The sequence below is a fragment of the Streptomyces sp. CoH27 genome (genome assembly GCF_020181035.1).
GTDB classification, from domain to species: domain Bacteria; phylum Actinomycetota; class Actinomycetes; order Streptomycetales; family Streptomycetaceae; genus Streptomyces; species Streptomyces camelliae.
The window spans coordinates 1-55,561 of record NZ_JAIQYY010000017.1; the positions used below are offsets into that span (position 1 = coordinate 1).

Sequence of the window (55,561 nt, forward strand, 5' to 3'; positions counted from 1 at the left end):
GCCGTATACGCCGACCCGGACCGGGACGCGCTGCACGTCCGCGCGGCCGACGAGGCGTTCGCCCTGGGCGGTGACACACCGGCGACCAGCTACCTGGACATCGAGAAGGTCCTGAACGCTGCGCGCGAGTCCGGTGCGGACGCGATCCACCCCGGCTACGGCTTCCTGTCGGAGAATGCCGACTTCGCGCAGGCGGTGCTGGACGCGGGCCTGGTCTGGATCGGCCCGCCGCCGCAGGCGATCCGTGACCTGGGTGACAAGGTCGCCGCCCGGCACATCGCCCAGCGTGCCGGCGCCCCGCTGGTGGCCGGTACCCCGGATCCCGTCTCCGGTGCCGAGGAGGTCGTGGCGTTCGCCGAGCAGCACGGCCTGCCGATCGCGATCAAGGCGGCCTTCGGTGGTGGCGGGCGTGGCCTGAAGGTCGCCCGCACCCTGGAGGAGGTCCCGGAGCTGTACGAGTCGGCGGTCCGCGAGGCCGTGGCGGCCTTCGGCCGCGGCGAGTGCTTCGTGGAGCGCTACCTGGACCGTCCCCGGCACGTGGAGACCCAGTGCCTGGCGGACAAGCACGGCAACGTGGTCGTCGTATCCACGCGTGACTGCTCGCTGCAGCGCCGCCACCAGAAGCTGGTCGAGGAGGCCCCGGCGCCGTTCCTGACCGACGAGCAGATCGCCGAGCTGTACCGCGCCTCGAAGGCCATCCTGCGGGAGGCCGGCTACGAGGGCGCGGGCACCTGCGAGTTCCTGGTCGGCCAGGACGGCACGATCTCCTTCCTGGAGGTCAACACCCGCCTGCAGGTGGAGCACCCGGTGACCGAGGAGGTCGCCGGCATCGACCTGGTCCGCGAGATGTTCCGCATCGCCGACGGCGAGGAACTGGGCTACGACGACCCGCCCCTGCGCGGCCACTCCTTCGAGTTCCGCATCAACGGCGAGGACCCGGGCCGCAACTTCCTGCCGGCCCCCGGCACGGTGACGAGGTTCGACGCCCCCTCGGGCCCCGGTGTCCGTCTGGACGCGGGCGTGGAGTCCGGCAGCGTGATCGGCCCGGCGTGGGACTCCCTGCTGGCCAAGCTGATCGTGACCGGCCGTACCCGCGAGGAGGCCCTTCAGCGGGCCGCGCGCGCCCTGGACGAGTTCCAGGTCGAGGGCATGGCCACCGCCATCCCCTTCCACCGCGCGGTCGTCAAGGACCCGGCGTTCGCCCCCGAACTCACCGGCTCGGACGGCCCCTTCACGGTCCACACCCGCTGGATCGAGACCGAGTTCGTCAACGAGATCAAGCCCTTCGNTCACCGGCTCGGACGGCCCCTTCACGGTCCACACCCGCTGGATCGAGACCGAGTTCGTCAACGAGATCAAGCCCTTCGCCGCCCCCGCCGACACCGAGGCGGAGGAGGAGACCGGCCGTGAGACGGTCGTCGTCGAGGTGGGCGGCAAGCGCCTGGAGGTCTCCCTCCCCTCGTCCCTCGGCATGTCCCTGGCCCGCACCGGCCTCGCGGCGGGCGCCAAGCCCAAGCGCCGCGCGGCCAAGAAGTCCGGCCCGGTGGCCTCCGGCGACACCCTCGCCTCCCCGATGCAGGGCACGATCGTCAAGATCGCGGTCGAGGAGGGCCAGGAGGTCAACGAGGGCGACCTGATCGTCGTCCTGGAGGCCATGAAGATGGAACAGCCCCTGAACGCCCACAAGGCGGGCACCATCAAGGGCCTGAACGCCGAGGTCGGCGCCTCCATCACGTCGGGCGCGGCGATCTGCGAGATCAAGGACTGACGGCAAGAGTCTGAGCGACGCCCGGTGGACCGACTGCTTCGGTCTGCCGGGCATCAGCTTTTCAAGCTCGTCCGGGGCAGCCGACTCAGGGGCGCGGGGCTGTGTCTGATCTGCGGCTCGGCCGCGTGGGCGCGACCAGCCGCACAGCACCCGCACCCGCCCGACGACCCCAAGCCCTACGGCGAACAGGCACTCTCAACGCCGGCGCAAATCAGCGACGCGCCCCCGCTCCGCCCCCGCCGGCTGCTCCCCCAGCACCCCGCGCAACCCGCCTCCAGGAACCCCCCGCCTAGGCCCCGGCAGGGACGCGCGCCGTGCCGGGGCCTGCTCACCCCCCGGAGGGGCCCCGTTCGCCCCGGCCACAGCGATCTGCACCCCTTGGTCGGCAAGGGCCTGCAACTCCGTGCCGGCGCGGTCGTCATGGGCCGGAGGCTCGTCGGTGACCAGCCGGGTGATGAGATCCGTCGGCACGGTCTGGAACATCGTGTCCGTGCCGAGCTTGGAGTGGTCGGCGAGGACCACGACCTCCGCGGCGGCCTGCACGAGCGCCCGGTCGACGGACGCCGAGAGCATGTTGGACGTGGAGAGCCCCCGTTCGGCGGTGAGCCCGCTCCCGGACAGGAAGGCCTTGGACACGCGCAGCCCCTGCAAGGACTGCTCCGCGCCGGAGCCGACGAGGGCGTAGTTGGAGCCGCGCAGGGTGCCGCCGGTCATCACGACCTCGACCCGGTTGGCATGGGCCAACGCCTGTGCGACCAGAAGGGAGTTGGTGACGACCGTCAGGCCGGGCACCCGCGCGAGCCGGCGAGCCAGCTCCTGCGTGGTGGTACCCGCCCCGACGACGATGGCCTCGCCCTCTTCGACGAATCCCGCCGCGAGGTCGGCGATGGCCGTCTTCTCGGCGGTCGCGAGATGGGACTTCTGCGGGAAGCCGGACTCTCGCGTGAACCCGCCCGGCAGTACCGCACCGCCATGCCGGCGGTCGAGGAGTCCTTCGGCCTCCAGTGCCCGCACGTCCCGCCGTACGGTCACTTCGGAGGTCTGGACGACGCGGGCGAGCTCACGGAGCGACACGGCACCGTTCGCTCGCACCATTTCGAGGATCAATTGGCGACGTTCAGCAGCGAACACGAAACTGACAGTAACCCCAGCGACCGTCTGCTTTCAGCAGTTTGCGCCGAATAACAGAAGTTGTTCGCATGGCGGGGCGGGAAGTGGTATAGGACCTATCCGCCCCGACTATGCCGTACGCACGGGCGACAACTCCCCGTGACCAGCGGGAAGTCGGAACCGGCCGTCAGGCCTCCGCGCTCGCCTTGCGCGTGTGGAGCTGCCTGGCCACCTCCGCGATCGACCCCGAAAGGGAGGGGTACACGGTGAACGCGTTCGCGATCTGTTCGACCGTCAGATTGTTGTCGACGGCGATCGAGATGGGGTGAATCAGTTCCGAGGCGCGCGGCGCCACGACCACGCCGCCGACGACGATGCCCGTACCCGGCCGGCAGAAGATCTTGACGAAGCCGTCGCGGATGCCCTGCATCTTGGCGCGCGGGTTGCGCAGCAGCGGGAGCTTGACGACCCTCGCGTCGATCTTGCCCGCGTCCACGTCCGCCTGCGTGTAGCCGACGGTCGCGATCTCGGGGTCGGTGAAGACGTTGGAGGAGACCGTCTTGAGGTTCAGCGGGGCCACCGCGTCGCCGAGGAAGTGGTACATGGCGATACGTCCCTGCATGGCGGCGACGGACGCGAGGGCGAAGACACCGGTCACGTCACCGGCCGCGTAAACGCCGGGGGCGGTGGTCCTGGAGACCTTGTCGGTCCAGATGTGCCCGGACTCGCGCACCTTGACGCCGGCCTCCTCCAGCCCCAGCCCGGCGCTGTTCGGAATGGCGCCGACCGCCATCAGGCAGTGCGAGCCGCTGATGACCCGGCCGTCGGCCAGCGTCACCTCGACCCGGTCGCCGACGCGCTTGGCGGACTGGGCGCGGGAGCGGGCCATGACGTTCATGCCACGGCGCCGGAAGACGTCCTCCAGCACGGCGGCCGCGTCCGGGTCCTCACCCGGCAGCACGCGGTCCCGGGACGAGACGAGCGTGACCTTGGATCCCAGCGCCTGATACGCGCCGGCGAACTCGGCGCCGGTCACACCGGAGCCGACCACGATGAGCTCCTCGGGCAGCTCGGTGAGGTCGTAGACCTGGGTCCAGTTCAGGATGCGCTCGCCGTCGGGCTGGGCGTCGGGCAGCTCGCGGGGGTGACCACCGGTCGCGAGGAGGACGGCGTCGGCGGTGAGGGTCTCCTCGGTGCCGTCGGCGGCGGTGACGACGACCTTCCGGGACCCGTCGAGGGCCTGCATGCCCTCCAGCCGGCCACGTCCGCGCATGACCCGGGCGCCGGCGCGCGTGACGGAGGCGGTGATGTCGTGCGACTGGGCGAGGGCCAGCCGCTTCACCCGGCGGTTGACCTTCCCCAGGTCCACGCCGACCACCCGGGCCGCCTGCTCCAGCGGCGGGGTGTCGTCGGCGACGATGATGCCGAGCTCTTCGTACGACGAGTCGAAGGTCGTCATGACCTCGGCCGTAGCGATTAGGGTCTTCGACGGCACGCAGTCGGTCAGCACCGACGCTCCGCCCAGACCGTCGCAGTCGACGACGGTCACCTCCGCGCCGAGCTGAGCGGCCACCAGCGCCGCTTCATATCCGCCGGGTCCGCCACCGATGATCACGATCCGAGTCACGTACTCCATTGTCCCGCACGCTTCAAGGTGCTACTGCCCCGGGGGCGCACGGGAGTGTCCGCGGAGCTTCCCGGGGCACGAGTGACGGACGTTCCTCCCGTCGCGCCCTGCCGTACTCTCTCTCCATGTCGCTCTATGCCGCGTACGCCGGCAACCTCGACGCCCGGCTGATGTCCCGCCGCGCCCCGCACTCCCCGCTGCGCGCCACGGGCTGGCTGAACGGCTGGCGGCTGACGTTCGGCGGTGAGCAGCTGGGCTGGGAGGGCGCGCTGGCGACCCTTGTCGAGGAGCCGCTCGCGCAGGTCTTCGTCGCCCTGTACGACATCGCACCCATGGACGAGGAGTCGCTGGACCGGTGGGTGGGCGTGGGCCTCGGCATCTACCGGCGCGCACGCGTGCGCGTGCACACCCTGGACGGCGAGGAGCCGGCCTGGGCGTACGTCCTCGACGGTTACGAGGGCGGCCTGCCCTCGGCGCGCTATCTGGGCGAGATCGCGGACGCGGCGGAATCGGCGGGCGCACCGCACGACTACGTGATGGAACTCCGCAAGCGCCCCTGCTGAGCATGAGGGAGTGCGCCCCTGCCGGCCACAGCGGACTCACAGCTGCCGCCTATAACCCCAGCTGCTCCCAGCTGTCCCTCGTGTCGCTGCTTTCGTCGGAAACGACAAGACAACGATCGCCATCCCGTGACGTCTGTCATCTACGCGCGTAGGCGAAGAGGAGCTACCCTCGTCGGCGTGAACGCATCTCTTCTTCCGGACGACATCCAGGGCGACCCGTACGCCGCCGCCGACGCCGCCGCCGCGCGCCTGCGCGAACTCACCGGCGCCGAGACCCACGACGTCGCCCTCGTGATGGGCTCCGGCTGGGCTCCGGCCGTCGACGCCCTGGGCACCCCCGACGCCGAGTTCCAGGTCACCGAGCTGCCCGGCTTCCCGCCGCCGGCCGTCGAGGGGCACGGCGGCAAGATCCGCTCGTACTCCTTCGGTGACAAGCGCGCCCTGGTCTTCCTGGGCCGCACGCACTACTACGAGGGCCGTGGCGTGGCGGCCGTCGCCCACGGCGTCCGTACCGCCGTGGCGGCCGGCTGCAAGACGGTGGTCCTCACCAACGGCTGCGGCGGCCTGCGCGAGGGCATGCGCCCCGGCCAGCCGGTCCTGATCAGCGACCACATCAACCTGACGGCGACCTCCCCGATCGTCGGCGCGAACTTCGTCGACCTGACGGACCTCTACTCCCCCCGCCTGCGCGCCCTGTGCAAGGAGATCGACCCGACGCTGGAGGAGGGCGTGTACGCCCAGTTCCCCGGCCCGCACTACGAGACCCCGGCCGAGATCCGCATGGCCCGTGTCATCGGCGCGGACCTGGTCGGCATGTCCACGGTCCTGGAGGCCATCGCCGCCCGCGAGGCCGGCGCCGAGGTCCTCGGCATCTCCCTGGTCACCAACCTGGCCGCCGGCATGACCGGCGAACCCCTCAACCACGAGGAGGTCCTCCAGGCGGGCCGCGACTCCGCCGCACGGATGGGGGAGCTGCTGGGCCGGGTGCTGGGCAAGCTGTAAACGGGTGGGCAGACGGGGGTCCGGGGGCGGACCCCCCAGCAATGACGAGGAGAGGTTGATCCCAAGGTGCACGACGATCTCATCAGCAAGGCCAAGGCCTGGCTCGCCGAGGACCCCGACCAGGAGACTCGCGACGAACTGGCCAAGCTGATCGACGCCGGTGACGTGAACGAACTGTCGGCCCGGTTCTCCGGCACCCTCCAGTTCGGCACCGCCGGCCTGCGAGGCGAACTCGGCGCGGGCCCGATGCGCATGAACCGCAGCGTCGTCATCCGCGCCGCCGCCGGCCTCGCCGCGTACCTCAAGAAGCAGGAGCCCCTCCACGAGGAAAAGGGGGCCGGCCTCGTCGTCATCGGCTACGACGCCCGCCACAAGTCCGCCGACTTCGCCCGGGACACCGCCGCCGTGATGACCGGCGCCGGGCTGCGCGCGGCGGTCCTCCCCCGCCCGCTCCCCACCCCTGTCCTCGCCTTCGCCATACGGCATCTCGGCGCGGTCGCGGGCGTGGAGGTCACCGCCAGCCACAACCCGCCCCGGGACAACGGCTACAAGGTCTACCTCGGCGACGGCTCCCAGATCGTGCCGCCCGCCGACGCGGAGATCGCCGCCGAGATCGACGCGATCGCGAGCCTGCACGACGTACCGCGTCCGGAGTCCGGCTGGGAAACCCTGGACGAGTCGGTCCTGAACGCCTACCTGGCCCGTACGGACGCCGTACTGGCCCCCGGCTCCCCGCGCACCGCCCGCACGGTCTACACGGCGATGCACGGCGTCGGCAAGGATGTCCTGCTGGCCGCGTTCGCCCGGGCCGGCTTCCCGGAGCCGGTGCTGGTGGCCGAGCAGGCCGACCCCGACCCGGACTTCCCGACGGTCGCCTTCCCGAACCCGGAGGAGCCGGGCGCGATGGACCTGGCGTTCGCCCAGGCCCGCGCCACGGACCCGGACCTGGTCATCGCCAACGACCCCGACGCCGACCGCTGCGCGGTGGCCGTCAGGGACGGCGCCGACTGGCGGATGCTGCGCGGCGACGAGGTCGGCGCGCTGCTCGCCGCGCACCTGGTCCGCCGGGGCGCGACCGGTGTGTTCGCCGAGTCGATCGTCTCCTCCTCCCTCCTCGGCCGCATCGCCGAGAAGGCGGGCCTGCCCTACGAGGAGACCCTGACCGGCTTCAAGTGGATCGCCCGCGTGGACGGCCTGCGCTACGGCTACGAGGAGGCCCTCGGCTACTGCGTGGACCCCGAGGGCGTGCGCGACAAGGACGGCATCACGGCGGCGCTCCTGATCACGGAGCTGGCCTCGCTGCTGAAGTCGGAGAACCGCACCCTCCTGGACCTCCTCGACGACCTCGCCGTGGAGCACGGCCTGCACGCCACGGACCAGCTCTCGGTCCGCGTCCAGGACCTGTCCCTGATCGCCGACGCCATGCGCCGCCTGCGCGAACAGCCGCCGACGGAGCTGGCCGGCCTGCCGATCACCCGGTCCGAGGACCTGACCCGGGGCACGGAGCAGCTGCCTCCCACGGACGGCCTGCGCTACACGCTGGACGGCGCCCGGGTGATCGTCCGCCCGAGCGGCACCGAGCCCAAGCTGAAGTGCTACCTGGAGGTCGTCGTACCGGTCGCCGGCCACGCCGGCCTCCCCGCCGCCCACGCCCGCGCGACGGAGCTCCTCGCCGCGATCAAGCGGGACCTGTCGGCAGCCGCCGGCATCTGATCCGTACGACGAGAGGGGGTGCCCCGGCGTCCGGGGCACCCCCTCTCACACCTACGGGCACCGGCCTCCCCCACGGCGGCCCGACTCACCCCGTGACGTACAGAATCGCCAGCAGCACCGCACCCGCCACCGCCGGCGCGAGCACCTCGTACGCCCAGCGCACGCTGATCTCCCCCTGCGCCGACTCCGCCTCCCCGCGCCGCTCCAGCAGCTCGCGCAGGTCGTCCATGGCCTGGTCGGTCTCCGCGCGGGTCGGGCCGGTCGAGAGAGCGGAGCCGGAGCCGGTGCCGAGGCCGCCCAGGCCGCCGAAGCCGTGCCCCCCGGGGCGGCTGCCACGGGCCGCGTCCGCAGCCGCGCGCGCCCTGCGCGTCTGGGCCTTCTTGCGGGCCCGCAGCGAGACCGGCAGGGCCCACAGCTGGTACTTGCCGCCCGCCTTGACGACGACCTCGTTGGAGTAGCCGGAGCGCAGCGAGGCGATCTCGCCCCAGGGCAGGCTGATCACGCGGAAGGGGTTGCGGATCCGCAGCCGGTCCTCGCCGGCGAAGACCGCCGGGCGCAGGGTGAAGGCGACCACCAGCGGCACGGCCAGGATCATCCCGGCGAGCGCCAGCCACGGCGTACGGCCGTGTCCCCTGAACAGGGCGTCGAAGCCCAGCCAGGCCATGACGGCGAGCAGCAGCACGCCGCCCACGAGCGCCATGGGCGAGCGGTAGATCCGGTCCTTCGTGACGGGCGACGCGGGTGACTGGTGGTCCGGGGTCGTCATGGCCCCGATTCTGCACGACACCACCACCGGCGGCTCACGTACCCCGACGGCCGGTGCTCATCCGTGACCCCGGGGTGAGAGATGAGCAGCCGGAGGGACCCAGGGGTATACATCCGCTACGCGCGTAGATATGCTCGTCTGGTGACCATGCCCTCTACCGCACCCACAGCACACGCGCTCGCCGACGTCACCGCGTCCGACAGCACGCTGCGCCGCTTCCTGCACGGGCTGCCCGGCGTCGACGCGGTCGGCCTGGAGGCGCGGGCCGCGTCTCTCGGCACCCGTTCCATCAAGACCACCGCGAAGGCGTACGCCATCGACCTCGCCATCTCGATGGTCGACCTGACGACGCTGGAAGGCGCGGACACCCCGGGCAAGGTCCGGGCGCTCGGCGCCAAGGCGGTCCATCCCGACCCCACGGACCGGACGACCCCGACCACGGCGGCCGTCTGCGTCTATCCCGATATGGTGGCCGTCGCCAAGGAGGCCGTCGCCGGCTCCGGCGTCAAGGTCGCCTCCGTCGCCACCGCCTTCCCGGCCGGCCGTGCCGCCCTCGACGTGAAGCTGGCCGACGTCCACGAGGCCGTCGCCGCCGGCGCCGACGAGATCGACATGGTCATCGACCGGGGCGCGTTCCTCGCTGGCAAGTACCTGAAGGTGTACGACGAGATCGTCGCCGTGAAGCAGGCCTGCGGCGACACCGCCCGGCTGAAGGTCATCTTCGAGACCGGCGAGCTGTCCACGTACGACAACATCCGCCGCGCCTCCTGGCTCGGCATGCTCGCGGGCGCCGACTTCATCAAGACCTCCACCGGCAAGGTCGCGGTCAACGCGACCCCCGCCAACACCCTCCTGATGCTGGAGGCCGTACGGGACTTCCGCGCCCAGACCGGCGTCCGGGTCGGCGTGAAGCCGGCCGGCGGCATCCGGACCAGCAAGGACGCGATCAAGTTCCTGGTCCTGGTCAACGAGACCGCGGGCGAGGACTGGCTGGACAACCACTGGTTCCGCTTCGGCGCCTCCTCGCTCCTGAACGACCTGCTGATGCAGCGTCAGAAGCTGGCCACCGGCCGCTACTCCGGCCCCGACTACGTGACGGTGGACTGATCACCATGGCATCCGCATTCGAGTACGCACCCGCGCCCGAGTCCCGCTCGGTCGTCGACATCGCCCCCTCCTACGGCCTGTTCATCGACGGCGAGTTCGCGGAGGCCGCCGACGGCAAGGTGTTCAAGACCGTCAGCCCGTCGACCGAAGAGGTCCTCTCCGAGGTCGCCCAGGCCGGTGAGGCGGACGTGGACCGCGCCGTCAAGGCCGCCCGCAAGGCGTTCGAGAAGTGGTCCGCGCTGCCGGGCTCCGAGCGTGCCAAGTACCTGTTCCGCATCGCCCGGATCATCCAGGAGCGCAGCCGTGAGCTGGCCGTCCTGGAGACGCTGGACAACGGCAAGCCGATCAAGGAGACCCGGGACGCCGACCTGCCCCTGGTGGCGGCCCACTTCTTCTACTACGCGGGCTGGGCCGACAAGCTGGACCACGCGGGCTTCGGCGCGAACCCGCGGCCGCTGGGCGTGGCGGGCCAGGTCATCCCCTGGAACTTCCCCCTCCTGATGCTGGCCTGGAAGATCGCCCCGGCGCTGGCGACGGGCAACACGGTCGTCCTGAAGCCGGCCGAGACGACCCCTCTGTCGGCGTTGTTCTTCGCGGACATCTGCCGCCAGGCGGGCCTGCCCAAGGGTGTCGTCAACATCCTTCCGGGCTACGGCGACGCGGGCGCGGCCCTCGTGGCGCACCCGGACGTGAACAAGGTCGCCTTCACCGGCTCCACGGCCGTCGGCAAGGAGATCGCCCGCACGGTCGCGGGCACGCAGAAGAAGCTCACCCTCGAACTGGGCGGCAAGGGCGCCAACATCGTCTTCGACGACGCCCCCGTCGACCAGGCCGTCGAGGGCATCGTCACCGGCATCTTCTTCAACCAGGGCCAGGTCTGCTGCGCGGGCAGCCGTCTGCTGGTCCAGGAGTCGATCCAGGACGAGCTGCTCGACGCTCTGAAGCGCAGGCTCTCCACCCTCCGTCTCGGCGACCCGCTGGACAAGAACACCGACATCGGCGCGATCAACTCCGCCGAGCAGCTGGCCCGGATCACCGCACTGGCCGAGCAGGGCGAGGCGGAGGGCGCCGAGCGCTGGTCCCCTGCGTGCGAACTCCCGGAGAGCGGCTACTGGTTCGCCCCGACGCTCTTCACGAACGTCACCCAGGCGCACACCATCGCCCGCGACGAGATCTTCGGCCCGGTGCTGTCCGTCCTCTCCTTCCGCACCCCGGACGAGGCGGTCGCCAAGGCGAACAACACGCAGTACGGCCTGTCCGCGGGCATCTGGACCGAGAAGGGCTCGCGGATCCTGGCGGTGGCGAGCAAGCTCCGCGCGGGAGTGATCTGGTCCAACACGTTCAACAAGTTCGACCCGACCTCGCCGTTCGGCGGTTACAAGGAGTCGGGCTTCGGCCGCGAGGGCGGCCGCCACGGCCTGGAGGCGTACCTCGATGTCTGACCGTTTGAGCGTCTTCAAGACCTACAAGCTGTACGTCGGCGGGAAGTTCCCGCGTTCCGAGAGCGGCCGGGTGTACGAGGTGACGGACTCCAAGGGCAACTGGCTGGCCAACGCTCCGCAGTCCTCCCGCAAGGACGCCCGGGACGCGGTCGTGGCCGCGCGCAAGGCGTTCGGCGGCTGGTCCGGCGCGACGGCCTACAACCGGGGCCAGGTCCTCTACCGCGTCGCGGAGATGCTGGAGGGCCGCAAGGACCAGTTCGTGCGCGAGGTCGCCGACGCCGAGGGCCTGTCCAAGTCGAAGGCGGCGGCGGTCGTGGACGCGACCATCGACCGCTGGGTCTGGTACGCCGGCTGGACCGACAAGATCGCCCAGGTGATCGGCGGCGCCAACCCGGTCGCAGGTCCGTTCTTCAACCTCTCCTCGCCGGAGCCGACGGGTGTGGTGGCTGTCGTGGCCCCGCAGGAGTCGTCGTTCCTGGGCCTGGTCTCGGCCGTCGCCCCGGTGATCGCCACCGGCAACACGGCGGTCGTGATCGCGAGCGAGAAGTCCCCGCTCCCCGCCCTCTCCCTGGGTGAGGTCCTGGCCACCTCCGACGTCCCCGGCGGTGTCGTCAACGTCCTGTCCGGCCGTACGGCGGAGCTCGCGGCTCCGCTGGCCGCGCACCAGGACGTCAACGCGATCGACCTCGCGGGCGCGGACGAGGTGCTCGCGAAGGAGCTGGAGGTCGCCGCGGCCGACAACCTCAAGCGCGTCCTGCGTCCACAGGCTGTGGATCACTTCGAGACGCCCGGGATCGAGCGGATGACGGCGTTCCTGGAGACGAAGACCGTGTGGCATCCGACGGGGTCGCTGGGCGCGTCCGGGTCGTCGTACTGACGGAGGGGGCGCGGGAGCCGCGTGCTGAACGCAGCCCTGCGCCCCTTTCGGGGGCGCTTCAGTGGCCCAGAACCCCGAGAACCTGCCCCACCCCCGGCACCGCCCCCAGCGACCGCGCCCCCGTCACCGGTGCCGTCAGCATCTGCGAAGCGACCGGCTTGAAGTCGGCGACCTGTGTGCCCACGCCGTTGTCCAGGGGGTCAACGCCCGTGCCCGCCAGTGGATTCGGCTTCAGGCCCGCCACCGGGCCGGTGACGTGGCCGACCGTTCCCGTCAGGACCGTCAGGCCCGCCTCCGGGTCGGTCTTGCCGAGTGAGGTCGGGCGCCACGGCACCTCCACCAGCTGGGCGGCGGAGTCCGCGTGGGCCGTCGCCGCGCCCGCGCCCAGGGCCGCTCCGGCGGTCGCGAGGGCGATCAGGGCGCGCTGCGCGACGGGGTGCTGAGGGGTGGTCTGTCGGGCCATCGCTGGTGCCGCCTTCTGGTGCGCAGGGTAACGCTGTCGACACGTAGGGTAGTTGAGGCGGGAGTCACGCTCAAAAGCCGACCCGCGGGGTCGGCAGGACGCCCCCCATGCGTCAAACTGGTGTTCCGTGAGCATTCATCCTCCGGTCCCCGCCCGTGTCGTGCTGCTGTGCGGTCCCTCGGGTTCGGGCAAGTCACTCGTCGCCGCCCGTTCCGGGCTTCCCGTGCTGCGCCTCGACGACTTCTACAAGGAGGGTGACGACCCGACCCTGCCGCTGGTGGCGGGCAGTTCGGACATCGACTGGGACCATCCTGAGTCGTGGGACGCGGACGTCGCGATCGAGGCCATAGCCCGGCTGTGCGCCACGGGCTCGACGCCGGTGCCGGTGTACGACATCGCGCTGAGCGCCCGTACCGGCGAGGACACGCTCGACATCGGCCGTACCCCGCTGTTCATCGCCGAAGGCATCTTCGCGGCGGAGATCGTCGAGCGCGTCCGCGAACGGGGCCTGCTCGCCGACGCGCTGTGCCTGAGCCGCGGCCCGCTCACCACCTTCCGGCGCCGCTTCACGCGGGACCTGAAGGAGGGCCGCAAGTCGGTGCCGTTCCTGCTGCGGCGCGGCTGGCGGCTGATGCGGTCGGAGCGGTCGATCGTCGCCCGCCAGGTCTCGCTGGGTGCGCATCCGTGCGATCGCGACGAGGCGCTGGGCCGGCTGGCGGCAGCGGCGGCGGGACGGCAGACGCGGCAGCAGACGGCGGCGTAACCGCCGTACGGAAACGCAAAGCGGGACTGGAGAGGCCCCCCAGCCTTCCAGTCCCGCTTCCTGCTCCCCCGTTTTCCCCCGTGTTCCCCCCTCGGGCCACCCCCCAGTGGCACCCCTCCACCCTCAGGCGACCAGCTCGCCGAAGGCGTTCTCCTCGTCACGGCCGAAGCTGAGGACCTCGTCCTCGCGCAGCCGGCGCAGCGAGCGCCAGATGCTGGACTTGACCGTGCCGACGCTGATGTCGAGGATCTCCGCGATCTCCGGGTCCGTGCGGCCCTCGTAGTAGCGCAGGACCAGCATGGTGCGCTGGAGTTCGGGGAGCCGGGCCAGCGCCTGCCACAGGACCGCGCGCAGTTCGGTGCCGCGCATCGCGTCCGTGTCGGAGGGCGTCTCCGGCAGTTCCTCGGTCGGGTACTCGTTGAGCTTGCGGCGCCGCCAGGCGCTGATGTGCAGGTTGGTCATGGTGCGGCGCAGGTAGCCGCCGACGGCCGCCTTGTCGCTGATCCGGTCCCACGCCTTGTACGTCGAGAACAGCGCGCTCTGCAGCAGGTCCTCGGCCTCGAAGCGGTCACCGGTCAGGTGGTAGGCGGTGGCGTACAGGGAGGCGCGGCGCTCCTGGACGTAGGCGGTGAACTCCGCCTCCGTCAGCGAGCGACGCCGCTCCCCCGAGTCCTCCCCGTACGCAGCTCCCCCGACAGCGCCCATGACGGCTGCCGACGCGGGCCCCGTGACGCCGTCCGGCGTAGGTGCGTCGACCACCGACATGTACGCCGGGTGCTGACGCCCGGTACCGCGAGCGCACCCCCGCCCGCTCACGGCACCGGACTTCTCGGAACCGGACCGGTGCATGTGCACGTCGTGCAGACGCGTGACCACTGCGCTGGTGCTGATGCTGTGCAGCGTGTTCATCTCGCGCTCCCCGTCGTGGACTTCCGGTGGTTCGGTCGTGCCGGGCCGGTTCCGGCTGACCGTCCGGCCCGTGACGAAAACTCTGCCGGGGTCACTTCATCGCCGTGTCCGCCGACTGTCACAGACCTGTCACAGGGGTCCGGCTCGGCGCGCTCACAGGACGTGCACATGTGGTGGCGGTAGGGAAGGGCTGGTGCGGGCAGGTGGGAGGACGGCGGGTCCATGGGCCAGAATGAGCCCGTGCCTTCCCTGTTGCTGATCGAGGACGACGACGCCATCCGCACGGCCCTGGAGCTCTCCCTGACCCGCCAGGGCCACCGGGTGGCCACCGCTGCCAGCGGTGAGGACGGTCTGAAGCTGCTGCGCGAGCAGCGGCCCGACCTCATCGTGCTGGACGTGATGCTGCCCGGCATCGACGGCTTCGAGGTGTGCCGCCGGATCCGGCGCACCGACCAGCTGCCGATCATCCTGCTCACCGCGCGCAGCGATGACATCGATGTGGTGGTCGGGCTGGAGTCCGGGGCCGACGACTACGTCGTCAAGCCCGTGCAGGGCCGCGTGCTCGACGCCCGGATCCGGGCCGTGCTGCGGCGCGGGGAGCGTGAGTCCAGCGACTCGGCGACCTTCGGCAACCTCGTCATCGACCGTTCGGCGATGACCGTGACGAAGAACGGCGAGGACCTCCAGCTGACCCCGACCGAGCTCAGGCTGCTGCTGGAGCTGAGCCGGCGGCCCGGTCAGGCGCTGTCCCGGCAGCAGTTGCTGCGGCTGGTGTGGGAGCACGACTACTTGGGTGACTCGCGGCTCGTGGACGCGTGTGTGCAGCGGCTGCGCGCCAAGGTCGAGGACGTGCCGTCCTCCCCGACGCTGATCCGTACCGTCCGTGGTGTCGGCTACCGCCTGGACACGCCTCAGTGACCGACACGCACAGGGGGCTGCGCGGCTGGGCCGCGGGGCGCGGGAGGAGTCTGGCCCGGCTGAGGTTCACCAGTCTGCGGCTGCGGCTGGTCGTCGTCTTCGGGCTGGTGGCCCTGACCGCCGCCGTGTCGGCGTCCGGCATCGCCTACTGGCTGAACCGGGAGGCGGTGCTCACCCGCACCCAGGACGCGGTGCTGCGCGACTTCCGCCAGGAGATGCAGAACCGCGCGGGCGCGCTGCCCTCGCACCCCACCCAGGACCAGCTCCAACGCACCGCCGGACAGATGGCGACCAGCAGCCAGAGCTTCAGCGTGCTGCTGGTCGGCCAGGACGCCGGCGGCAAGACGGTGTACGGCAACTCGGGCGGTATCAACGGCTTCTCGCTGGAGGACGTGCCGAAGTCGCTGCGCGCTGCCGTGAACAAGCAGCAGAAGGTGACCGACGCCAACAAGGAGCCGTACCACCTGTACTGGCAGCGGGTCGTGAGCCACGGCACGCCGTATCTGGTGGCCGGTACGCGGGTGATCGGCGGCGGTCCGACCGGCTACATGGCGAAGTCGCTGGAGCCGGAGGCCAAGGATCTGAACTCGCTGGCCTGGTCGCTGGGCATCGCCACGGGACTCGCGCTGATCGGCGCCGCGCTGCTCGCGCAGGCCGCCGCCACGACCGTGCTGAAGCCGGTGCACCGGCTCGGGGTCGCCGCGGCGCGGCTGGGCGAGGGCAAGCTGGACACCCGGCTGCGGGTGTCGGGCACGGACGAACTGGCCGATCTCTCCCGGACGTTCAACAACGCGGCCGAGGCGCTGGAGCAGCGCGTCGCGGAGATGGCCGCCCGGGACGAGGCCTCGCGCCGCTTCGTCGCCGACATGAGCCATGAGCTGCGGACGCCGCTGACCGCCATCACCGCCGTCACGGAGGTGCTGGAGGAGGAGCTGGAGGCGGAGTCGGGCAGCATCGACCCGATGATCGAGCCTGCGGTGCGGCTGGTGGTCAGCGAGACGCGGCGGCTGAACGACCTGGTCGAGAACCTGATGGAGGTCACCCGCTTCGACGCGGGCACCGCCCGGCTGGTCCTGGACGACGTCGACGTCGCCGACCAGATCACCGCCTGCATCGACGCCCGCGCCTGGCTCGACGCCGTCGAGCTGGACGCCGAGCGCGGCATCCACGCCCTCCTCGACCCGCGCCGGCTGGACGTGATCCTCGCCAACCTGATCGGCAACGCGCTCAAGCACGGCGGGTCGCCGGTGCGGGTGTCGGTCAGGGCGGCGGACGACGAGGTGGTCATCGCGGTGCGCGACCACGGGCCGGGCATCCCCGAGGAGGTCCTCCCCCACGTCTTCGACCGCTTCTACAAGGCGAGCGCCTCCCGGCCGCGCTCCGAGGGCAGCGGCCTGGGCCTGTCCATCGCCATGGAGAACGCCCACATCCACGGCGGCGAGATCACGGCCGCCAACTCGCCCGACGGGGGCGCGGTGTTCACCCTGCGGCTACCGCGGGACGCCTCGCGGCTGACGGAGGAGGCGGACGGGGGCGAGAAGGACACCGGGGCCGGCAGGAACAACCCGAACGACAAGAACGACACAGGCAGTTCAGGATCAGGAAAGGAGGGGTCATGACCGTACGACGCCTGCTGGCGCTGCCCCTCCTGGGCGTGCTGCTGTCCGGCTGCGGCATCCGGGCCACTCAGGTGCCGACCGACTTCGGGGCGGCGCCGTCCCGGGTGCCGTGCTCGCTGGCCGGCCCGGACGTGGCGACGCAGTCCTCGCAGGGCGTGCCCGTGCAGGTCTTCCTGCTCTGCGGGGCGTCCCTGGTGACGGTCGACCGGACGGTGCGCGTCCCCGACGGCACCCCGGACGCCCGGCGCCGGGTGATCGTGGCCCAGGGCCTGCTGGACCAGCTCGCCGCGTCGCCGTCCGCAGCCGAACGCTCCGCGGGCTACACGACGTACGTCCCAGGCGGCCTGAACGTCTCCGGCCCCGCCCCGAAGGACCCCGAAGAAACCCTCCGCCTGAACACGCACCCGTCCCGCCTCACGTCCTACGCCCTGGCCCAGCTGGTCTGCACCCTCTCCGACTCGGCGGCGACGGAAGGCGACGGCTCGGTCATCCTGGCCGGCCCGGCCCCGGACACCCCCCGCCGCTACGCCTGCACGGACGACGTCCGCAACCGCCCGGGATCGGCGGAACCGCCGTCGAGCGAGGTGCTGGGGAAGTCCTAGCCGCGGGCAGTCGTGCCGCACCGGAACCGTTCGTACCCGGCGCTGCGTCTAGGGGGTCGTGCAGCGTCAACGCTTCGGCGGCAGTGCCACGATCCGTATCCGGGTGACCGGCGGTGTCCTCCTCGTCGCCCATCTCGCCCTCGTCGCCTGGCTGACGCTGCGTCCCCTGGACGTCCCCTGGGTGACACCCCCCAACCTGCACCCCCTGGCCGGCATCCGCGCCGACCTGGCACTCGGTGCGCGGGAGGCCGCCCGGCGCATCGGTGAGGGCCTGGCGCTGCTCGCCCCGCTGGGCGTGCTGCTGCCGGCGGTGCACGGCAGGCTCGCCGTCTCCCCGCTCGCCTCCCTGATCCGTACGGCCGCGGCGGGCGCCCTGATCTCCCTCGGCATCGCGCTGCTCCAGACCGGCGTGCCCGGCAGGGTCGTGGACGTCGACTCGCTGCTGCTGAACACCGCGGGTGTCGTCCTGGCCCATCTGGCCGTCGTACCGGCGGGACGCGCCTGGCTGCGGCGGAGGGACGCGGGCGACGCGGGCGAAGGCGGGGACACGTGGGCCGAACGCTTCGTGACCGTCCGGGAGGAGCCGGCTCAGGGTCGTACCCCGACGATTCCCAGGGTCGGGATCGCCCCGTAGAGCGACGCTTCGCCCGCTTCGTCTCCGTATCGTCGAAGACAGCTGAAGGCAGCTGAAGACGCTGAAGACAGTGCATCGACCACCACGGAGGAGTCGCCATGTCCGCTCTCGCCCGCCCCACCCACGGCCGCATGATCGGCGGCGTGTGCGCCGGACTGGCCCGGCGCTTCGGCATCTCGGCGACGACGATGCGGGTGATCTTCCTGCTGTCCTGCCTGCTGCCAGGCCCGCAGTTCCTGCTCTACATAGCGCTGTGGATCCTGATGCCGTCCGAGGAGTCGCGCACCGCCTGGTGAGGCCGGAGCGGCGCACGCGAACGCCGCTGGGGCGCTCCCGGACCGGATCCGGGGCGCCCCAGCGGCGTCGTACGGCTGGCGGCCGCCGGGTCAGCCGAGCGGGATCCCGTTCACCGGCAGACCGTGCGTGGGCAGGCCCGTGTTGCCCGTCGGCAGTCCGCCGAGGAGCCCGGCGACCGGCGCGGTCGGGCCCTTGGCGAGCGCGCTCTGGACGGCCGGCGTGGCGGCGGCCGTCGCGGCACCCAGGGCACCCTGCCCCTGGGTCAGCGCCTCGGTGGCGCCCGGCAGCGTCTGGCTGACGGAGCTCAGGGCCTGCGTGGCCTGGCCGGTGTCGGGGAGGGCCGTGGCCGCGTTGGCCGCGCCCGCACCGGTGGCGGCGAAGGCGGCGCCGAGGGCGGCGACACCGAGGGTCTTGGCGGCAGACTGCTTCATGGTGAATGCGTCCTTGAATGCGGAGACGGAGATCACAAATGATCTGAGCGGTCCACGACCGTAAACACGCCGGACCACCCGCCGCAAACACCGAAATGCGGACGCCTTGTGAAAGCGTGTCCGCATTCCATTCCGGGGCGAAGGGCTCGGTCAGCCCTCCGAATCGGCAGAACCGCTGGTGGAGGCCGTCTGCTGGAACAGCCATTCGGATTTCAGTTCTGCATGTCCCGGTTTGATGACGTCATTGATCATGGCGAGTCGTTCATCGAAAGGAATGAACGCTGATTTCATCGCATTGACGGAGAACCACTGGAGGTCGTCGAGCGTGTAACCGAACGCATCGACAAGGTGCTCGAATTCCCGGCTCATGCTGGTGTGGGACATCAGCCGGTTGTCGGTGTTCACCGTGGCCCGGAAGTGCAGCCGGCGCAGCAGCCCGATCGGGTGCTCGGCGTACGAGGGCGCGGCCCCGGTCTGGAGGTTGGAGCTGGGGCACAGCTCCAGCGGGATCCGCTTGTCGCGGACGTACGACGCCAGCCGGCCGAGCCGCACCGAGCCGTCCTCGCGGACCTCGATGTCGTCGATGATCCGCACACCGTGCCCGAGCCGGTCGGCGCCGCACCACTGGAGTGCCTGCCAGATGGACGGCAGCCCGAAGGCCTCGCCGGCGTGGATGGTGAAGTGGTTGTTCTCGCGCTTGAGGTACTCGAAGGCGTCCAGGTGCCGGGTGGGCGGATAGCCCGCCTCCGCGCCGGCGATGTCGAAGCCGACCACGCCGGAGTCCCGGTAGCGGTTGGCGAGTTCGGCGATCTCCAGGGAGCGGGCCGCGTGCCGCATGGCGGTCAGCAGGGCGCCGACCCGGATCCGGTGGCCGTTCTCCCGGGCCAGCCGCTCCCCCTGCCGGAACCCCTCGTTGACGGCCTCGACCACCTGCTCCAGGGTGAGTCCCCGCTCCAGGTGCTGCTCGGGCGCGTACCGCACCTCGGCGTAGACGACGCCGTCCTCGGCGAGGTCCTCGGCGCACTCCCGCGCGACCCGGATCAGCGCGTCCCGGGTCTGGAGCACGCCGACGGTGTGCTTGAAGGTCTCCAGATACCGTTCCAGCGAGCCGGAGTCGGCGGCTTCCTGGAACCAGATGCCCAGTTTGTCGGGGTCGGTCTCGGGGAGGCCCGGGTACCCGGTCTCCTCGGCGAGTTCGACGACGGTTCCGGGACGGAGCCCGCCGTCGAGATGATCGTGCAGCAGAACCTTGGGCGCCCGGCGGATCTGGTCCGGCGTCGGGACGACTCCAGTCGGTGCAGTCTGGCTCGTCATTTCCGCACTCTAACTCCTACGCGCGTAGAGCGCGCCGTACCGGAGGGCACTTTTCCGTCGATACGCAACGGTGACCGCACGTACGGGTTTCGTACACCGCCCCTTCTGACACTGTTCTGTCATGGGACAGCAAGCGACGCCGGTCCGAACGGCCAGGCTGGGAAAGGCAGTCGGCCCGGAGCCGACGTCGGTGAGCGGAGCGGTGCTGCTGCTCCCCGGCGGCGAGGAGGTGTCCGCCCGCCGGCCGTCCCCCGTACGGGCGACAGTGGCGCTGCACTCCCTGGGCCGGCGGTTCGCTCGCGCGGGCCGGGCCGAGGGGCTGGCGGTGCACATGGTCCACTACCGCTACCGAGGGTGGAACGGGAGCGAGGCGCACCTGGCGGTGGACGCCGAATGGGCCACCGACGAGGTCGTACGACGGTACGGGGACGTGCCCGTGTGCCTGGTCGGGGTGGACATGGGCGGGCGGGCGGCGCTGCGGGCGGGTGGGCATGAGGCGGTCAACTCCGTTGTGGCCCTTGCTCCTTGGCTGCCCGAGGAGGATGTGGCCGCGCCTGCCGAGCCGGTCAAGCAGCTGGTGGGGCGCCGGGTGCTGATCGTGCACGGCACGAACGACCAACGGACCGACCCTGAGCTGTCGTTCCGGTTCGCCGCGCGGGCGAAGAAGGTCAATCGGGAGGTGTGCCGGTTCGAAGTGCACTCCGATGGACATGGGATGAACGGGCACCGGGACGAAGTGGGGTGCCTGGCCGTCGACTTCATGCTCGGGGCGTTGTTCGGGTATCACGTGTCGCGGCCCGTCGAGGACGCGCTGGCCGCTCCGCCGCCCATCGGTCTGCGGATGCCGTTGGCTGTGGGGTTCGGGCGGTCGCTGAGACGGCAGAGCTAGGGGGTGTCGTTCGGACGCCGGGATGATCCGAACGACGCCCCCTAGGGAAGCAGGCTGCCCCTTCTTGAGAGCAGGAACTTCTTGAACGCGGCCACCGGCGGGGTGTCCGGGCGGTCCGCCAGCCAGGCAACCCCGATCTCCCTGGCCGCCTTCGGGGCCGTGACCGTCAGTTCCACGACGCCCGGCCTGGGGACAGTGGGCGGCGGGAGAAGGGCCACCCCCAGGCCCGCCGCCACCAGACCCCTCAGGGTCTCCGCCTCCTCGCCCTCGAAGGCGACCCTGGGGCGGAAACCCGCCTCCCGGCACAGGGCGTCGGTGATGCGGCGCAGGCCGTAGCCGGGTTCCAGGGTGACGAAGGTTTCCTCGGCGGCCTCGGCCAGGCGGATGCGTTTGCGGCCGGCCAGGGGGTGGTCGGCGGGGACGACCAGGCGGAGCTTCTGTTCGTCCAGGCGGCGGGCGACCAGGTCGGGGGCGTCCGGGACCGGCGAGGTCAGACACAGGTCCAGCTCGCCCGCGCGCAGGCCCTCCAGCATGGCCTCGCCGTAGTTCTGGACGAGGCTGAAGCGGATGCGCGGATGGTCGGCGCGGAAGGCGTGCAGGAGGCCGGGTACGGTCTCGGCACCCATGGTGTGCAGGAAGCCGAAGGCGACCTTGCCGGTGGCCGGGTCGGCGTCGGCGCGGACCTCCTCGGCGGCCCGCTCGACCTCGGCGAGGGCGCGTTCGACCGAGGCGAGGAAGGTGCGGCCGGCGGGGGTGAGGGAGACCGTGCGGCCGTGGCGGGCGAAGAGGTCGACGCCCAGGTCCTGCTCCAGGCGGACCATCGCGCGGGAGAGGGTGGACTGGGGGACGTTCATCTCGTGGGCGGCCCTGGTCACGTGCTCGGTGCGGGCCACGCCGGCGAAGTAGGCGAGGCGGGGCGCGAGCACCTTCGACATCTCAGCCATGTCTTCTGTGTCACTGTTCGTTGACAGGCGAGTCCGTGAGCTTTGCTGATGCACCATGGGAACGATTATCGCCATTCCATGCATTGGACGGATGAGAAGCCCGCCCCTACGGTCTAGGCATGTCTCCCGCCAGTACCGGGGCGCCCACCACCGTGGTCGCCACCTCGCCCGTCCCCGTCGCCGACACCGCTGACTCCGCCGCCGATTCCCGGATGACTCCGGGCGGGCCCGGCTACCGCCGGATGAGCCTCGCCCTCTTCCTCGCCGGCGTCGCCACCTTCGCGCTCCTGTACTCCACGCAGGCCCTGCTGCCTCTGATCTCAGGGGAGTTCGGGGTCGCGGCGAGCGAGGCGAGCTGGACCGTGGCGGCCGCGACCGGCGGTCTGGCGCTGTTCGTGCTGCCGATGAGCGCCCTGTCGGAGCGCTTCGGCCGCCGTACGGTGATGACGGCCTCGCTGGCCGTCGCGGTCACCGTCGGCATGCTGGTGCCGTTCGCGCCGTCGCTCGGCGTGCTGGTGGTGCTGCGGGCCGTCCAGGGCGCGGCGCTGGCCGGTCTGCCCGCCTCGGCGACGGCCTATCTGGCCGAGGAGGTCCGGCCGAAGGCGCTGGTCACGGCGATCGGCCTGTTCGTCGCGGGCAACAGCGTCGGCGGTATGAGCGGCCGGGTGATCACCGGCTGGGTGGCCCAGGAGTGGGGCTGGCGGGTCTCGGTCGGTGTGATCGGCGCGATCGCCGTGGCGTGCGCGGTGGCCTTCCGGCTGCTGCTGCCGACTCCCCGGCACTTCACGGCGGGCTCGCTGCGGCCCCGCGTCCTGCTCGACACGGTCCGCGACCACCTCGCCAACCCGCTGCTGCGCCGGCTGTACGCGATCGGCGCGCTGTTCATGACGGTGTTCGGCGGCGTGTACACGGTGATCGGCTACCGCCTGACGGAGGCGCCGTTCGGGCTGCCGCAGGGCATCGTCGGCTCGATCTTCCTGGTCTACCTGGTGGGCACGGTGTCCGCCTCCACGGCCGGCCGGCTGGTGGGCCGCCTCGGCCGCCGCGGCGCGCTGTACCTGGCGGGCGGTACGACGGCGGCGGGCCTGCTGCTCTCCCTGGCACCCTCACTCCCGCTGGTCCTGCTGGGGCTGGTGCTGATCACGGCGGGCTTCTTCGCGGGTCACGCGGTGGCGTCCTCGGCGGTCAGCAAGACGGCCACGCACGGGCGTGCCCAGGCCGCGGCGCTCTACCAGTCGATGTACTACATCGGCTCCAGCGTCGGCAGCACGGTCGGCGCGACGGCCTTCCACGCGGACGGCTGGGGCGGCACGGTCGGGGTGGGCGTGCTGGCGGTCGTCGGTGTCGTCACGATTACCGTCGCCGGTACGCGGGCGGCCCGGGTGGCGGCCCGCCGGCAGCCGGTCGCGGCGCACTAGCTTCTGCCGAACCCCCTGCTCAGGGGCCGTTGTCAGTGGGCGCGGCTAGCGTCCCCGGAACAACTGGTCCGTCGGGCAGGGGGTTTGTCGCATGGAGTTCCGGATCGCGCGCGGGGAACTGGCGGAGGCGGTGGGGAGGGCGGCGCGAGCGCTGCCCGCCCGGACGCCGGTGCCGGTGCTGGGCGGATTGCTGCTGACCGCGGAGGCGGGGCGGCTGACGGTGTCCGGCTTCGACTTCGAGACCATGGTGCGCGTGGAGACCGACGCCGAGGTGACGGCGGAGGGCCGGGTCCTGGTGCTCGGGCGCAGACTCCTGGACATCTGCCGGGTGGTGCCCGAGGGCCCGGTGAGCTGCGCGCTGGAGGGGACCCGGTTCGCTCTGGAGGCGGGCGGCACCCGGTTCGGGCTGTCGACGCTGCCGTACGAGGAGTATCCGGCGCTCCCCCAGGCGCCACTGGCGTACGGCGGGGTGGACGCGGAGGCGTTCGCGACGGCAGTCGGACAGGTGGCGGTGGCGGCGGGCCGCGACGACACGCTGCCGGTGCTCACCGGGATCCAACTGCGGTTCGACGGCGACGAGATGACGCTGTCGGCCTCCGACCGCTACCGCTACGCGGTCCGGCGGCTGGAGTGGAAGCCGGAGGCGCGGACGGCCGGGGAAGCGGGGCCGGCCGAGGAGGCCGGGGCGGCCGGGCAAGCGCGGCTCGCCGGAGAGGCCGGGGCGACCGGAGAGGTGCCGACCGGAGCGGCCGGAGCGGCCCGGGAGGCGCGGCCGGCTGGGGAGGCCGGTGAGGCGGGGGCGGCCCGGGAGGCGGTGGAGGTGCTGTTGCCCGCGCGGCGGCTGCTGGAGGCGGCGCGGTCGCTGGCCCGCTGCGGGACCGTACGGATCGGCCTGGATCGGGCGCAGCAGGCCGGCGGGGGCGTGGTCGGCTTCGCGGGCGGGGGCACCCGTACGGTGCTGCGGCGGCTGGAGGGGCGGCTGCCCGGGTACGGGGCGCTGTTCGCGCTGGCGGACGCGGCGATCGCCGAGGTGGATTGCGCGGCACTGACGGAGGCCGTACGACGGGTCGCGGTGGTCGCCGAGGCCAACAGCCCGGTCCGGCTGGACTTCTCGGCCGCCGAGGGCACGCTGCTGGTGCGGGCCGGGTACGGGGACGACGTGGCGGCACAGCGGCTGCCGTCCGTACTGCACGGGGCCGAGGAGTTCACCGTGGCCTTCAACCCGGCCTATCTGCTCGACGCGCTGAACTCCTTCGAGGGCCCGGAGCTGCGGCTGGAGCTGCTGGGCGGCGGCCAGCGGGCGCTGCTCGGCGGCACCGGTGCGGCAGCCGGTCACCGGCATCTGCTCATGTCCGTGAAGCAACTGGTCTGAGCTGGGCTTTTTCGTACTCCGGGGGCCGTTGTCAGTGGGCTGCGGTAGCTTCCGAAGTGCTGGGGCGCAAGGAAGCGCGAACAGGGAACGCCACAGGGGTGGGTGGACGATGGGTGACGGGACGGCGACGGCGGACCTCGACGTCGTACTGGAGAAGCACCGGACCGAGCTGACGGGGTACTGCTATCGGATGCTCGGCTCCTCCTTCGAGGCCGAGGACGCGGTGCAGGACACCCTGGTGCGGGCCTGGCGGAGCTACGAGAAGTTCGAGGGCCGCTCATCGGTGCGCTCGTGGCTGTACCGGATCGCGACGAACGTGTGCCTGGACATGCTGTCGGCGGGCAACAAGAGGGCGAGACCGATGGACCTGACGGAGTCGACCCCGCTCGCGCAGGCGGCGCTCTCCCCCCGCCCGGAGAACACCTGGCTGGAGCCGATGCCGGACGGGCGGGTGCTGCCGGAGACTCAGGACCCGGCGGACGCGGCCGTCGCGAAGGAGTCCATCCGGCTCGCGTTCATGGCGGCGCTCCAGCAACTGCCGCCCAAGCAGCGGGCGGTGCTGATCCTGCGCGAGGTGCTGGCGTGGAAGGCGAGCGAGGTCGCCGAGCTGCTGGGCACCACGGTCGCCTCGGTCAACAGCGCCCTCCAGCGGGCCCGCGCCACGCTCGCCGAGCGGGCCGAGGGCGGCCCGGAGGGGGCGGTGTCCGACCCGCTGGACGAGGAGCAGCAAAAGCTCCTGGAGCGGTACGTCAAGGCCTTCGAGGGCTACGACATGACGGCGCTGACGGCGCTGCTGCACGAGGACGCCATCATGACGATGCCGCCGTTCGACCTGTGGCTGCGCGGTACGGCGGACATCACCGGCTTCATGAGCACGCTGGGCGCGTCCTGCGCCGGCTCCCGCCTGCTGCCGGTCCGGGCCAACGGGCTGCCGGCGTTCGCGCACTACAAGCCGGACGAGGAGAAGGGCGGGTTCAGCCCCTGGGCGGTGCAGATCCTGGAGATCTCAGACGGCCGGATCACCGGTTTCCACTGCTTCCTCGACGCCCAGCGCTGGTTCCCCCTTTTCGGCCTGCCCCTCCACCTGGAAGCTGAGTCCGACGAGGTCGAGGAGGGCGAGTAGCGCCGGGTCGGGATCCCGCAGCCGTATCCGCCCGCCGGCCCGGCGGGCGGTCAGCTCCAGCCGCGCCAGCAGATCGACGACGGCGAGCCCCGGCGGCCCGAGCCCGCCCACATCACAGACGACGACCCGTTCCCCGCCGCGACCGCCGCCCCCGGCGCCGTCCAGCAGTGTCCGCACGGCGGCACACAGCCCGGCCGTGTCCGCACGTCTGACGGGGCCGGGCAGCACGAGCACGGCGAGTGTCCTGTCCTCCACGACCGGTAGACCGGCGGGAGGACCGGAACTCATCGCGTCGCGCTCGGCGGCGCTCCGCCCTGCTCAGGCAATGCGCTCCAGCACCACCGGCGACGCGGTGAAGTCCGTGCCCGGCGCGGCGATGTCGTACGACCTCTGCACCGCCTGGAGCGCGTACTCGAAGCGCTCGGGGGTGTCGGTGTGCAGGGTCAGCAGGGGCTGGCCCTCCTGGACGGTGTCGCCCGGCTTGGCGTGCATCTCCACGCCCGCCGCCGCCTGCACCGGGTCCTCCTTGCGGGCGCGGCCGGCGCCGAGGCGCCAGGCGGCGATACCGATGTCGTACGCGTCGAGACGGGTCAGCACACCGGACGACGGGGCCTTGATCACGTGCTGTTCCTTCGACGTGGGCAACGCGGCGTCCGGGTCGCCGCCCTGGGCCGCGATCATGCGGCGCCAGACGTCCATCGCGGAGCCGTCGGCGAGGGCCTTCGCCGGGTCGGCGTCCTGCACGCCGGCCGCGGCCAGCATCTCGCTGGCCAGGGCGATCGTCAGTTCCACCACGTCCGCCGGACCGCCGCCCGCGAGGACCTCCACCGACTCGCGGACCTCCAGGGCATTGCCCGCCGTGAGACCGAGGGGGGTGGACATGTCCGTCAGCAGAGCGACCGTCTTGACGCCGTGGTCCGTGCCGAGGCCGACCATGGTCGACGCCAGTTCGCGCGCGTCCTCGATCGTCTTCATGAAGGCGCCGGTGCCGACCTTCACGTCCAGGACCAGGCTGCCCGTGCCCTCCGCGATCTTCTTCGACATGATCGACGAGGCGATCAGGGGGATCGCCTCGACCGTGCCGGTGACGTCCCGCAGCGCGTACAGCTTCTTGTCGGCCGGGGCCAGACCGTCGCCCGCCGCGCAGATCACCGCGCCCGTCGTGTCCAGGACGTGCAGCATCTCCTCGTTGGACAGCAGCGCGCGCCAGCCCGGGATCGACTCCAGCTTGTCCAGCGTGCCGCCGGTGTGGCCGAGGCCCCGGCCCGACAGCTGCGGGACGGCCGCGCCGCAGGCCGCCACGAGCGGTGCCAGCGGGAGCGTGATCTTGTCGCCGACGCCGCCCGTCGAGTGCTTGTCGGCCGTCGGGCGGGACAGGGACGAGAAGTCCATGCGCTCGCCCGACGCGATCATCGCCGCCGTCCAGCGGGCGATCTCGCGGCGGTTCATGCCGTTGAGGAGGATGGCCATCGCGAGCGACGACATCTGCTCGTCGGCGACCTCGCCCCGCGTGTACGCGTCGATGACCCAGTCGATCTGCTGGTCGGTCAGCTCACCACGGTCCCGCTTGGTGCGGATCACGGAGATGGCGTCCATGGCCATGACGTTCCCTTCGAAGAAGTGCGAAGTGCACGGCCCCCCTGCGAGCGGGGCAGGGGGGCCGTACGGCGTTACTTGGTGAGATGGGCCGGGCCGAAGGCCTGAGGGAGCATCTCGGAGAGGGGCAGGACGCCCTCCGGGGTGTCCAGGAGGAGGTCCGGGCCGCCGAACTCGTAGAGCAGCTGGCGGCAGCGGCCGCACGGCACCAGCAGGCCGCCGGTGCCGTCCACGCAGGTGAAGTGCGTCAGGCGGCCGCCGCCCGTGCGCTGGAGGTCGGAGACCAGACCGCACTCGGCGCACAGGCCGAGTCCGTAGGAGGCGTTCTCCACGTTGCAGCCGGTGACGGTGCGGCCGTCGTCGACCCGCGCCGCCACGCCGACCGGGAAGCCGGAATAGGGGGCGTAGGCATGGGACATCGCCTCACGCGCCACCACGCGCAGCGCCTCCCAGTTGAACTCGGCCGCGTGCTGCGTCACTTGCCCTGGCCCTTCCGGTAGCGCATGCCGTCCGCCTTCGGCATCCGCAGGCGCTGCGCCGACAGGGACAGCACCAGCAGGGTGACGACGTACGGGGTCGCGCCGACGAAGTCGCTCGGGACCTCGTTGGTGGTCAGGTACCAGACCAGGACCAGCGCGGCCATGACGGCGCTGATCGCGCCCTGCAGCACCGCCTTCTTGTACAGCTTCCAGCCCGCCAGGGCCGCCAGCAGCACGACCAGCAGAAGCAGCAGCGCGTGGACGGTCACGCCGCCGTTGCGCAGCTGGAGCGCGTCGGAGTAGCCGAACAGGCCCGCGCCCATCGCCAGGCCGCCCGGCCGCCAGTTGCCGAAGATCATCGCCGCGAGGCCGATGTAGCCGCGGCCGCCGGTCTGGCCCTCCAGGTAGGTGTGCGAGGTGACCAGGGCGAGGAAGGCGCCGCCGAGGCCGGCGAGGCCGCCGGAGACGGCGACGGCAGCGTACTTGTAGGTGTAGACGTTGACGCCGAGGGACTCGGCGGCGGTCGGGTTCTCACCGCAGGAGCGCAGCCGCAGTCCGAACGGGGTGCGCCACAGCAGCCACCAGGTGCCGGCGAACAGGACCACGGCGAGGATCGTCACCACGGACAGGTTCGTGACCAGGCCGCCGATGATGCCCGCGAGGTCGGAGACCAGGAACCAGTGGTGGTTCTCGATCGAGTGCAGGCCGCTGGAGAGGCCGGGCACGGTGACGGTCGGCAGCGAGTCGACCGGCGGGGACTGCTTGGGGTTGCCGCCCGCGTTGGCGGCCGCACCGCTGTTGAAGAACAGCTTGGCGAGGTACTGGGTGGCGCCGAGCGCGAGCAGGTTGATCGCGACACCGGAGACGATGTGGTCGACGCCGAAGGTGACGGTGACGACGGCGTGCACCAGGCCGCCGAGGACACCGAAGGCGATGCCCATCAGCAGGCCGAGCCAGGGGCTGGACTGCCAGCCGATCCAGCCGGCGCCGAAGGTGCCGAGGATCATCATGCCTTCGAGGCCGATGTTGACCACGCCGGACCGCTCGGACCACAGGCCGGCGAGACCGGCGAGGCCGATCGGGACGGCGAGGCCGAGGGCGGCGCTGACCTGGCCGGCGGAGTCGAGCGAGTCGGAGCCGGTGATCATGCGGACGGCGGAGACGAGCAGCAGGGCGCCGGCGACGATCATGAGGATCTGGCCGAGGGAGCGGCCCGAGCGCTGCGGCGCACCCGGCGCCTTGGGGGCCGCGGGCGGCGGCGTGTCGGTCATCGTGGCAGTCATCACGCCACCTCCTGCTTCTTCGTCGCGGCGGCCTGGGCGGCGAGTTCCGCGCCGACCTTCTGCTGCTGGCGCTTGAGGCCGTAGCGTCGTACGACCTCGTAGGCGATCACGACGCAGAGGACGATGACGCCCTCGATGACGCCGAGGATCTCCTTGTCGTAGCCCTGGAACTCCAGATGGTTGGTGGTGCGCTCCAGGAAGCCCCACAGCAGGGCGCCGAGCGCGATGCCGACCGGGTTGTTACGGCCGAGCAGCGCGATGGCGATGCCGGTGAAGCCGATCCCGGCGGGGAAACTGGCGTCGTACTGGTGGCTCTCGTTGAGCAGGGTGGGCATGCCGACCAGGCCGGCCACCGCACCCGAGATGATCATGCTGGTGGCGACCATCTTCTTCACCGACACACCGCTCGCCGACGCCGCGGACTCGGACTGGCCGACCGTGCGCAGGTCGAAGCCGAAGCGGGTACGGCCGAGCACGAACCAGTACGCGATGCCGACGACCACGGCGACGACGATGAAGCCGTCCAGGAGCCCGGCCGGGCCGGTGTTGATCGTGAAGAAGTAGGAGGAGGAAGGCAGCGGCTTGGTGGAGACCAGGGTGCCGCCCTGCTGGAGTTCGCCGAGTCTTCCGGGCTGGAGCAGGTAGGCGATGATCGCGGTGGCGATCGAGTTCAGCATGATGGTCGCGATGACCTCGCTGACGCCCCGGGTCACCTTGAGGATGCCGGCGATGGCAGCCCACAGGGCGCCGGTCGCCATGGCGCAGATCAGGATCAGCGGGATGGCGATCCAGCCGGGCACGCTCAGCGCGCCGCCGAGGACGGCGGCGATGAACGCGGCGAGCCGGTACTGGCCGTCGACACCGATGTTGAACAGGTTCATCCGGAAGCCGATGGCCACCGAGACACCCGCGAGGTAGTACGTCGTCGCCTTGTTCAGGATGTAGACCTGGCTGTCGCTGGCGAAGCCGTAGGTCACCATGTCGCTGAATGCGGCGCCCGGGTTCTTGCCGGTGGAGAGGATCACCAGGGCGGTGACGACGAGGGCGGCGGCGACCGCCAGCAGCGGCGCGGCGATCCCCAGGAGCAGCCGCTCCTTGTCGATCCGTGAGGTCAGCTTGTTCATCGCTCGTCGTCCTCTGTGTGCTCCAGGTGGCCGGTGGCCGCACCCGTCATGGCGGAGCCCAGCTCTTCGGGGGTGATCGTGGCGGGGTCGGCGTCGGCGACCAGGCGGCCGCGGTACATCACCCGCAGGGTGTCGGAGAGCCCGATCAGCTCGTCCAGGTCCGCGGAGATCAGCAGCACGGCCAGGCCCTCGCGGCGGGCCTCACGGATGTAGTCCCAGATGGCGGCCTGGGCGCCGACGTCCACACCGCGGGTCGGGTGGGCGGCGATGAGCAGCTTGGGGTTGTGGCTCATCTCGCGGCCGACGATCAGCTTCTGCTGGTTGCCGCCGGACAGCGAGGCCGCGGTGACGTCGATACCGGGGGTGCGGACGTCGTACGCCTGGACGATCCGCTCGGTGTCGGCGCGGGCGGCCTTGATGTCGATCAGTCCGCCCTTGGAGTTGGGCTTCTCGGTGACGTGGCCGAGGATGCGGTTCTCCCACAGCGGTGCTTCCAGCAGCAGGCCGTGGCGGTGGCGGTCCTCGGGGATGTAGCCGATGCCGGCCTCGCGGCGGTCGCGGGTCGGGGCGTGGGAGACGTCGGCGTCGTCGAGGGTGATCACGCCCGCGTCCGGGTGGCGCATGCCCATGATCGCCTCGACCAGCTCGGACTGGCCGTTGCCCTCCACACCGGCGATGCCGAGGACCTCGCCCTTGTGGATGGTGAAGGAGATCTGGTCCAGGATGATCCGCTCGATGCCTTCGAGGTCGGTCTGCGCGAGGTGCAGCCCCTCGACCTTCAGCATGGGGACGTCCGTGACGGTGGACTCGGTGGTCTCCGGGGTGGGCAGCTCGCTGCCGACCATCAGCTCGGCGAGCTGCTTGGGGGTGGTGCCGCGCGGCTCGACCGTGCCGACCGTCGTACCGCGCCGGATGACGGTGATCTCGTCGGCGACGGAGAGCACCTCGCCCAGCTTGTGGGAGATGAAGATGACGGTGAGGCCCTCGGCCTTGAGCTCGCGCAGGTTGTCGAAGAGCGCGTCGACCTCCTGGGGCACGAGCACGGCGGTCGGCTCGTCCAGGATGAGGGTCTTGGCGCCCCGGTAGAGGACCTTGAGGATCTCCACGCGCTGGCGGTCGGCGACGCCCAGCTCCTCGACGAGCACGTCGGGGCGGACGTTCAGGCCGTACGCGTCGGAGATCTCCTTGATCTTGGCGCGGGCCTTGCCGCCGATGCCGTACAGCTTCTCCGCGCCGAGGGCGACGTTCTCCAGCACGGTGAGGTTGTCGGCGAGCATGAAGTGCTGGTGCACCATGCCGATGCCGCGGGCGATGGCGTCGCCGGGGTTGTGCAGGACGACCTGCTCCCCGTTGACCGTGATGGTGCCCTCGTCCGGCTGCTGCATGCCGTAGAGGATCTTCATCAGGGTGGACTTGCCGGCGCCGTTCTCACCGCACAGGGCGTGGACGGTGCCCGTACGGACGGTGATGTCGATGTCCTTGTTGGCGACGACACCAGGGAAGCGCTTGGTGATGCCGCGCAGTTCGACGGCAGCGGGAGGGCTGGACGCGTTGATGGCGCACTCTCCTCGGGGAAAGGGGCTGCGTAGGGGAGGGCAGGCGTCGGCGACGCTAGCGCGGCAACTCCATGCTACACGCGTAGAGTTGACACATTGTTATGGCTCGGCGGGGGCCACGGGAAGGCAGCCCCGCCGAGCCTAGGTCGGTCATTCTCCGCCGGACCGGCCGGATCCGTCAGTTACGTACGACACTCATGCGTACGACACGGACCGGCCGGACCGATCGGATCACCGGGTCACGGGGTGGTCTTGACCTTGATCTGACCGGAGACGATCTTCTGCTTCGCGGCGTCCAGCTTGGGCTGGATGTCGGTGAGGAAGCCGCCGCTGGTGGCCAGGGAGACACCGTTCTTGGCGAGCGAGTAGACGTTGTTGCCGGTCAGCGGCTTGCCGTTCTTCACGGACTGGATGAGGTCGTAGACACCGACGTCGACGTTCTTGACGGCCGAGGTCAGGATCGAGTTCTTGTACTTGGCCAGACCCGGGATCTGGTACTGGTCGGAGTCGACACCGATGGCCCAGGCGCCCTTGACGCCGCTGACGGCCTCGATCGCGCCGTTGCCGGAGGAGCCGGCGGCGGAGTAGACGACGTCCGCGCCGTTGTCGAGCATGCCCTGCGCGGCCTCCTTGCCCTTGTCGGGGCTGGCGAAGCCGGAGGTGTCCGAGCCGTGGCTCAGGTACTGGACGTCGACCTTGACCTTGGGGTTGGTGTCGTGGACGCCCTGGACGTAGCCCGCCTCGAACTTCTTGATCAGCGGGATGTCCACACCGCCGATGAAGCCGACGTGGTCCTTCTTGGTCTTCAGCGCGGCGGCGACACCGGCCAGGTAGGAGCTCTGCTCCTCGGTGAAGGTGATGTTGTCGACGTTGCTGCCGTTCACCACGGAGTCGACGAGGCCGAAGGAGGTCTTCGGGAACTGCTTGGCGATCTTCTCCACGGCGGGCGCGTAGGTGTAACCGATCGCGATGACCGGGTTGTAGCCGGCCTGGGCGAGGTCCGTGAGGCGCTGCTCGCGGTCGGCCGGAGTGTCGGAGGTCTTGGCGGTCAGCTCCTTGATGGAGCCGCCGAACTCCTTCTCGGCCTTGTCGGCACCGCGCGCGGCGGAGTCGTTGAACGAGCGGTCACCACGGCCGCCGACGTCGTAGGCGAGACCGATCTTGACGCCGCCCTTGGCGCCGCCCGAGGAGGACGACGAGCTGGCGTTGTTGTCGGAGGACGTGCTGCCACACGCGGTGGCAGTCACGGCGAGGGCCGCGGTCGCGAGACACGCAGCGGAAAGCTTGGCTACCCGGCGCACGGGAAGGCTCCTTCACCTGACCTGAGCGCCATGTCGGCGCTTGATGTGAGCACCATGCCAGTGCCCGGGCCGAAGCGCCCCGGCGGCGTCGGCTTCGCGGCATCGTAACGCGCGTAGATGTCGCAAAAAACCCCCTCTCGAAGCCGTTATCGATTCGAGGCAAACAGCATCTGAACTCGGGGTCTGGCCCCTCTCATCAGGCTGTTGCGGTCGGGGTTCGAATGGCTTACAAGCGTGTTGCGCCGGTCAGGGGAATAGGTAAGAGAAGCCCCCGGAGGGGCTCCTCTCTTACTCCTGCCTCACCCTTGCATGCCGTTGGCGTCCAGGAAGGCGGCCGCGGTGAACATCTCCACGCCGACCGTGATCGCGTGCTCGTCGGCGTCGAAGTCGCCCTGGTGGAGATCGCGCACGGTCCGCTCACCGGGGCGGCGGACACCCAGCCGGGCCATGGCGCCGGGCACATGCTCCAGGTACCAGGAGAAGTCCTCCCCGCCCAGGCTCTGCTCGGTGGACTCCACGGAGTCCCGGCCCCGCCGGGCCGACATCGCGCGGCGCAGCAGCTCGGTGGACTCCCGGTCGTTCACGACGGGCGGGACCCCGCGGACGTAGGTGATCTCGGACTTGGCCCGGTGCAGGGTGGCGACCTCGTCGATGGCCGCGTGCACGATGTCGGGGGCCTGCCGCCAGGCCTCCAGGTCCAGGCAGCGCACGGTGCCGGACAGCTCGGCGTGCTGCGGGATGACGTTCGGCGCGTGGCCCGACGCGATCCGGCCCCAGGTGAGCACCAGCCCGGCCCGGGTGTCGATCCGGCGGCCGATCACCGCGGGCACGTCGACGGCGACACGGGCGGCGGCGGTGACGAGGTCGGTGGTCAGATGGGGCCGGGCGGTGTGTCCGCCGGGTCCGTCCAGCGCGATCTCCAGCCGATCGCACGCGCTGGTGATCGGCCCGTGCCGCAGCCCGACCCGCCCGGCGTCGACCCGGGGGTCGCAGTGCACGGCGAGGATCCGGCCGACGCCTGTCAGCACCCCGTCCTCGATGGCGTCCATGGCCCCGCCGGGCAGCACCTCCTCGGCGGCCTGGAAGATCAGCCGCACAGGCCGGGGCAGCAGGCCCTTGGTGTGCAGGTCGGCGAGGACGAGCCCGGTCCCGAGCACCACGGTCGTGTGCACGTCGTGCCCGCAGGCGTGCGCCCGGTCGGGCACCGTCGACCGATAGGGACAGTCGGCCTTGGTGTCCGGGATGGGCAGGGCGTCGATGTCCGCGCGCAGGGCGAGCACGGGCACGGCGGGCCGCTCACCCTCAGTGACGCCGATGTCGCACACGAGTCCGGTTCCCTTGGTGAGCACGCGGGGCTTGAGCCCTGCCTGCTCCAGCCGCTCCTTGATCGCGGCGGTCGTACGGAACTCCTGATTGCCCAGCTCAGGGTGCATGTGCAAGTCGCGACGGAAGGCGACGAGCTCGGCGTGCAGGGCTTCGCTCAGCGCGCCGGGGAGCACATCCCCCGCGAGGCCGGCCTCGGACTCTAGGGACATCAATTGCTTCACCCTCTGAAGGGTAGGACGCCCGAGTGGTCAACTACCCCTCGATCAACAAAAGTTCAGCCCGTTAGGGGAAGAAAATCTGACCGGCGGACGCATGGGGGCGGACGCGGATGGGTAAAACGTCTTTTTCTCCTTCCACGGATACCATGCCCCACCACAGTCCTGCTCGACTTGTCCAGGAACCGGACCTCAGGGCACGTCCGGGACCAGCTCCTGGCGCGGCCCCTCCCGACAGGGTCCGCCCCCCTGACCGACGCGGCAGAGCCGTTCCTCCGGACGACCCACACCTCGTACGGCACGATCGCCGAGGACCAGGCGGCGCGGTAACCCGATCGGCCGCCGCCGACCTGGGCAGCGGCCCCGGCGGAGTCGTAACCCGGACGGCCCCGTCATCTGGTGCAGCGCCTCATGCGACGAGCTGACCATCGCCTCTCCTTTCGTACGACGTCGTGATCAACGAGCTAGGCCGCCGCAAGTTCGCACCACACGTACTTCCCCCGGTCCCCGAACCGGGCCGACGGCCATCCTGGACAGACCTGACCCCATCCCGTACGAGGCGGTCGTCCACGAGGCGGCACTGCGCATCAAGGTCAGCGATCGTGCCATCGCACGGGCCCAGCTCAGCCACCTCCTGGAGCTGTCCGAGGCGGACCACATCACGTTGCGCGTCATCACCTTCGAGCTGGATGGCTTCGGCGGGGCCTGGACCCCGATGATGCTCGCCGGAGGAGCCGTACCAAGGCTGGACACCGCCGCCCGCGACGTCCTCAACGGCACCGGCTTCATCGACTCCGAGGCTCAACTCGGCGTCCTGCGAACACTCTTTCGTAGAGCAGAAGCGGCGTCACTCGACCCCACACGCTCGCGTGACTTCATCCACACGCTGGCCAAGGAACTGTGAAACCCACCATGACCACCTTCGACAACTGGCGGAAGTCCTCCTACTCCGGCGGCAACGACGGCAACGACGGCAACAACTGCGTCGAGGTTGCCGCCCGATGGCGGAAGTCGTCCTATTCAGGCCCCGGCGACGGCAACTCTTGCGTGGAGATCTCAGACCACCTCACCCACATATCCCTCCGCGACTCCAAGGCCCCCGCCCTCGGCACCCTCACCTTCCCCGCCGAAGCCTTCGCCCCCTTCCTCCGCGCCCTGAAGGACCCAACACGTCCCACTGTTGGATAAAGCCGGATGTGACGCCCCGTCGGATCGGCCACATTGGACGGGACGGGGACGACATCCGGGAGGGACAGCGTGGACAAGGAACAGCGCCGGAAGATGCTCATGGAGGTCCACGCCGAGCGGGACCGGCTGTTGCCGCTGCGCGCGGAGGCGACGCGGACCACGATCGAGATGGTCCGGAAGAACGCGGCGCACGTCTCGGAGCCCGACCTCGTGCCGTATCTGAACCTGGCCTACATCCTCGGGGTCAAGCGCGGGCTCGGTGAGGACCAGCTGCTGGCCTTCGCGCTGTCGCTGGCGAACTGGACGGTGGCGATGATCGCCGACATCGCGAGGTTCACCGGCAGCACGGTGGAAGAGGTGGTCGACGTGTACGAGACGGAGATCTTGGCGGCGGCGCAGGACAACGACGAGGAACCCGCCTGAGGGGCAGCATGACGAGGATGGATCTGCGGAACGCCGCCTACATACCGCAACCGGTCGAGCGGCATACCCCGGTGTCGGCCTGGTGGCGGAGGCGACCCGGGCGGATGTGCCGGTACTCGCCGCCTTGCAGGCCCGCGCGCGCGGTCGTTCCACGGCGTGGAGTTCGCCTGCGGTGAGGGCCGGCTGTTGCGGGCGGACCCGCCCCGCGGCCTGGAAGGCTAAGCCAGCCCCACCGCCACCGTCTCCAGCCGGTGCACACCCCGTGCCGTCCCGGTGACCCCCGACAGGAAGCCCTGCGCGCGGGGGGACGCCGTCTCCGTCAGCCACGTCGGGTCGATGTCGCAGACCGCCACCCGGACCCCCGTACCCACAAGCGCCAGCGGGAGCGTGTGGACGACGGTCGACGGGAAGCTGAGGATCGTACGGCCGATGGGGCCGCGGCGGGCGATCAGTTCCAGGGGGAGGTCCGGGCGGACGATCTCCAGGCCGGTCTCCGCCGCCAGCCGGTGGAGTTTGTCCGTGCTCTCCCTGCGGTGCGCGAAGTAGCGCGTCGCGCCGTGGGTCTTGGCCAGGGTGCGGACCGCTTCCAGGTAGTGGTCGCCGTCCACCACTCCCGTCTCCACCAGCGACGTACCCACCATGTCCGCGCCCTTGGTGATGCGCGGCGGGCCGAAGCGGCGGCGGGTCCAGGCGAAGTCGTTCGCGGTGACCGTCACGCCCTCCGGGGTCTCCGTCACCGGCATGGACGAGAAGACCTCCACGCGGCGGCCCGCGCTCGGCGTCAGCCGCCGCCGTGCCGATGACGAGACCGGGGCGAACAGCACATCCCTTGCCCCTGGGCGGCCGCCCTTGCGGTGCCAGCGGACCAGGCGTTCGCCGCGCGCCAGCTGGGCCACGAACTCCATCGTCGCCGTGCCGTCGTCCACCACGACCAGCTCACGTGCCCTGGTGATCGTCAGCAGGAGTTGGACGTAACGCGAGAACGGGTCCCCCATCACGACCCGGTCGGCCCTTCTCAACGGGCCCGCCAGGCCGCCGATCGTCGCGAAGGGCGCCGTCGTGCCGCCCCGCGCCTCCTCCCAGCGCACCCGGTGTCCCTCGTCCCGGGCCAGGTCCGCCATGCGGCGCAGCTGGCCCCGGGTCATGGGGTCGGTCGGGGCCAGGACGACCACCGTGAGCTCCGCGTCGGTCCGCGGTGGGCCCTCGGCCACCGTCCGCCGCACCTGCGCGGGCACGGACGGCAGCGGGTCCGGGCTCGCACCGTGCAGTCCGTGCAGGTGCGCCCACTCCAGTACGTTCAGCAGCTGGACCGGGCTCTCCACGAAGGCGAGCGTGCGGGGAGGGTGGCCGGCCTGGCCGGCGCGGGGGCTCATCGGCGTACGACCGTCCCGTCGTAAGGGAATCAAGAGGCCAGTGCTCAGACCGTGACCGGCTCGCCGGCCGCCGCCGCGATCTCGGCCTCGGCCACCACACCGGCGACGCGGCGCAGCTTCTTCATCGGGGCGAGCTCGGAGTCGTAGACCTTCTTCACGCCGTCGCCCAGGGACGCCTCGATCACACGGATGTCGCGGACCAGGCGCTCCAGGCCCTGCGGCTCCACCGACGCGGCCTGGTCGGAGCCCCACATCGCGCGGTCCAGGGTGATGTGGCGCTCGACGAACACAGCGCCGAGGGCGACCGCGGCCAGCGTGGTCTGCAGGCCCGTCTCGTGGCCGGAGTAGCCGATCGGGACGTTCGGGTACTCCTTCTCCAGCGTGTTGATCACGCGGAGGTTCAGCTCGTCGGCCTTCGCCGGGTACGTCGAGGTGGCGTGGCACATCAGGATGTTGTCGGAGCCGAGGACCTCGACGGCGTGGCGGATCTGCTTCGGGGTCGACATGCCGGTCGACAGAATCACGGCCCGGCCCGTGGCGCGCAGGGCGCGCAGGAGCTCGTCGTCCGTCAGGGAGGCGCTCGCCACCTTGTGGGCGGGCACGTCGAACTTCTCCAGGAAGGCGACGGCCTCGGTGTCCCACGGGGAGGCGAACCAGGCGATCCCCTTCTCCTTGCAGTACTCGTCGATCTGGCGGTACTCGTCCTCGCCGAACTCCACGCGGTGGCGGTAGTCGATGTAGGTCATCCGGCCCCAGGGGGTGTCGCGCTCGATGTCCCACTGGTCGCGCGGGGTGCAGATCTCCGGGGTGCGCTTCTGGAACTTCACGGCGTCGCAGCCGGCCGCGGCGGCCACGTCGATCAGCTTGAAGGCGTTCTCCAGCTCACCGTTGTGGTTGATGCCGATCTCGCCGCAGATGTAGACGGGACGGCCGGGGCCGACCTCGCGCGAACCGAACGTACGCAGACGGGAGTTGGTGCTCATCAGGGGGATGTCCTTACTTGGGGAGGGAATCGAGAGAGGGGCCGAGGATCCAGCTGGCGATCTCTCGGATCGCGCCGTCACCGCCGGGGAGAGTGGTGACCGCGCGTGCGGCGCCGCGTACGACGTCGTGGGCGCTCGCGACCGCCACGGGCCAGCCGACGAGGGCGAAGCACGGGAGGTCGTTGACGTCGTTGCCGACGTAGAGCACGCGCTCCGGCGCGATGCCCTGCTCCTCGCACCACTGCTTCAGCGCGAGGTCCTTGCGGTCGATGCCGTGCAGCACCGGGAGCTTCAGCTTCCGGGCGCGGGCGGCGACCACCGGGTTCTGTTCCGTGGACAGGATCAGCATCTTCAGGCCGCTCTTGCGCAGGGCCGCGATGCCGAGTCCGTCGCCGCGGTGCACGGAGACGAACTCCCGTCCTTCGGAGTCGATCAGCACCCGGTCGTCGGTCTGGGTGCCGTCGAAGTCGAGCACGACCGCGTCGACGTCGTCGGCGGTCGGGAGCGAACCGGGGCGGTCCGCGTCGAACAAGGGGGCCAGGGCCCGCGCCCGCGCCAGGTCGTGCGGGTCGTCGATCTCCAGCACCCGGGCCGGGTCGGTGCGGACCAGCTCGGTGTGGCCGAAGAAGCGGTGCTGGTGCTTGCGGAAGCCTGCCGCGTCCATCGCGTAGGCGGCGCCGGTCTCCAGCAGGTCCTGCGGGCGGTCCTGGCGGCGGGGGCGGTGGGACTTGTCGTGGTTGACGCCGAAGCCGCCGGCCGGTGCGCCGGGGGTGTCCGCGCCGTCCCGCCAGATGAAGCCGTGGAAGGGGGCCACGGTCACCGCCGTGTCCGCGCCGTTCTCCACGACCGCGCCGGCCACTGCGTCGATGTCCTCGCGGGTGAGGAAGGGGCTGGTGCACTGCACGAGCAGGACCACGTCGACCTGGGCGCCGTGCAGGGTCTCGTGGGCGTCCATGGCGTGCAGGACGGCGGCCTCGGAGGTCGCCGTGTCCCCGGCGATGGCGGCGGGCCGCAGCACGACCTCGGCGCCGGCCTGCCGGGCGGCGGCAGCGATGGCCTGGTCGTCGGTGGACACGACGACGTCGGTCACCAGCCGGGTCGCCCGGCACTCGCGCACCGCGCGCGCCACCAGCGGGACCCCGCCGACGGGGGCCAGGTTCTTCGCGGGCACGCCCTTGGAGCCGCCGCGCGCGGGGATCACCGCGAGCACCCGGCGCAGTGCGCCGCCGTGGGCCGCCGAGAGGTTGGACATGAGGTCTCCTTGGAAGGTCACAGCTCCCCCATCCGCCGGATCACCGGGGCCACGCGCTGCACGCCGTGGCGGTAGGCGCCGCGGGCGGCGCGGCGCACGATCTGGCGGACCGGTCCGGGTTCCTTGTCGGCGGCGGGCGCGCCGGGCAGCGGGGCGCCGTCGGGGCCGAGGTGGTGGCGGGCGAGGATGCCGGGCAGGTATCCGGGCGCCGTCTCGGGGGTGTAGTAGGGGTTCAGCGGGGGCAGTCCGCCGGGCCGCTGAAGCAGCTTGGCGATGCGCTCCCGGGCGGTGTCGAAGGCCGTGCCGTACGATCCGTCGGCGGCAACGCCCTGCCGGGACACCCACTCCTCGTCCGGCACCGGCCGGTGCCCGGCGTCGAGCTGGTCCCAGGAGGCGAGGCAGCCGGAGCCGGTGAAGTGGTGGTTGCCGAGCACCTCGCGCACGCCCAGGTCGGTCAGGACGACCGTGGGGACACGGCGGTGCAGTGCCTCCAGGGCGGCCGTGGAGCTGACCGTGACCAGCAGGTCGGTGCGGTCGAGCACCTCGCCCATGTGGCCGTACACCAGGCGGAAGTTGGCGGGCAGGTCCTTGCCCCGGACCAGCTTCTGGTACGGCAACTCCTCGATGTGGGTGGTGTGTTCACCCGGCTTGGAGCGCAGCTTCAGCAGCACCTCGCGCCCGGGGTGCTTACGGGCGTGCTCGATCAGGCGGTTGAGCAGGTACGTACGGTCCTTGCGGCTGTCCGGGACGGACGGCTGGGCCGCGAACACCACGGTGTACGGCTCGTGTTCACCGGTGTACGGCGTCCCGCCGAGGAAGGGCAGCGCGACCTCGGTGACCGCGGAGGCGTCCGCGCCCACACCCTCGTACACGGCCCGGAACCGGTCGGCGTCGTGCCGGGAGTTGGCGAGGACGAGGTCGGCGCCGTGCCGCAGCAGCAGGCCGTCGGCGAGCTTCTCGTAGACGACGCCGACATAGCCGGTGACGACGACGGGGCGCTCGCCCGAGCCCCAGGCGTGGCGCAGCCCGTGCAGCATGGCCTGGACGCCGCCGCCGACCAGCGCGAGGACGAGGATGTCGTACGACTCCTCGCCCATGGTGCGCAGGAATTCGACGCCGGTGACCTCGCGCAGGGAGTCCGCCCGCACGCCGACCTCGCGCAGCTGGCGGGCCGTCGGGGTGGCGCGCCCCCGCAGGAGGTAGCCGTCGAGGCGGATCCCGGCGTCTGCGGGGGCGAGGCGCTGCGCGGTGAGGGCGCCCCATTTCCACCGGGTGTCGGAATCGGCGAGGACGGCGACCCGCAGGGGCTTCGTAGCACTGGCTGGCACGCCGAAGACGCTAGGAAGCGATTCCGTTGATCGGCCCAACCCGAATCCAACAAACGGTTAACAGCGCGCCGCTGAATGGGGAATCGCGCCGTCAACGTGCCGGAAATAAGCCTGGTTCACAGCTTCGCCACGTGTCGTTCACCCGGTATCAAGAAAGGCGTCAAGACGAATGACGGGCTTCCCCCTAACGTCCCTGACGTGGTCAAGCTCTCCGTCATCGTGCCGTTCTACAACGTGCAGCAATACGCGCCCGACACGCTCAGGAGCCTGAGGGCGAACGCGCGTGAGGACTTCGAATTCATTCTCGTCGACGACTGCTCCCGCGACGGGACACCAGAGATTCTCGCGCGCGCGGAGCGCGAGCTGCCCGGGGCGGTCCACGTCCGGCACGAGAGGAACGGAGGGCTGGCGACCGCACGCAACACCGGGATCGACCGGGCGCGCGGCGAGTACCTGACCTTCCTGGACGGCGACGACTGGCTCGCCCCCGGCTACTTCCACCAACTGGTCGCTGCCATAGAGGAGTTGGGCTGCGACTTCATCCGCACCGACCATGTGCAGTGCACCGCGCGCTCGCGCCAGGTGCACCGGGTGCCGGTCGGCCGGCGGAACGTGGTGCTGGACCCGCGCGAGGCGATCCTGCCCGCCGACCGCTCGACCTCCGTGGACTACGCGTACGCGTGGGCCGGTGTCTACCACCGCCGGCTGGTGGACAAGGGGCTGCTGCACTTCACCGACGGGCTGCGCACCGCCGAGGACCGGCCGTGGATCTGGAAGCTGCACCGGCAGGCGGAATCCTTCGCCGCGGTCAGTCTGCTCGGTGTGTTCTACCGGCGCGGGGTCGCCTCGTCGCTCACCCAGATCGGCGACGTACGGCAGCTGGATTTCATTCGCGCGTTCGACCAGGTCGTCGCGGAAACCGCCGAGGATCCGCGGGCGGACGAACTGCTGACGAAGGCCGTCCGCACGTATTGCGCCATCATTTCCCATCATCTGGGATCCATCGAAAGGTTCGAGCCCGCGGTGGCGAGAAAACTGAAATCCATGAGTGCCGCGGCGCTGCGGCGCATGCCGCAGGACGTGCTGGAGGAGGCGCTGGACTCCATGGACATCCAGCGCGCCTCCAAGCTGCGCCGGCTGCGCCGCCGTCCGGCCCCCGCGGGAGCCGCCGCGTGACCACCCAGATCTTCCAGGCGTCGACGCTGTACGGCACGGCCACGCTCGCCGCCGCCCTGGACTCCGGCTGTTTCCGCCCGGCCGACCGGCGGATCCTGCTGGTCTGCAACAACTCGACCACCCCGGAGACGACGCCCGGCCTGGACCAGGCGCCCGGCTTCGAGCAGCTGCGCGACCGCTTCGACGAGGTGATCTCGTACAACGAGACCATCCACCCGTTCCACCCCGGCGGCTGGGCACCCCGCGTGGACGACATGCCGCTGTGGGAACGCTTCCTGCGCCACGAGTGGCAACTGGGCGACGAAGACGTCGAGTTGATCGTCGAGTCGATCCAGGTCAACCCCTCCCTGGCGCTCGGCCAGATCTTCAACGGTGCCCCGGTGACGGTCTACGCGGACGGCCTGATGAGCTACGGCCCCACCCGCAACAAGATCGACCCGCTGGTCGGCACGCGGGTGGACCGGGTGCTGCACCTGGACCTGGTGCCGGGCCTTACCCCGCTGCTGCTCACCGAGTTCGGGGTGCCCGGCGAGATCGTGCCGACGGCGGCCTTCACCAAGGTGCTCGCGGAACTCGCGCCCGTGGACGACGAGTTGCCCGGGATCGAGGAACCGGCGCTGCTGCTCGGCCAGTACCTGTCGGCGCTGGAGATCCTCACCGTCGAGCAGGAGGAGAACCTGCACGTACGGATGCTGAGGGGCGCGGCCGCGCTCGGTCACACCACGGTGGTGTTCAAGCCGCACCCCTCCGCGCCGGCAAGCTTCACCCGCTCCCTGGAGCAGGAGGCGGAGAAGCTGAAGGTCGAGCTGACCGTGCTCGACACCCCGGTGCTGGCCGAGGTGCTGTACCAGCGGATGCGTCCCGCGCTGGTCGTCGGCTGCTTCTCCACCGCCCTGCTCACCGCCTCCGCGCTCTACGGCCTGCCCGTCGCCCGGGTCGGCACCGAGCTGCTGCTGGAGCAGCTCACGCCGTACGAGAACAGCAACCGGATCCCGGTCACCATCGTCGACGCGCTGCTGCCCGAGCTGAGCGACCAGGCGGCCGTGCGGGAGCAGCGCCGGGGCATGGACGTCGAGGCGCTCGGCGCGCTGGTGCGCGCGGTGGGCTTCGCGATGCAGCCGAAGGTCCTGCCGGGGCTGCGCCCGGAGGCCGAGGGCTATCTGGCACGACACCAGAACCCGCGCACCCTGCGCTACTTCAAGCGCCGGCGGCTGACCTCGCTGGCGCTGCCGGGCGGAGTGCCCGCGCAGCTGGCGTTCATCCCGCGCAACGCCACGGTCCGCCGGGTGGCGCGCAAGGCCCGCAGCCTGCGCCGGGGCACCGCCCGCAGCTGACCGGGCCGCGGACAGGCAGGCCGTGTGCGCGGCCGGGAGCCTGCGGCGGCACAACCGTGAAGACCGAAGACCGTTCCAAGGAAGGACACGACCTCCATGGCAGCGTCACCCCCGGGCCTCGACCTCGCCGCCACGCCCGGTCCGCGCGGTCCCCTGATACCGCGGCAGGAGCCCGGCCCCGCCGCCCAGGGCGGCCGGAACCGGCTGCTCGCGCTGGACGGGCTGCGGCTCGTGGCCGCGCTGATGGTGTGCCTGTACCACTACACCGGGCGCGGGGGCACGGTCTCCGCGTCCTGGCACGGCAGCCCGTCCCACCTCTTCCCGGCCCTGTCCAAGGCCGCCGTCTACGGCAACTTCGGCGTCGAGCTCTTCTTCGTCATCAGCGGCTTCGTGATCTGCATGAGCAGCTGGGGCCGCACCCTGGGCGACTTCTTCCGCTCCCGGGTCGCGCGCCTGTACCCCGCGTACTGGGTCGCTCTGGTCCTGGTCACGGGGGCGTCCCTGGCCATGCCCTACGTGGTCCACGCGGTCCGGCTGGACGAGTTCCTGGTCAACCTGACGATGCTCCAGCAGCCGATGGGCGCGAAGCGGGTCCTCGGCGTGTGCTGGACCCTCTGGGTGGAGCTGCGTTTCTACGTGCTGTTCGCCCTGCTCGTCGTCCGGCGCGGGGTGACCTACCGCCGGGTGGTGCTGTTCGCCTGCGTGTGGACGCTGGCGGCCGTCCTGTGCCACAGCACGGACAACGCGCTGCTGCACCAGGTGATCATGCCGGAGTACGCCCCCTTCTTCATCGGCGGTCTGGCTCTGTACCTGATCCACCGCTTCGGCAGCGACCTGCTCTCCTGGGGCATCGTCGCGATGTCCTGGCTGCTCGCGCAGCGGGAGGCCACCGTCGGCCTCTGGGGCCACCACCCGCACCGGGACCCGTACGTCGTCATCCTGATCGTCACCGTCGCCTTCGCGGCCGTGGCCGCCGTGGCCCTCGGCTGGACCCGCTGGGCCTCCTGGCGCTGGCTGGTCACGGCCGGCGCGCTGACGTACCCGTTCTACCTGGTCCACGAGCACCTGGGCTGGTTCGTCATCCGGGTGCTGCACCGGGACCTGGGCCTCGCACCGTGGCCGACGCTCGGACTGACCGTGCTGAGCATGCTGGGGCTGGCGTGGCTGATCCACCGGTTCGTGGAGAAGCCGTTCGGGCCCCGGCTGAAGCGGGCGCTCAAGCCGGCGCGGATGCCGGTCGGCTGATGGGGGTCAGCTGATGTGGGTCAGCTGATCCCGTACCGCGCCCCCTGGCCTACGAACTGGCCAGCGACAGCTTCACCGCGAAGCCGAGGAACAGTGCCCCCGCCGCCGAAGTGGCCGTGGCGGACAGTCTCTTCCGGCGCCGGAAGGCGGCAGCGAGCCGGGTGCCGCCGAATATCAGCGTGCTGAGGTACAGGAAGCTGGCCAGCTGGCCGAAGGCGCCCAGGATGGCGAAGGAGAGGGCCGGGTAGGCGTAGCCCGGGTCGACGAACTGCACGAAGAAGGCGACGAAGAACAGGATCGCCTTGGGGTTGAAGAGGCTGACCACCAGGGCCCGCCGGAAGGGCCGCTCCTCGGTGACGGCGGCGGGCGCGGAGTCCTCCACGGCCTTCTCCCGCCGCGTCCGCCACAGCTGCCAGGCGGACCGCAGCATCCCGACCGCCAGCCAGGTCAGATAACCGGCGCCGGCGTACTTCACGATCCCGAACAGCACCGCGTTGGCCTTCAGCAGGGAGGCGACGCCGGCGGCGGACAGCGTCATCAGCACGGTGTCCCCGCAGAACACCCCCGCGGCGGCCGTGTACCCGGCCCGCACCCCGCGGCGGGCGGCGACGGACAGCACGTACAGCGAGTTGGGACCGGGCAGCACCACGATCAGGGCGAGGCCTGCCAGGTAGGTGGGGAGATCGATGACGCCGAACATGGGACGAGTCTCGCACGAGGGTCTGACAACGCCCCCTGCCCGGCCACCGCTCAGAAGACGTCGCTCGGCTCGTAGCTCCCCCACACCTCCCGCAGCGCGTTGCACACCTCCCCCACCGTGGCCCGGGCCCGCACCGCTCAGAAGACATCGCTCGGCTCGTAGCTCCCCCACACCTCCCGCAGCGCGTTGCACACCTCCCCCACCGTGGCCCGGGCCCGCAGGGCCTCCCGCATCGGGTACAGCACGTTGTCCTCGCCCTCGGCCGCCTTCTTCAGCGCGGCCAGCGACGCCTCCACCGCTCCCTGGCCCCGCTCCGCGCGCAGCCGCTTCAGCCGCTCCGCCTGCCGTACCTCGATCGCCGGGTCCACCCGCAGCGGCTGGTACGGCTCCTCCTCGTCCAGCCGGAACCGGTTGACGCCCACGACGACCCGTTCACCGGAGTCGGTCTCCTGGGCGATGCGGTACGCGTTGCGCTCGATCTCGGCCTTCTGGAAGCCCCGCTCGATCGCCGCGACCGCCCCGCCGAGCTCCTCGACCCGCCGCATGAGACCGACGGCCGCCTCCTCGACGTCGTCCGTCATCCGCTCCATGGCGTACGACCCCGCGAACGGGTCGACCGTCGCGGTCACGTCCGTCTCGTGCGCGAGCACCTGCTGCGTGCGCAGCGCCAGCCGGGCCGACTTGTCCGTCGGCAGCGCGATGGCCTCGTCGAAGGAGTTGGTGTGCAGTGACTGGGTCCCGCCGAGGACCGCGCCGAGGGCCTGGACGGCGACCCGGACCAGGTTCACCTCCGGCTGCTGGGCCGTCAGCTGCACCCCGGCCGTCTGGGTGTGGAAGCGCAGCATCAGCGACTTGGGGTTCCCGGCGCCGAACTCCTCCCTCATCACCCGGGCCCAGATCCGGCGGGCGGCACGGAACTTGGCGATCTCCTCCAGCAGCGTCGTACGGGCCACGAAGAAGAAGGACAGCCGGGGTGCGAAGTCGTCCACGTCCATGCCCGCCGCCACCGCCGTACGGACGTACTCGATGCCGTCGGCGAGTGTGAACGCGATCTCCTGCGCGGGCGAGGCGCCCGCCTCGGCCATGTGGTAGCCGGAGATCGAGATCGTGTTCCACCTGGGGATCTCGGCGGTGCAGTACTTGAAGATGTCGGCGGTCAGCCGGAGGGAGGGCTTCGGCGGGAAGATGTACGTGCCGCGCGCGATGTACTCCTTCAGCACGTCGTTCTGGATCGTGCCCGTCAGACGGTCCGCCGGTACGCCCTGTTCCTCCGCCACCAGCTGGTACAGGAGGAGCAGCAGGGCGGCCGGGGCGTTGATCGTCATCGACGTGGAGACCTGGTCCAGCGGGATGCCGTCGAACAGCACCCGCATGTCCTCGACCGAGTCGACCGCCACACCGACCTTGCCGACCTCGCCGTGCGCGAGGGGCGCGTCGGAGTCGTGGCCCATCTGGGTGGGCAGGTCGAAGGCGACGGACAGGCCCGTGGTGCCGTGGGCGATCAGCTGACGGTAGCGGGCGTTGGACTCGGCGGCCGTGCCGAAACCGGCGTACTGGCGCATCGTCCAGGGGCGGCCGGTGTACATGCTCGGATAGACCCCACGGGTGAAGGGGTATGCGCCCGGTTCACCCAGCCGCCGTTCCGGGTCCCAACCGGTCAGGTCGGCCGGCCCGTAGACCGGCTCGATCGGCAGACCCGACTCCGACTCACGCACCATGGATGCCTCCGCCGAACGTGTCGTACGATTTATCCCCTTTCACCATGCCCCGTAGTTCGACGGCGGTCACGCGGGGAAACATCCCCGGCATGAGGATCAGGGGCCCGCTCGCCGCCGCAGTCGTCTCCTCCGCCGCCCTCGCCGCGCTGGCCGGGTGCACCGTGCAGCCGCCGGGTGCCGACGCCAAGCCCGGCCGCCCGGTGCACGTCCGGGTGCCGTCGCCCCGGTCGCCCGCCTCGACCTGGACGGCCCGCCTTCCGGTCCCGCCCCCGATCCGGACGCCGGCCCCGGCCGTCGTACCGGCGGACCCCGTGCTGTGGGTGCGCGGCGACATCGGGACGGGCGTGCGGGAACTCCAGGCCCGGCTGCGCCAGCTGGACTGGCTGTCCGAGGGGCCGACGGGGTCGTACGACGGGCCGACCGAGCAGGCCGTGGCGGGATTTCAGGGCAAGCGCGGGCTGCCCCGGACCGGGCGGACCGACACCGTCACCTGGCAGCGGCTGGTGGCGATGACGCACACCCCCGGCACCTGGGAGCTGTACCTGATGGGCGGTCAGCCGGCCGGGGCACCCGACCCGCGCTGCCTGACCGGGCGGGTGCTGTGCATCGACAAGACGACGCGGACACTGCGCTGGATGGTCGACGGGCGGACCCTGTCCACCCTGTCGGTGCGGTTCGGTGCGTTGTACACCCCGACCCGGGAGGGCGTGTTCCACGTGTACTGGAAGGCCCGCACCTGGACGTCCACGCTCTACCACTCGCCGATGCCGTACGCGATGTTCTTCAGCGGCGGGCAGGCGGTGCACTACTCGTACGACTTCGCGGCGCGCGGCTACGCGGGCGCCTCGCACGGCTGCGTCAACGTCCGCGACGAGGCCGCGATCCAGCAGCTTTTCGCGCAGGTGCGGGTGGGCGACAAGGCCGTCGTCTACTGGTGACGCCGTTCACCGGCGGCTGAGAGAGATAGGGCGCGGGCGGGACCGGGGGAACGTGTCCCGCCCGCGCCAGGCACGAGCCGTGGGTACGGGGGGAACCCCGGCTCAGTGCGACGGCCGATGACCAGTCGGCTCACTCAGTACTGCGTCACGCGGGCCAAAAACGTCACACCCCGCGCCGAAAATTTTTCCCGGACCATAAAACCGCAGGTCATGGATGGTGCGAGTGGCCCTTGCCGAACCCGGCACCGTTACCGCCGTTGCCGCCGTCACCGCCGTTGCCGCCGTTGCCGCCGTCACCGCCGTGGCCGGACCGGCCGGGGTGGCCGTCGTCGTCACCGCCCTGGCCGTTGCCCGCACCCTTGCCCTTGCCGTTGCCGTTGCCCTGGTCGTCCCCGGTGCCGCCGGCCGCCGAGCCGGGGTCGGGCAGGATCACCTTGCAGTAGCGGCTCACCTGCGAGGACCCGCCCGCCAGGTTCGCCAGCGCGCGCAGGCGGCCGGAGTCCGGCGCCTTGCCGTCACGCAGATCCCGGCAGACCCGCGCGATGTCCTGCCAACCGGCGCCCGGCGCCCCCGAGCTGCTCCCCGCGCTCGGACTGCCGCTGCCGGCCGGGCTGCCGCCGGCGCCGAAGGCCGTGCCGGAGGCATCGCCCGAGGGTGCGCCGGGACTGCCGCTCGGCACGCCCGGACCGGGAGCCGAGGGGGCCGACGGGGAGGCGGAGGCGAGCGGTGTCCCGGAGGTCCGGTCGGCGGAGACGGAGGCGGCGGGGTCGGGCCGGTCGGGCCGGAACGTGTGCAGCACCCCGCCGCCGACGGCCATGGCGGCCCCGCCGAGCGTGCCCACGGTGAGCGCGGCGGCGAGCGCCAGGCGGGCCGGGCGGGCCCAGCGGGGGCGGCGCGGCCGGCCGGCCGGGGTTCCGGTACAGGCCGGGGCGCCGATGCGGATCAGGCCCGCGTCGGCGGGCGGGGCGGCCGCGCCGGAGCGCCGGCGGTGGGCTTCCTCGGCGAGGGCGGCGGCGGTCCGCTCGTCCTCGGCGGCCTCGCGGGCCTTGCGGAACGCGGCCAGGGCGGCCTGTTCGCCGGGGAGTTCACCAGTGGCCGGGGCCGCCTGCCCGGACAGCGCGCCGAGCACCTGGGCAAGGCGTTCGGCCTGGTCACGGGCGGAGGCGTCGACGGCTTCCAGCGACTCACCGTTCAGCAGACGTTCCGCCGTCTCACGGTTCAGCCACTTGTCCTGCTCGTCGGCCATCACATGTCCTTCTGCGTCCGCGCTCGCGTATGCGTCACAGTTGCGGACGACACCGCGCCACGGCGCGGTTCTCGCTGGGGTGGGAGCGCGTCGAGGGCGCCTGCCGATTCCGGATCGTCGCCGAGCAGCTCCGCGAGCCGCTTCAGACCTCGGTGCGCGGCGGTACGTACGGCACCGGCGCGTTTGCCGAGCGTCTCGGCGGCGGTCTTGGCGTCGAGGCCGACCACCACCCGCAGGACGACCGCCTCGGCCTGGTCCTGCGGGAGCCGCGCGATGAGGGAGAGGGTGCTGTCGGTGGCGAGGGCCTCCATGGCCTCGCCGGCCGTGTCGGACTCGGCGGCCCGGCCGGTCAGTTCCGTCTCGTCGCCGCCTATCGCGGGGCGGCGGCCGCGCATCCGTATGTGGTCCAGGGCGCGGTTGCGGGCGATCCGGGCGGCCCAGCCGCGGAACCGGTCGGCATCCCCGGTGAACCGGTCCAGGTCACGGGCGATCTGCAACCAGGCCTCGGAGGCGACGTCCTCGGCATCCGGGTCACCGACCAGGGTGCGGACGTATCCGAGCAGCCGTGGTTGTACGGCGCGGTACACCGTACGAAATGCGGCCTCGTCGCCGTCCTGTGCCGCACGCACCGCGGCGGTCAGCTCCGCGTCGTCCCCCAGCACCGCACTCCCTTACGCCTGTTTCCCGGTCCGGCGCGAAAGGCACGTTACGGCGTGAAAGCGGTTCTCGTCCATGTCCGTCGACGGGTCTGTAGACGATGCAACTATCTCGTGACCGGGCACGGAAGTACGCAGGGTGCGGGCCGGACGGGACCGGGGTGTGACAGAAAACGCACTCACGGCGCTGAAGAGAGTACGGGCCGTGCGCGGCCCGTCCGCGCGACGGCCGGGGCCTCTCCTGTGGGGGGTGGCGGCCCCGGCCGTTGCCGTCAGCTCTGTACTCCCAGCTCGCGGGCGAGACGTTTCAGCCCCCGGTGCGTGGCCGTCCGTACGGCGCCGGGCCGCTTGCCGAGGACGCGGGCGGCGGCCGGGCTGTCCAGGCCGACGACGACCCGCAGCAGTACCGCCTCCGCCTGGTCGCGGGGCAGCCCCTCGACCAGTTCGAGGGCGCGCACGGTGGACAGGGACTCCAGCGCCTGCTCGTGGGTGCTGTGCTGCGCGGGCAGGTCCAGTACGTCCTGTTCGAGCGCGGTCGCCCGGGGCCGTACCCGCTGTCTGCGCAGATGGTCCAGCGCCCGGTGCCGGGCGATGGTGGCGGTCCAGCCACGGAAGCCCGCGCCGTCGCCCGTGAACCGCCCCAGGTCACGGGCGATCTCCAGCCAGGCGTCGGAGGTCACGTCCTCGGCGTCGTCGCCGACGATGCCGCGCACATAGCCGAGCAGTCCCGGCTGGACGATCCGGTACGCGACCGCGAAGGCGGCCTCGTCGCCCTCCTGGGCCCGCGCGACGGCCTCCCTCAGCTCACCGTCGTACGCCCGCAGGCGCCGGCGTTCCCCTCCGTGGCCCAAGAACCGTCCTCGTCCGTACCGATGTCCTCGCGTTCCGCGTCTCCCCCAGCGACATCAGCGTCACGGCTCACATAAGTGTCACAGCCGGCCAGGAAGGGGCTTGAGCTGCTGCCGGACGCGGCCGCCCCTGTGGAGCACGTGCCGGTCAGGCTGCGGATCCGGGCGAACACCCCTGACCTCGCCGTGCCCACGGAGCCCGCGCCGGACCACACGCTCTTCGTCCACGTCGAACAGGTCGAGGCCGCGCGGGCCCCCTGGCCGGCCGCGCAGGTGGGGCAGCGGGTGATCGGCGACCTGGTGACGGCGCCCTGCTGACGGCTCGGCGGGCGGCTCAGCGGGCGGTGGCCGCGTCGCGGCACAGCAGGCGCAGCGAGCCGTGGCCGCCGTAGGCGCGGCGGGCCTCGTCGATGGGGTCCCAGATCCGGCCGTCGGGGGTGCGCACCCAGTACTCGCCGCCGGTCGCCCACCACTCGGCGCCGGTCTGGCGGACGATCACCTCGCCGGCGTAGGCGCCGAAGCCGCGCAGCGCGCTCTGGACGGCGCCGTGCGGCGGGCCCTCGCGGCGGATGTCCTCGATCATGCGGTCCACCCGCCACAGGCTCTGCGCCGAGTAGTCGAGCCGGACCCGGGCGCCCTCGCGCACCATCGCCACGGTGTCGGCGGCCCACCGCACCGGCTTCGCCGCGGCGTGCGGCCGGGTGTCCTGCTGTGCTGTCATGTCCTGGGCTGTCACATAGGGAAGAGCGACCCGGCGCGATCATCCGTCACGCGATTCGGGAACGTTTCGCCAACCGTCGCAGGACCGCCCCACGTCCGCCGCAGAGCGCTCACAGGATCGCCGTAGCCAGGCACTTACAGGGCGCTGCGCGCCCGCCGCGACACCACCGCGCGCAGCACCCGGCGGCCCTCGACCGACAGTTCCAGGGCGCCCCGCAGCCCGTGCTTGCCGTGTTCGGTGACCAGGTCCAGCACGGCCCGCTGGCGGCGCAGCTCCGCGGCGACCAGCGGTGGCAGCTCCTCGGTGGCGCCCGCGCGGCCGGCGTCGAGCCCGTCGACGGCGGAGGTGGCGTCCGCCGCGGGGTCGAGCAGCCGGTGGATGCGCAGGGAGGCGACCGAGCAGGCGTCGGCCCAGGGCCGTACCGCTTCGGCGGTGCGATCGGCCGGGGCCGCGTCCAGCATGCGGCGGGCCAGCCGCACGGCCTCGTCGTCCTCGGACTCCCCGGCGCCGAGGGTGTCCCGGGCCCGCGCCAGGCCCGGACCCCAGTCGGAGCCGTCGGCGAGGCTCGCCCACAGGGGGCGCAGCAGCTCGTCGTCGGCGCCGAGCAGCGGCAGGCACCGATCCAAACAAGCCAACCCGCTGGCGGCCAGTCCGCGTTCGTCGGCCTGCGCGATCCGTTCCACCAGGCTCATGGAAGCCTCCCTCGCCGGGGCGCCGCCTTTACGGAGCCCGCACTTCCCCTTACTGCGTGCGACAGCGCGGGAGTGTCACAGCAGTAAGGTTTCAGCCAAAGGCCGGAGCCGGGGCCTGGGCCAGCGCCTGACCCGCGAGGGCCTTGCGGTGCTGCATCCGGGTCAGCCGGACGACCACCACGATGGCGAGGACGCCGGCCGCGACGTCGACCGCGTCGGAGAACAGCATCTGCTCGACGGCGTTCCGCAGCAGTCTCGCCGAGTGGTGGGCGGCTTCCATGCTCACGTTCGCGATGTAGCCGGTGAGGAGGCCGACGATCCACAGCGTCCACCAGGCGTTGACCCACCCGTGCCCGGTCCGCGCGCCCCAGGGCACGCTGGCGTCCCAGGTGTCCAGGACGACCCGGCGCGGGAACCACAGGTTGACGACCGGGCAGAACCAGCCGCCGATCACCCAGCCGCGCCGCATGCTGTGCGCGGACTGGTCGAACGCCTCGGAGTTCACCCGCACCCGCCACAGCCAGCACAGGTAGACGACGGCCGTCGCTATCAGCGTCCACGCCTGGGCGTGGCCGGCGGCGTTGTTCAGAGTGTCGGCCTGCTGGGCCCGGTGCACGATGCCTTCGCCCCTCACGCCGTCGACGAAGTCACCGAGGACGTTCATCTCCTGCACGTCCGCGACGCAGGCGAACAGATCCGTGGCGATGGCCAGTCCCAGCAGAGCGGCGGTGGCCCGGCCGAGCCCGACGGGCGAGCGGAGCACGGCACCGGGCACGAACGGCGGTGCGGGCGGCGGTGCGGGCACCGGTGCGGACGGTGCGGGCATGGGTGAGGTCACGAAGAGGTCCCCCCGGACGGCGATGGCGGCTGACGCGCGGCCTCCCCTGGCCGCACAGCGCGAACACCGGAACATACGGCCGAACGGCGCCGCGCGTCCACCCGGTTGCGGTCGGCCCGATTCCGTCGGCCCGGCTCCGCTCAGCCCGGCTCCGCTCAGCCCAGCCGGTTCGCCAGCGCCTGGAAGTCCGCCCAGGACAGCGACGGCCTGCCGGGGTCCCACAGCTTCTGCACCGTGGCCCGCAGCGGCATCCGGATCCCCGCCGCGACCTGCGCCTCGCTCTGGGCGTTCGGGAAGTCGCACCAGACCGCGAACGACCCGCCGAGGATCTGCCCGTCGTACCGCGCCGGTACGGCGGCCGTGCCGCGCAGCACCCGCGGGTTCCACTGCTCGTAGATCCGCTGTCCGGTCGGGTAGACGAAGGTCTGCGGCTGGCCGAGGACGTAGTAGAGGAACTCGTCGTTGTAGTTGAGGACCTTCCGGCCCGCGCTCAGATAGTCCGCCGGCGGCCGGGCGCCCAGCTCCTTGCCGGTCCAGTACGCCACCTGGAGGTCCCCCGCGGCCTGCACGGACGTCCCGCGGTAGAAGCCGTCGTTCCAGGCCCGCAGGGTCCTGCCGTGGGCGCGGACGGTGCCGGCGCGGTCGTTCAGCCAGCCGGTGGCGAGGTCGGCGACCGTGCCGCCGGAGCCGTACGACTTCCGCGCGGCGGCCGCGAGCTGCGGATACAGGGCCTGCGGGTCCTTGGCCGTCAGCGCCTGGTACTCGTCGCCGCCGAGGTGCCACTGGTCGCCGGTGAACAGGCCCGCGTACTCGTTCAGCAGATCGTCGACGAGCTTCGCGGAGGCGTCCTTGGAGATGTCGATCGCGCCCTTCGCCGGCACGTCGTTCACGTTGCGCAGCCGCAGATCCGGGTGCGCGGCGAGCACGGCCCCCAGATGCCCCGGCGAGTCGATCTCGGGCACGACCGTGATGTGCCGGCTGTCCGCCAGCTCCACGATCCGCTTGACCTGCGCCGTGGTGAGGTGGTCCGCGGACACGATCTCGGGGTGGCCGGCGGACTCGATCCGGAAGGCCTGGTCATCGGAGAAGTGCAGTCCCAGCTCGTTGAACTTGAGGTCCCCCAACTCCCGTATCCGGTCCTCGATCCAGGACTCGGAGAATGGTTTGCGCGCGATGTCCAGCATGAACCCACGTACCGGTTTGGCCGGTTCATCCCGTACGACCCCCTCCGGTGCCGTACCGCCGCCGTGGACCTCCTGCTTCAGCGTGCGGGTGCCGTAGAAGACACCGGCCTCGCCGGGCCCGCTGATGTCGACCCGCCCCTCGCGGACGGTCATGCTGTACGACTCCTGGTTCCCGCCCCCGCCACCGAGCGCGAGCCGCACGTCCCCCGCCCGCACGTCGTCCTTCTCCCCCGCGTAGGTGAGCCCGAGCTCCTCGGCCAGCAGCCGCCCCTCGTCGGCCAGCTCGGCGTCGCTCACCACCACCCGGTCGGCCTTCCGCGGCTGCCAGCCGGGCCCGCGCGCCGGGGTGAAGGCGCTGACCGCGGGGATCGTCCGGGGCGCCTGGGACAGCGGATAGGACCGGCTCGGCGTGGGACTCGCGGAGGAAGGTGCGGCCGCCGTACCGGAGCCGGTCCCGGCCGCCCGTCCGGAGGACGACGGGACCGCGCTCCCCTCCGCCTTCTTTCCGTCACCGCCGCCGGAGGAGGCCCACACGCCGACCCCCGTGCCGAGTGCGACGGTCCCGACGAACGCGGCGGCCACCACGGCCCGTTTCCGTACCACCTGCCGCGCCGAAACACGGCGCCTGTGCTGGGTCACCCTGCCAACCTACGACCGTTCCGCCGTTCACCCGTCACTCAGAAGTTCTGAAACTCTTCCGTACGAGTGAAATTCAGGCATCTCACGGACACGCTGTGACCACTCTCGATAACCTGACGACACACCTTTCACAGCACATCCCCTGCCGCACCCATGTGACGCGAGGACCCACGCTGCCCGCCCACCGCCTCCCCTCTCTCCCCAAGCCCCTGGACGCCTTCAACACGGCACCCGCCGACGAGGCCCGCGCCCTCCTCCTGCACTGCCTGCACAGCCTGCGCTGGTCCCACCGCATCACCGACCACCGCCCCTACCCCGACCTGGACTCTCTCCTGGCGGCAGCGGACGAGGCGGCGTACGACCTGTCACCGGCCGACTTGTCGGAGGCGCTGGCGGGAGAGTCACTCCCCGAACTGCCCGAAGGCACGTACTCGGCGGCCCACATGGCCCTGAGCGCGGCCCACGCGGCCTACGAGGCCCGGTTCGGACACGCGTTCGTCATCTATCTGGGTGACGTCCACTCGGACG

Annotated in this window: 53 protein-coding genes and 3 pseudogenes (1 of these 56 cut by a window edge); 27 read left to right on the forward strand and 29 right to left on the reverse strand. The window is 71.4% G+C overall.

Going from position 1 to position 55,561, the window contains the following annotated elements; all coding sequences use genetic code 11:
* Positions 1-1,768, forward strand: a pseudogene (locus tag LE548_RS27230) (biotin carboxylase N-terminal domain-containing protein); the annotation flags it as partial.
* Between the two features lie 195 nt (positions 1,769-1,963).
* Here the strand turns inward: LE548_RS27230 and LE548_RS27235 are convergent.
* Together LE548_RS27235 and LE548_RS27240 are read right to left on the reverse strand one after the other, a co-directional pair.
* Positions 1,964-2,899, reverse strand: a complete 936-nt coding sequence (locus LE548_RS27235) for a DeoR/GlpR family DNA-binding transcription regulator (protein WP_225099603.1) — start codon at positions 2,897-2,899, stop codon at positions 1,964-1,966.
* A 166-nt stretch (positions 2,900-3,065) separates the two neighbouring features.
* Entirely contained in the window at positions 3,066-4,514 is a 1,449-nt protein-coding gene (locus tag LE548_RS27240; protein WP_225099604.1) for an NAD(P)H-quinone dehydrogenase, read from the reverse strand.
* A gap of 116 nt (positions 4,515-4,630) precedes the next feature.
* Between LE548_RS27240 and LE548_RS27245 the strand changes: the two genes are divergently transcribed.
* The 3 genes from LE548_RS27245 to LE548_RS27255 all read left to right on the forward strand — a co-directional run bounded on the left by LE548_RS27245 (position 4,631) and on the right by LE548_RS27255 (position 7,783).
* Entirely contained in the window at positions 4,631-5,068 is a 438-nt protein-coding gene (locus LE548_RS27245) for a gamma-glutamylcyclotransferase (RefSeq protein ID WP_225099605.1), read from the forward strand.
* A 177-nt stretch (positions 5,069-5,245) separates the two neighbouring features.
* The gene (locus LE548_RS27250) at positions 5,246-6,070 is read left to right on the forward strand and encodes a purine-nucleoside phosphorylase (RefSeq protein ID WP_225099606.1); all 825 of its coding nucleotides are present in this window, start codon (positions 5,246-5,248) and stop codon (positions 6,068-6,070) included.
* 66 nt (positions 6,071-6,136) lie between these two features.
* Complete coding sequence (locus LE548_RS27255) at positions 6,137-7,783, forward strand: phospho-sugar mutase (RefSeq protein WP_225099607.1); 1,647 nt, start codon at positions 6,137-6,139, stop codon at positions 7,781-7,783.
* Between the two features lie 85 nt (positions 7,784-7,868).
* Here the strand turns inward: LE548_RS27255 and LE548_RS27260 are convergent, their stop codons facing one another.
* Entirely contained in the window at positions 7,869-8,549 is a 681-nt protein-coding gene (locus LE548_RS27260) for a PH domain-containing protein (RefSeq protein ID WP_225099608.1), read from the reverse strand.
* Between the two features lie 147 nt (positions 8,550-8,696).
* Between LE548_RS27260 and deoC the strand changes: the two genes are divergently transcribed.
* Genes deoC through LE548_RS27275 form a run of 3 tightly spaced genes read left to right on the forward strand, consistent with a single transcriptional unit; the run spans position 8,697 to position 11,975 of the window.
* Positions 8,697-9,656 carry a deoxyribose-phosphate aldolase gene (gene deoC, locus LE548_RS27265; RefSeq protein WP_225099773.1) on the forward strand — a complete coding sequence of 320 codons (960 nt, stop codon included), beginning with the start codon at positions 8,697-8,699 and terminating at the stop codon, positions 9,654-9,656.
* A 5-nt stretch (positions 9,657-9,661) separates the two neighbouring features.
* Positions 9,662-11,098: an aldehyde dehydrogenase family protein gene (locus LE548_RS27270; protein ID WP_225099609.1), complete on the forward strand. Its 1,437-nt coding sequence runs from the start codon at positions 9,662-9,664 to the stop codon at positions 11,096-11,098.
* Entirely contained in the window at positions 11,091-11,975 is an 885-nt protein-coding gene (locus LE548_RS27275) for an aldehyde dehydrogenase family protein (protein ID WP_225099610.1), read from the forward strand. Before LE548_RS27270 ends, LE548_RS27275 begins: the two co-directional genes overlap by 8 nt.
* 58 nt (positions 11,976-12,033) lie before the next feature.
* Here the strand turns inward: LE548_RS27275 and LE548_RS27280 are convergent, their stop codons facing one another.
* Complete coding sequence (locus LE548_RS27280; protein ID WP_225099611.1) at positions 12,034-12,438, reverse strand: hypothetical protein; 405 nt, start codon at positions 12,436-12,438, stop codon at positions 12,034-12,036.
* A 160-nt stretch (positions 12,439-12,598) separates the two neighbouring features.
* Between LE548_RS27280 and LE548_RS27285 the strand changes: the two genes are divergently transcribed.
* Positions 12,599-13,201: a uridine kinase gene (locus LE548_RS27285; RefSeq protein WP_225099774.1), complete on the forward strand. Its 603-nt coding sequence runs from the start codon at positions 12,599-12,601 to the stop codon at positions 13,199-13,201.
* A 123-nt stretch (positions 13,202-13,324) separates the two neighbouring features.
* Here LE548_RS27285 and LE548_RS27290 read toward each other — a convergent pair whose 3' ends face one another.
* Positions 13,325-14,110, reverse strand: a complete 786-nt coding sequence (locus tag LE548_RS27290) for a SigE family RNA polymerase sigma factor (protein WP_225099612.1) — start codon at positions 14,108-14,110, stop codon at positions 13,325-13,327.
* A gap of 240 nt (positions 14,111-14,350) precedes the next feature.
* Between LE548_RS27290 and afsQ1 the strand changes: the two genes are divergently transcribed.
* The 5 genes from afsQ1 (at position 14,351) to LE548_RS27315 (ending at position 18,179) form a co-directional block, all read left to right on the forward strand.
* The gene (gene afsQ1, locus LE548_RS27295; protein WP_067041772.1) at positions 14,351-15,028 is read left to right on the forward strand and encodes a two-component system response regulator AfsQ1; all 678 of its coding nucleotides are present in this window, start codon (positions 14,351-14,353) and stop codon (positions 15,026-15,028) included.
* Positions 15,025-16,647: a HAMP domain-containing sensor histidine kinase gene (locus LE548_RS27300; RefSeq protein ID WP_225099613.1), complete on the forward strand. Its 1,623-nt coding sequence runs from the start codon at positions 15,025-15,027 to the stop codon at positions 16,645-16,647. The genes afsQ1 and LE548_RS27300 overlap by 4 nt, the downstream gene beginning before the upstream one ends.
* Positions 16,644-17,249 carry a hypothetical protein gene (locus LE548_RS27305; protein ID WP_225099614.1) on the forward strand — a complete coding sequence of 202 codons (606 nt, stop codon included), beginning with the start codon at positions 16,644-16,646 and terminating at the stop codon, positions 17,247-17,249. Before LE548_RS27300 ends, LE548_RS27305 begins: the two co-directional genes overlap by 4 nt.
* Before the next feature lie 58 nt (positions 17,250-17,307).
* Positions 17,308-17,883: a VanZ family protein gene (locus LE548_RS27310; RefSeq protein ID WP_225099615.1), complete on the forward strand. Its 576-nt coding sequence runs from the start codon at positions 17,308-17,310 to the stop codon at positions 17,881-17,883.
* A 98-nt stretch (positions 17,884-17,981) separates the two neighbouring features.
* The gene (locus LE548_RS27315; protein WP_225099616.1) at positions 17,982-18,179 is read left to right on the forward strand and encodes a PspC domain-containing protein; all 198 of its coding nucleotides are present in this window, start codon (positions 17,982-17,984) and stop codon (positions 18,177-18,179) included.
* Between the two features lie 90 nt (positions 18,180-18,269).
* Here the strand turns inward: LE548_RS27315 and LE548_RS27320 are convergent, their stop codons facing one another.
* On the reverse strand, positions 18,270-18,611 hold the full coding sequence (locus LE548_RS27320) for an ATP-binding protein (protein ID WP_225099617.1): 342 nt from the start codon (positions 18,609-18,611) through the stop codon (positions 18,270-18,272).
* A gap of 150 nt (positions 18,612-18,761) precedes the next feature.
* The gene (locus LE548_RS27325; RefSeq protein ID WP_225099618.1) at positions 18,762-19,925 is read right to left on the reverse strand and encodes an adenosine deaminase; all 1,164 of its coding nucleotides are present in this window, start codon (positions 19,923-19,925) and stop codon (positions 18,762-18,764) included.
* 121 nt (positions 19,926-20,046) lie between these two features.
* Between LE548_RS27325 and LE548_RS27330 the strand changes: the two genes are divergently transcribed.
* Complete coding sequence (locus LE548_RS27330) at positions 20,047-20,814, forward strand: alpha/beta hydrolase (protein WP_225099619.1); 768 nt, start codon at positions 20,047-20,049, stop codon at positions 20,812-20,814.
* Positions 20,815-20,855: 41 nt separating this feature from the next.
* Here LE548_RS27330 and LE548_RS27335 read toward each other — a convergent pair whose 3' ends face one another.
* Positions 20,856-21,815, reverse strand: a complete 960-nt coding sequence (locus LE548_RS27335; RefSeq protein ID WP_225099620.1) for a LysR family transcriptional regulator — start codon at positions 21,813-21,815, stop codon at positions 20,856-20,858.
* Between the two features lie 62 nt (positions 21,816-21,877).
* Here LE548_RS27335 and LE548_RS27340 point away from each other — a divergent pair, with 62 nt between their 5' ends.
* From LE548_RS27340 to LE548_RS27350, 3 genes are all read left to right on the forward strand, one after another.
* Positions 21,878-23,176, forward strand: coding sequence for an MFS transporter (locus LE548_RS27340; protein WP_225099621.1), 1,299 nt, complete (start codon positions 21,878-21,880; stop codon positions 23,174-23,176).
* Positions 23,177-23,267: 91 nt separating this feature from the next.
* Positions 23,268-24,548 carry a DNA polymerase III subunit beta gene (locus LE548_RS27345; protein ID WP_225099622.1) on the forward strand — a complete coding sequence of 427 codons (1,281 nt, stop codon included), beginning with the start codon at positions 23,268-23,270 and terminating at the stop codon, positions 24,546-24,548.
* Between the two features lie 109 nt (positions 24,549-24,657).
* Positions 24,658-25,671 carry a sigma-70 family RNA polymerase sigma factor gene (locus tag LE548_RS27350; protein ID WP_225099623.1) on the forward strand — a complete coding sequence of 338 codons (1,014 nt, stop codon included), beginning with the start codon at positions 24,658-24,660 and terminating at the stop codon, positions 25,669-25,671.
* Here LE548_RS27350 and LE548_RS27355 read toward each other — a convergent pair.
* The 8 genes from LE548_RS27355 to LE548_RS27390 form a co-directional block, all read right to left on the reverse strand.
* The gene (locus LE548_RS27355) at positions 25,555-25,959 is read right to left on the reverse strand and encodes an STAS domain-containing protein (protein ID WP_225099624.1); all 405 of its coding nucleotides are present in this window, start codon (positions 25,957-25,959) and stop codon (positions 25,555-25,557) included. The genes LE548_RS27350 and LE548_RS27355 overlap by 117 nt on opposite strands.
* 30 nt (positions 25,960-25,989) lie before the next feature.
* A complete protein-coding gene (locus LE548_RS27360; RefSeq protein ID WP_225099625.1) occupies positions 25,990-27,273 on the reverse strand; it encodes a thymidine phosphorylase in 1,284 nt (427 codons plus the stop codon).
* A 68-nt stretch (positions 27,274-27,341) separates the two neighbouring features.
* Positions 27,342-27,746 carry a cytidine deaminase gene (locus tag LE548_RS27365; RefSeq protein ID WP_225099626.1) on the reverse strand — a complete coding sequence of 135 codons (405 nt, stop codon included), beginning with the start codon at positions 27,744-27,746 and terminating at the stop codon, positions 27,342-27,344.
* The gene (locus tag LE548_RS27370; protein WP_225099627.1) at positions 27,743-29,029 is read right to left on the reverse strand and encodes an ABC transporter permease; all 1,287 of its coding nucleotides are present in this window, start codon (positions 29,027-29,029) and stop codon (positions 27,743-27,745) included. The genes LE548_RS27365 and LE548_RS27370 overlap by 4 nt, the downstream gene beginning before the upstream one ends.
* Positions 29,029-30,153, reverse strand: a complete 1,125-nt coding sequence (locus LE548_RS27375) for an ABC transporter permease (RefSeq protein WP_225099628.1) — start codon at positions 30,151-30,153, stop codon at positions 29,029-29,031. The genes LE548_RS27370 and LE548_RS27375 overlap by 1 nt, the downstream gene beginning before the upstream one ends.
* Positions 30,150-31,676: an ABC transporter ATP-binding protein gene (locus tag LE548_RS27380; protein ID WP_263636661.1), complete on the reverse strand. Its 1,527-nt coding sequence runs from the start codon at positions 31,674-31,676 to the stop codon at positions 30,150-30,152. Before LE548_RS27380 ends, LE548_RS27375 begins: the two co-directional genes overlap by 4 nt.
* A 272-nt stretch (positions 31,677-31,948) precedes the next feature.
* A complete protein-coding gene (locus LE548_RS27385; protein WP_225099629.1) occupies positions 31,949-33,010 on the reverse strand; it encodes a BMP family protein in 1,062 nt (353 codons plus the stop codon).
* Positions 33,011-33,309: 299 nt separating this feature from the next.
* Positions 33,310-34,545, reverse strand: a complete 1,236-nt coding sequence (locus LE548_RS27390; RefSeq protein WP_225099630.1) for a M20 family metallopeptidase — start codon at positions 34,543-34,545, stop codon at positions 33,310-33,312.
* 433 nt (positions 34,546-34,978) lie between these two features.
* Here LE548_RS27390 and LE548_RS27395 point away from each other — a divergent pair, with 433 nt between their 5' ends.
* The 4 genes and pseudogenes from LE548_RS27395 (at position 34,979) to LE548_RS27405 (ending at position 36,162) form a co-directional block, all read left to right on the forward strand.
* Positions 34,979-35,455, forward strand: coding sequence for a Scr1 family TA system antitoxin-like transcriptional regulator (locus LE548_RS27395; protein WP_374116187.1), 477 nt, complete (start codon positions 34,979-34,981; stop codon positions 35,453-35,455).
* An 8-nt stretch (positions 35,456-35,463) separates the two neighbouring features.
* A pseudogene (locus tag LE548_RS46610) lies at positions 35,464-35,544 on the forward strand (hypothetical protein); the annotation flags it as partial.
* Between the two features lie 9 nt (positions 35,545-35,553).
* Positions 35,554-35,739: pseudogene (locus LE548_RS27400) on the forward strand (DUF397 domain-containing protein); the annotation flags it as partial.
* Between the two features lie 69 nt (positions 35,740-35,808).
* Positions 35,809-36,162 (forward strand): hypothetical protein, encoded by a 354-nt coding sequence (locus tag LE548_RS27405; RefSeq protein WP_225099632.1) that lies wholly within the window; start codon positions 35,809-35,811, stop codon positions 36,160-36,162.
* Positions 36,163-36,380: 218 nt separating this feature from the next.
* Here the strand turns inward: LE548_RS27405 and LE548_RS27410 are convergent, their stop codons facing one another.
* Genes LE548_RS27410 through LE548_RS27425 form a run of 4 tightly spaced genes read right to left on the reverse strand, consistent with a single transcriptional unit; the run spans position 36,381 to position 41,098 of the window.
* Positions 36,381-37,535, reverse strand: a complete 1,155-nt coding sequence (locus LE548_RS27410) for a hypothetical protein (RefSeq protein WP_225099633.1) — start codon at positions 37,533-37,535, stop codon at positions 36,381-36,383.
* A gap of 44 nt (positions 37,536-37,579) precedes the next feature.
* Positions 37,580-38,518 (reverse strand): N-acetylneuraminate synthase family protein, encoded by a 939-nt coding sequence (locus tag LE548_RS27415; protein ID WP_225099634.1) that lies wholly within the window; start codon positions 38,516-38,518, stop codon positions 37,580-37,582.
* A gap of 13 nt (positions 38,519-38,531) precedes the next feature.
* The gene (locus tag LE548_RS27420) at positions 38,532-39,770 is read right to left on the reverse strand and encodes an N-acylneuraminate cytidylyltransferase (RefSeq protein WP_225099635.1); all 1,239 of its coding nucleotides are present in this window, start codon (positions 39,768-39,770) and stop codon (positions 38,532-38,534) included.
* 17 nt (positions 39,771-39,787) lie between these two features.
* Positions 39,788-41,098, reverse strand: a complete 1,311-nt coding sequence (locus LE548_RS27425) for a DUF6716 putative glycosyltransferase (protein WP_225099636.1) — start codon at positions 41,096-41,098, stop codon at positions 39,788-39,790.
* Positions 41,099-41,296: 198 nt separating this feature from the next.
* Between LE548_RS27425 and LE548_RS27430 the strand changes: the two genes are divergently transcribed.
* From LE548_RS27430 to LE548_RS27440, 3 genes are all read left to right on the forward strand, one after another.
* Positions 41,297-42,274, forward strand: a complete 978-nt coding sequence (locus tag LE548_RS27430) for a glycosyltransferase family 2 protein (RefSeq protein WP_225099776.1) — start codon at positions 41,297-41,299, stop codon at positions 42,272-42,274.
* Positions 42,271-43,608 carry an alpha-2,8-polysialyltransferase family protein gene (locus LE548_RS27435; protein WP_225099637.1) on the forward strand — a complete coding sequence of 446 codons (1,338 nt, stop codon included), beginning with the start codon at positions 42,271-42,273 and terminating at the stop codon, positions 43,606-43,608. The genes LE548_RS27430 and LE548_RS27435 overlap by 4 nt, the downstream gene beginning before the upstream one ends.
* A 96-nt stretch (positions 43,609-43,704) precedes the next feature.
* Positions 43,705-44,853, forward strand: coding sequence for an acyltransferase (locus LE548_RS27440; RefSeq protein ID WP_225099638.1), 1,149 nt, complete (start codon positions 43,705-43,707; stop codon positions 44,851-44,853).
* 49 nt (positions 44,854-44,902) lie between these two features.
* Here the strand turns inward: LE548_RS27440 and leuE are convergent, their stop codons facing one another.
* The gene (leuE, locus tag LE548_RS27445; RefSeq protein WP_225099639.1) at positions 44,903-45,553 is read right to left on the reverse strand and encodes a leucine efflux protein LeuE; all 651 of its coding nucleotides are present in this window, start codon (positions 45,551-45,553) and stop codon (positions 44,903-44,905) included.
* Between the two features lie 137 nt (positions 45,554-45,690).
* Positions 45,691-47,271: a methylmalonyl-CoA mutase gene (locus LE548_RS27450; RefSeq protein ID WP_225099640.1), complete on the reverse strand. Its 1,581-nt coding sequence runs from the start codon at positions 47,269-47,271 to the stop codon at positions 45,691-45,693.
* A gap of 89 nt (positions 47,272-47,360) precedes the next feature.
* Here LE548_RS27450 and LE548_RS27455 point away from each other — a divergent pair, with 89 nt between their 5' ends.
* Positions 47,361-48,209 (forward strand): L,D-transpeptidase family protein, encoded by an 849-nt coding sequence (locus tag LE548_RS27455; protein ID WP_225099641.1) that lies wholly within the window; start codon positions 47,361-47,363, stop codon positions 48,207-48,209.
* 208 nt (positions 48,210-48,417) lie between these two features.
* Here the strand turns inward: LE548_RS27455 and LE548_RS27460 are convergent, their stop codons facing one another.
* The 3 genes from LE548_RS27460 to LE548_RS27470 all read right to left on the reverse strand — a co-directional run bounded on the left by LE548_RS27460 (position 48,418) and on the right by LE548_RS27470 (position 50,962).
* Entirely contained in the window at positions 48,418-49,455 is a 1,038-nt protein-coding gene (locus LE548_RS27460; protein WP_225099642.1) for a hypothetical protein, read from the reverse strand.
* Positions 49,455-50,117, reverse strand: a complete 663-nt coding sequence (locus tag LE548_RS27465; protein ID WP_225099643.1) for an RNA polymerase sigma factor — start codon at positions 50,115-50,117, stop codon at positions 49,455-49,457. Before LE548_RS27465 ends, LE548_RS27460 begins: the two co-directional genes overlap by 1 nt.
* Before the next feature lie 266 nt (positions 50,118-50,383).
* Positions 50,384-50,962 (reverse strand): RNA polymerase sigma factor, encoded by a 579-nt coding sequence (locus tag LE548_RS27470; protein ID WP_225099644.1) that lies wholly within the window; start codon positions 50,960-50,962, stop codon positions 50,384-50,386.
* Between the two features lie 75 nt (positions 50,963-51,037).
* Between LE548_RS27470 and LE548_RS27475 the strand changes: the two genes are divergently transcribed.
* Positions 51,038-51,277: a hypothetical protein gene (locus LE548_RS27475; protein WP_225099645.1), complete on the forward strand. Its 240-nt coding sequence runs from the start codon at positions 51,038-51,040 to the stop codon at positions 51,275-51,277.
* Between the two features lie 16 nt (positions 51,278-51,293).
* Here LE548_RS27475 and LE548_RS27480 read toward each other — a convergent pair whose 3' ends face one another.
* The 4 genes from LE548_RS27480 to LE548_RS27495 all read right to left on the reverse strand — a co-directional run bounded on the left by LE548_RS27480 (position 51,294) and on the right by LE548_RS27495 (position 55,033).
* Positions 51,294-51,680 carry a hypothetical protein gene (locus LE548_RS27480; protein WP_225099646.1) on the reverse strand — a complete coding sequence of 129 codons (387 nt, stop codon included), beginning with the start codon at positions 51,678-51,680 and terminating at the stop codon, positions 51,294-51,296.
* 134 nt (positions 51,681-51,814) lie between these two features.
* Positions 51,815-52,372, reverse strand: a complete 558-nt coding sequence (locus LE548_RS27485) for a hypothetical protein (protein ID WP_225099647.1) — start codon at positions 52,370-52,372, stop codon at positions 51,815-51,817.
* A 91-nt stretch (positions 52,373-52,463) separates the two neighbouring features.
* Entirely contained in the window at positions 52,464-53,210 is a 747-nt protein-coding gene (locus LE548_RS27490) for a DUF4328 domain-containing protein (RefSeq protein WP_225099648.1), read from the reverse strand.
* Positions 53,211-53,365: 155 nt separating this feature from the next.
* Entirely contained in the window at positions 53,366-55,033 is a 1,668-nt protein-coding gene (locus LE548_RS27495; protein ID WP_374116181.1) for a glycoside hydrolase family 20 protein, read from the reverse strand.
* Between the two features lie 155 nt (positions 55,034-55,188).
* Between LE548_RS27495 and LE548_RS27500 the strand changes: the two genes are divergently transcribed.
* Positions 55,189-55,561, forward strand: the 5' portion of a protein-coding gene (locus tag LE548_RS27500; protein ID WP_225099778.1) for a 2-oxo-4-hydroxy-4-carboxy-5-ureidoimidazoline decarboxylase. The gene runs 182 nt beyond the window's last position; 373 of the gene's 555 nt are visible here — the first part of the coding sequence; its start codon is at positions 55,189-55,191; its stop codon lies off the right edge, out of view.

Excerpts from the sequence above, each read along its gene's own strand:
- LE548_RS27450 (WP_225099640.1), bottom strand. The coding sequence starts at position 47,271 with ATGGTGCGTGAGTCGGAGTCGGGTCTGCCGATCGAGCCGGTCTACGGG.
- LE548_RS27335 (WP_225099620.1), bottom strand. The coding sequence starts at position 21,815 with ATGGTGCATCAGCAAAGCTCACGGACTCGCCTGTCAACGAACAGTGAC.
- LE548_RS27330 (WP_225099619.1), top strand. The coding sequence starts at position 20,047 with ATGGGACAGCAAGCGACGCCGGTCCGAACGGCCAGGCTGGGAAAGGCA.
- LE548_RS27290 (WP_225099612.1), bottom strand. The coding sequence starts at position 14,110 with ATGAACACGCTGCACAGCATCAGCACCAGCGCAGTGGTCACGCGTCTG.
- leuE (WP_225099639.1), bottom strand. The coding sequence starts at position 45,553 with ATGTTCGGCGTCATCGATCTCCCCACCTACCTGGCAGGCCTCGCCCTG.
- LE548_RS27420 (WP_225099635.1), bottom strand. The coding sequence starts at position 39,770 with ATGTCCAACCTCTCGGCGGCCCACGGCGGCGCACTGCGCCGGGTGCTC.
- LE548_RS27320 (WP_225099617.1), bottom strand. The coding sequence starts at position 18,611 with ATGAAGCAGTCTGCCGCCAAGACCCTCGGTGTCGCCGCCCTCGGCGCC.
- LE548_RS27270 (WP_225099609.1), top strand. The coding sequence starts at position 9,662 with ATGGCATCCGCATTCGAGTACGCACCCGCGCCCGAGTCCCGCTCGGTC.
- LE548_RS27480 (WP_225099646.1), bottom strand. The coding sequence starts at position 51,680 with ATGACAGCACAGCAGGACACCCGGCCGCACGCCGCGGCGAAGCCGGTG.
- LE548_RS27370 (WP_225099627.1), bottom strand. The coding sequence starts at position 29,029 with ATGACTGCCACGATGACCGACACGCCGCCGCCCGCGGCCCCCAAGGCG.
- LE548_RS27245 (WP_225099605.1), top strand. The coding sequence starts at position 4,631 with ATGTCGCTCTATGCCGCGTACGCCGGCAACCTCGACGCCCGGCTGATG.
- LE548_RS27375 (WP_225099628.1), bottom strand. The coding sequence starts at position 30,153 with ATGAACAAGCTGACCTCACGGATCGACAAGGAGCGGCTGCTCCTGGGG.
- LE548_RS27455 (WP_225099641.1), top strand. The coding sequence starts at position 47,361 with ATGAGGATCAGGGGCCCGCTCGCCGCCGCAGTCGTCTCCTCCGCCGCC.
- LE548_RS27305 (WP_225099614.1), top strand. The coding sequence starts at position 16,644 with ATGACCGTACGACGCCTGCTGGCGCTGCCCCTCCTGGGCGTGCTGCTG.
- LE548_RS27350 (WP_225099623.1), top strand. The coding sequence starts at position 24,658 with ATGGGTGACGGGACGGCGACGGCGGACCTCGACGTCGTACTGGAGAAG.
- LE548_RS27410 (WP_225099633.1), bottom strand. The coding sequence starts at position 37,535 with ATGAGCCCCCGCGCCGGCCAGGCCGGCCACCCTCCCCGCACGCTCGCC.
- LE548_RS27485 (WP_225099647.1), bottom strand. The coding sequence starts at position 52,372 with ATGAGCCTGGTGGAACGGATCGCGCAGGCCGACGAACGCGGACTGGCC.
- LE548_RS27340 (WP_225099621.1), top strand. The coding sequence starts at position 21,878 with ATGTCTCCCGCCAGTACCGGGGCGCCCACCACCGTGGTCGCCACCTCG.
- LE548_RS27415 (WP_225099634.1), bottom strand. The coding sequence starts at position 38,518 with ATGAGCACCAACTCCCGTCTGCGTACGTTCGGTTCGCGCGAGGTCGGC.
- LE548_RS27460 (WP_225099642.1), bottom strand. The coding sequence starts at position 49,455 with ATGGCCGACGAGCAGGACAAGTGGCTGAACCGTGAGACGGCGGAACGT.
- LE548_RS27260 (WP_225099608.1), bottom strand. The coding sequence starts at position 8,549 with ATGACGACCCCGGACCACCAGTCACCCGCGTCGCCCGTCACGAAGGAC.
- LE548_RS27280 (WP_225099611.1), bottom strand. The coding sequence starts at position 12,438 with ATGGCCCGACAGACCACCCCTCAGCACCCCGTCGCGCAGCGCGCCCTG.
- LE548_RS27355 (WP_225099624.1), bottom strand. The coding sequence starts at position 25,959 with ATGAGTTCCGGTCCTCCCGCCGGTCTACCGGTCGTGGAGGACAGGACA.
- deoC (WP_225099773.1), top strand. The coding sequence starts at position 8,697 with ATGCCCTCTACCGCACCCACAGCACACGCGCTCGCCGACGTCACCGCG.
- LE548_RS27440 (WP_225099638.1), top strand. The coding sequence starts at position 43,705 with ATGGCAGCGTCACCCCCGGGCCTCGACCTCGCCGCCACGCCCGGTCCG.
- LE548_RS27345 (WP_225099622.1), top strand. The coding sequence starts at position 23,268 with ATGGAGTTCCGGATCGCGCGCGGGGAACTGGCGGAGGCGGTGGGGAGG.
- LE548_RS27315 (WP_225099616.1), top strand. The coding sequence starts at position 17,982 with ATGTCCGCTCTCGCCCGCCCCACCCACGGCCGCATGATCGGCGGCGTG.
- LE548_RS27325 (WP_225099618.1), bottom strand. The coding sequence starts at position 19,925 with ATGACGAGCCAGACTGCACCGACTGGAGTCGTCCCGACGCCGGACCAG.
- LE548_RS27240 (WP_225099604.1), bottom strand. The coding sequence starts at position 4,514 with ATGGAGTACGTGACTCGGATCGTGATCATCGGTGGCGGACCCGGCGGA.
- LE548_RS27360 (WP_225099625.1), bottom strand. The coding sequence starts at position 27,273 with ATGGCCATGGACGCCATCTCCGTGATCCGCACCAAGCGGGACCGTGGT.
- LE548_RS27390 (WP_225099630.1), bottom strand. The coding sequence starts at position 34,545 with ATGTCCCTAGAGTCCGAGGCCGGCCTCGCGGGGGATGTGCTCCCCGGC.
- LE548_RS27275 (WP_225099610.1), top strand. The coding sequence starts at position 11,091 with ATGTCTGACCGTTTGAGCGTCTTCAAGACCTACAAGCTGTACGTCGGC.